The 57671-nt window shown below is 70.3% G+C and carries 46 protein-coding genes and 1 pseudogene (2 of these 47 only partly in view); 12 read left to right on the top strand and 35 right to left on the bottom strand.

Features of this window, described 5'->3' with window-relative positions:
• From ACZ42A_RS26990 to ACZ42A_RS26975, 4 genes are all read right to left on the bottom strand, one after another.
• A protein-coding gene (locus tag ACZ42A_RS26990) for a phenylacetate--CoA ligase family protein (RefSeq protein WP_468529844.1) crosses the window boundary here: on the bottom strand, nt 1-447 show its start. The gene continues 774 nt to the left of window position 1, outside the view; 447 of the gene's 1221 nt are visible here — the first part of the coding sequence; it begins with the start codon at nt 445-447; the stop codon falls past the left edge of the window.
• Nucleotides 444-1634: a hypothetical protein gene (locus tag ACZ42A_RS26985; RefSeq protein WP_468529843.1), complete on the bottom strand. Its 1191-nt coding sequence runs from the start codon at nt 1632-1634 to the stop codon at nt 444-446. Before ACZ42A_RS26985 ends, ACZ42A_RS26990 begins: the two co-directional genes overlap by 4 nt.
• The gene (locus ACZ42A_RS26980; protein ID WP_468529842.1) at nt 1631-3736 is read right to left on the bottom strand and encodes a DegT/DnrJ/EryC1/StrS family aminotransferase; all 2106 of its coding nucleotides are present in this window, start codon (nt 3734-3736) and stop codon (nt 1631-1633) included. Before ACZ42A_RS26980 ends, ACZ42A_RS26985 begins: the two co-directional genes overlap by 4 nt.
• Before the next feature lie 63 nt (nt 3737-3799).
• The gene (locus ACZ42A_RS26975; RefSeq protein WP_468529841.1) at nt 3800-4900 is read right to left on the bottom strand and encodes a radical SAM protein; all 1101 of its coding nucleotides are present in this window, start codon (nt 4898-4900) and stop codon (nt 3800-3802) included.
• Nucleotides 4901-5268: 368 nt separating this feature from the next.
• On the opposite strand from ACZ42A_RS26975, the gene ACZ42A_RS26970 reads away from it, so the two are divergent.
• Complete coding sequence (locus ACZ42A_RS26970; protein ID WP_468529840.1) at nt 5269-6051, top strand: AfsR/SARP family transcriptional regulator; 783 nt, start codon at nt 5269-5271, stop codon at nt 6049-6051.
• Nucleotides 6052-6116: 65 nt separating this feature from the next.
• Here the strand turns inward: ACZ42A_RS26970 and ACZ42A_RS26965 are convergent, their stop codons facing one another.
• The 7 genes from ACZ42A_RS26965 to ACZ42A_RS26935 are packed head-to-tail and all read right to left on the bottom strand — an operon-like array spanning nt 6117 to nt 13734.
• Nucleotides 6117-7334, bottom strand: a complete 1218-nt coding sequence (locus tag ACZ42A_RS26965) for an endonuclease/exonuclease/phosphatase family protein (RefSeq protein ID WP_468529839.1) — start codon at nt 7332-7334, stop codon at nt 6117-6119.
• Nucleotides 7331-8335 (bottom strand): glycosyltransferase family 2 protein, encoded by a 1005-nt coding sequence (locus ACZ42A_RS26960; protein ID WP_468529838.1) that lies wholly within the window; start codon nt 8333-8335, stop codon nt 7331-7333. Before ACZ42A_RS26960 ends, ACZ42A_RS26965 begins: the two co-directional genes overlap by 4 nt.
• A 54-nt stretch (nt 8336-8389) precedes the next feature.
• Nucleotides 8390-9298 carry a UbiA prenyltransferase family protein gene (locus ACZ42A_RS26955; RefSeq protein ID WP_468529837.1) on the bottom strand — a complete coding sequence of 303 codons (909 nt, stop codon included), beginning with the start codon at nt 9296-9298 and terminating at the stop codon, nt 8390-8392.
• 10 nt (nt 9299-9308) lie between these two features.
• Entirely contained in the window at nt 9309-10331 is a 1023-nt protein-coding gene (locus tag ACZ42A_RS26950) for an NAD-dependent epimerase/dehydratase family protein (protein WP_468529836.1), read from the bottom strand.
• Complete coding sequence (locus ACZ42A_RS26945) at nt 10325-11725, bottom strand: aspartate aminotransferase family protein (protein ID WP_468529835.1); 1401 nt, start codon at nt 11723-11725, stop codon at nt 10325-10327. Before ACZ42A_RS26945 ends, ACZ42A_RS26950 begins: the two co-directional genes overlap by 7 nt.
• A 9-nt stretch (nt 11726-11734) precedes the next feature.
• Nucleotides 11735-12739 (bottom strand): lysylphosphatidylglycerol synthase domain-containing protein, encoded by a 1005-nt coding sequence (locus ACZ42A_RS26940; RefSeq protein WP_468529834.1) that lies wholly within the window; start codon nt 12737-12739, stop codon nt 11735-11737.
• Nucleotides 12736-13734 (bottom strand): glycosyltransferase family 2 protein, encoded by a 999-nt coding sequence (locus ACZ42A_RS26935; protein ID WP_468529833.1) that lies wholly within the window; start codon nt 13732-13734, stop codon nt 12736-12738. Before ACZ42A_RS26935 ends, ACZ42A_RS26940 begins: the two co-directional genes overlap by 4 nt.
• 215 nt (nt 13735-13949) lie before the next feature.
• On the opposite strand from ACZ42A_RS26935, the gene ACZ42A_RS26930 reads away from it, so the two are divergent.
• Nucleotides 13950-15026 carry an endonuclease/exonuclease/phosphatase family protein gene (locus ACZ42A_RS26930; RefSeq protein WP_468529832.1) on the top strand — a complete coding sequence of 359 codons (1077 nt, stop codon included), beginning with the start codon at nt 13950-13952 and terminating at the stop codon, nt 15024-15026.
• A gap of 58 nt (nt 15027-15084) precedes the next feature.
• Here the strand turns inward: ACZ42A_RS26930 and ACZ42A_RS26925 are convergent, their stop codons facing one another.
• The 3 genes from ACZ42A_RS26925 to ACZ42A_RS26915 form a co-directional block, all read right to left on the bottom strand.
• A complete protein-coding gene (locus ACZ42A_RS26925; RefSeq protein ID WP_468529831.1) occupies nt 15085-16023 on the bottom strand; it encodes an aldo/keto reductase in 939 nt (312 codons plus the stop codon).
• A 69-nt stretch (nt 16024-16092) separates the two neighbouring features.
• The gene (locus ACZ42A_RS26920) at nt 16093-17505 is read right to left on the bottom strand and encodes an MFS transporter (protein ID WP_468529830.1); all 1413 of its coding nucleotides are present in this window, start codon (nt 17503-17505) and stop codon (nt 16093-16095) included.
• Nucleotides 17506-17536: 31 nt separating this feature from the next.
• Nucleotides 17537-18301, bottom strand: a complete 765-nt coding sequence (locus ACZ42A_RS26915) for a GntR family transcriptional regulator (protein ID WP_468529829.1) — start codon at nt 18299-18301, stop codon at nt 17537-17539.
• A 389-nt stretch (nt 18302-18690) separates the two neighbouring features.
• On the opposite strand from ACZ42A_RS26915, the gene ACZ42A_RS26910 reads away from it, so the two are divergent.
• From ACZ42A_RS26910 to ACZ42A_RS26895, 4 genes are all read left to right on the top strand, one after another.
• Complete coding sequence (locus ACZ42A_RS26910) at nt 18691-19965, top strand: extracellular solute-binding protein (RefSeq protein ID WP_468529828.1); 1275 nt, start codon at nt 18691-18693, stop codon at nt 19963-19965.
• 83 nt (nt 19966-20048) lie between these two features.
• Nucleotides 20049-21044: a carbohydrate ABC transporter permease gene (locus ACZ42A_RS26905; protein WP_468529827.1), complete on the top strand. Its 996-nt coding sequence runs from the start codon at nt 20049-20051 to the stop codon at nt 21042-21044.
• Nucleotides 21041-21871, top strand: coding sequence for a carbohydrate ABC transporter permease (locus ACZ42A_RS26900; RefSeq protein ID WP_468529826.1), 831 nt, complete (start codon nt 21041-21043; stop codon nt 21869-21871). The genes ACZ42A_RS26905 and ACZ42A_RS26900 overlap by 4 nt, the downstream gene beginning before the upstream one ends.
• Nucleotides 21872-21877: 6 nt before the next feature.
• Nucleotides 21878-23368 carry a glycoside hydrolase family 3 protein gene (locus ACZ42A_RS26895; protein ID WP_468529825.1) on the top strand — a complete coding sequence of 497 codons (1491 nt, stop codon included), beginning with the start codon at nt 21878-21880 and terminating at the stop codon, nt 23366-23368.
• Nucleotides 23369-23659: 291 nt separating this feature from the next.
• Here ACZ42A_RS26895 and ACZ42A_RS26890 read toward each other — a convergent pair whose 3' ends face one another.
• From ACZ42A_RS26890 to ACZ42A_RS26875, 4 genes are all read right to left on the bottom strand, one after another.
• On the bottom strand, nt 23660-24865 hold the full coding sequence (locus tag ACZ42A_RS26890; RefSeq protein WP_468529824.1) for a cytochrome P450: 1206 nt from the start codon (nt 24863-24865) through the stop codon (nt 23660-23662).
• 864 nt (nt 24866-25729) lie between these two features.
• Nucleotides 25730-26281 (bottom strand): S1 RNA-binding domain-containing protein, encoded by a 552-nt coding sequence (locus ACZ42A_RS26885; protein WP_468529823.1) that lies wholly within the window; start codon nt 26279-26281, stop codon nt 25730-25732.
• A 305-nt stretch (nt 26282-26586) separates the two neighbouring features.
• Nucleotides 26587-27735, bottom strand: a complete 1149-nt coding sequence (locus ACZ42A_RS26880; RefSeq protein ID WP_468529822.1) for an MFS transporter — start codon at nt 27733-27735, stop codon at nt 26587-26589.
• A gap of 230 nt (nt 27736-27965) precedes the next feature.
• On the bottom strand, nt 27966-28790 hold the full coding sequence (locus ACZ42A_RS26875) for a PucR family transcriptional regulator (protein WP_468529821.1): 825 nt from the start codon (nt 28788-28790) through the stop codon (nt 27966-27968).
• 265 nt (nt 28791-29055) lie between these two features.
• Between ACZ42A_RS26875 and ACZ42A_RS26870 the strand changes: the two genes are divergently transcribed.
• Together ACZ42A_RS26870 and ACZ42A_RS26865 are read left to right on the top strand one after the other, a co-directional pair.
• Nucleotides 29056-30279, top strand: coding sequence for an IucA/IucC family C-terminal-domain containing protein (locus ACZ42A_RS26870; protein WP_468529820.1), 1224 nt, complete (start codon nt 29056-29058; stop codon nt 30277-30279).
• Nucleotides 30276-31448, top strand: a complete 1173-nt coding sequence (locus tag ACZ42A_RS26865) for an alanine racemase (RefSeq protein WP_468529819.1) — start codon at nt 30276-30278, stop codon at nt 31446-31448. The genes ACZ42A_RS26870 and ACZ42A_RS26865 overlap by 4 nt, the downstream gene beginning before the upstream one ends.
• 502 nt (nt 31449-31950) lie before the next feature.
• Here ACZ42A_RS26865 and mshA read toward each other — a convergent pair.
• The 14 genes and pseudogenes from mshA to ACZ42A_RS26795 form a co-directional block, all read right to left on the bottom strand.
• A complete protein-coding gene (gene mshA, locus ACZ42A_RS26860) occupies nt 31951-33294 on the bottom strand; it encodes a D-inositol-3-phosphate glycosyltransferase (RefSeq protein ID WP_468529891.1) in 1344 nt (447 codons plus the stop codon).
• 38 nt (nt 33295-33332) lie between these two features.
• Nucleotides 33333-34193 carry a formate dehydrogenase accessory sulfurtransferase FdhD gene (fdhD, locus tag ACZ42A_RS26855; RefSeq protein ID WP_468529818.1) on the bottom strand — a complete coding sequence of 287 codons (861 nt, stop codon included), beginning with the start codon at nt 34191-34193 and terminating at the stop codon, nt 33333-33335.
• Nucleotides 34194-34247: 54 nt separating this feature from the next.
• Nucleotides 34248-34770: pseudogene (locus tag ACZ42A_RS26850) on the bottom strand (radical SAM protein).
• A 38-nt stretch (nt 34771-34808) separates the two neighbouring features.
• Nucleotides 34809-36191, bottom strand: a complete 1383-nt coding sequence (locus tag ACZ42A_RS26845) for an L-serine ammonia-lyase (protein ID WP_468529817.1) — start codon at nt 36189-36191, stop codon at nt 34809-34811.
• A 67-nt stretch (nt 36192-36258) separates the two neighbouring features.
• Nucleotides 36259-37518: a serine hydroxymethyltransferase gene (gene glyA / locus ACZ42A_RS26840; RefSeq protein WP_468529816.1), complete on the bottom strand. Its 1260-nt coding sequence runs from the start codon at nt 37516-37518 to the stop codon at nt 36259-36261.
• Complete coding sequence (gene gcvH, locus ACZ42A_RS26835) at nt 37515-37952, bottom strand: glycine cleavage system protein GcvH (RefSeq protein ID WP_468529815.1); 438 nt, start codon at nt 37950-37952, stop codon at nt 37515-37517. Before gcvH ends, glyA begins: the two co-directional genes overlap by 4 nt.
• On the bottom strand, nt 37949-39133 hold the full coding sequence (locus ACZ42A_RS26830; RefSeq protein ID WP_468529814.1) for an NAD(P)/FAD-dependent oxidoreductase: 1185 nt from the start codon (nt 39131-39133) through the stop codon (nt 37949-37951). The genes gcvH and ACZ42A_RS26830 overlap by 4 nt, the downstream gene beginning before the upstream one ends.
• 172 nt (nt 39134-39305) lie before the next feature.
• Nucleotides 39306-41978: a SpoIIE family protein phosphatase gene (locus tag ACZ42A_RS26825; RefSeq protein WP_468529813.1), complete on the bottom strand. Its 2673-nt coding sequence runs from the start codon at nt 41976-41978 to the stop codon at nt 39306-39308.
• A gap of 137 nt (nt 41979-42115) precedes the next feature.
• Complete coding sequence (locus ACZ42A_RS26820; protein ID WP_468529812.1) at nt 42116-43249, bottom strand: aromatic ring-hydroxylating oxygenase subunit alpha; 1134 nt, start codon at nt 43247-43249, stop codon at nt 42116-42118.
• A gap of 34 nt (nt 43250-43283) precedes the next feature.
• Nucleotides 43284-44432: an N-methyl-L-tryptophan oxidase gene (gene solA / locus ACZ42A_RS26815; RefSeq protein WP_468529811.1), complete on the bottom strand. Its 1149-nt coding sequence runs from the start codon at nt 44430-44432 to the stop codon at nt 43284-43286.
• 61 nt (nt 44433-44493) lie between these two features.
• A complete protein-coding gene (locus ACZ42A_RS26810; protein ID WP_468529810.1) occupies nt 44494-46941 on the bottom strand; it encodes a GcvT family protein in 2448 nt (815 codons plus the stop codon).
• 35 nt (nt 46942-46976) lie between these two features.
• On the bottom strand, nt 46977-47609 hold the full coding sequence (locus ACZ42A_RS26805; protein ID WP_468529809.1) for an MBL fold metallo-hydrolase: 633 nt from the start codon (nt 47607-47609) through the stop codon (nt 46977-46979).
• On the bottom strand, nt 47606-48691 hold the full coding sequence (locus ACZ42A_RS26800; protein WP_468529808.1) for an S-(hydroxymethyl)mycothiol dehydrogenase: 1086 nt from the start codon (nt 48689-48691) through the stop codon (nt 47606-47608). Before ACZ42A_RS26800 ends, ACZ42A_RS26805 begins: the two co-directional genes overlap by 4 nt.
• 384 nt (nt 48692-49075) lie before the next feature.
• Complete coding sequence (locus ACZ42A_RS26795; RefSeq protein ID WP_468529807.1) at nt 49076-50482, bottom strand: MFS transporter; 1407 nt, start codon at nt 50480-50482, stop codon at nt 49076-49078.
• Between the two features lie 286 nt (nt 50483-50768).
• Here ACZ42A_RS26795 and ACZ42A_RS26790 point away from each other — a divergent pair, with 286 nt between their 5' ends.
• The 4 genes from ACZ42A_RS26790 to ACZ42A_RS26775 all read left to right on the top strand — a co-directional run bounded on the left by ACZ42A_RS26790 (nt 50769) and on the right by ACZ42A_RS26775 (nt 53775).
• On the top strand, nt 50769-51047 hold the full coding sequence (locus ACZ42A_RS26790; RefSeq protein ID WP_468529806.1) for a cupin domain-containing protein: 279 nt from the start codon (nt 50769-50771) through the stop codon (nt 51045-51047).
• Nucleotides 51048-51083: 36 nt separating this feature from the next.
• On the top strand, nt 51084-51890 hold the full coding sequence (locus ACZ42A_RS26785) for an IclR family transcriptional regulator (RefSeq protein ID WP_468529805.1): 807 nt from the start codon (nt 51084-51086) through the stop codon (nt 51888-51890).
• 82 nt (nt 51891-51972) lie between these two features.
• Nucleotides 51973-52845, top strand: coding sequence for a formyltetrahydrofolate deformylase (gene purU, locus ACZ42A_RS26780; protein WP_468529804.1), 873 nt, complete (start codon nt 51973-51975; stop codon nt 52843-52845).
• 132 nt (nt 52846-52977) lie between these two features.
• Nucleotides 52978-53775 (top strand): IclR family transcriptional regulator, encoded by a 798-nt coding sequence (locus tag ACZ42A_RS26775; RefSeq protein WP_468529803.1) that lies wholly within the window; start codon nt 52978-52980, stop codon nt 53773-53775.
• A 42-nt stretch (nt 53776-53817) separates the two neighbouring features.
• Here ACZ42A_RS26775 and folP read toward each other — a convergent pair whose 3' ends face one another.
• The 3 genes from folP to ACZ42A_RS26760 all read right to left on the bottom strand — a co-directional run.
• Nucleotides 53818-54735 carry a dihydropteroate synthase gene (gene folP / locus ACZ42A_RS26770; RefSeq protein ID WP_468529802.1) on the bottom strand — a complete coding sequence of 306 codons (918 nt, stop codon included), beginning with the start codon at nt 54733-54735 and terminating at the stop codon, nt 53818-53820.
• A gap of 120 nt (nt 54736-54855) precedes the next feature.
• A complete protein-coding gene (locus tag ACZ42A_RS26765) occupies nt 54856-55458 on the bottom strand; it encodes a sarcosine oxidase subunit gamma (protein ID WP_468529801.1) in 603 nt (200 codons plus the stop codon).
• On the bottom strand, nt 55451-57671 hold the 3' portion of the coding sequence (locus ACZ42A_RS26760) for a sarcosine oxidase subunit alpha family protein (protein ID WP_468529800.1). The gene runs 998 nt beyond the window's last position; the window shows 2221 of its 3219 coding nt (coding positions 999-3219); its start codon lies off the right edge, out of view; it ends in the stop codon at nt 55451-55453. The genes ACZ42A_RS26765 and ACZ42A_RS26760 overlap by 8 nt, the downstream gene beginning before the upstream one ends.

The following is a 57671-nucleotide window of genomic DNA, read 5'->3' as shown; positions in this document are numbered from 1 at the left end:
GCGCGCCTCCAGCATGGTCCGGTACATCTCCACGTCGTACGCGAGCCGGGTGACGTTGACGATCCGGCACGGGGTGCCGGTCGTGCCACCGGTCTCGAACACGCGGAAGGGCCGGCCCCGATAGCCGCGCGGAATCAGGTCGCGGGCGCGCGCGGTGCGCAGTCCGGTCTTGTCGAAGAGTCCGAAGAGCCGCAGGTCCGCGAAGCCGTTCACGTCCCTCAGCGGGTCGAAGCCGAGGCTGGCCCGGAGGGAGAGCCAGAAGGGCGATCCGGTCTCGGGCGAGAAATGCCACCGCATCATGCGGCGTGTCCAGGCATCGAGGTCGACGGTGAGTTCCGGTACCCGCTCGCGCATGGTGGTGTACGCGGTCGCGGCGTCCGGGGCGGAGCCGCCGCTCGGCGGGCCTGGTACGCCGCCTTGTCGGGTACCTGGTGTGGTCGTCGTCATGCGGTTCTCCTCGGTGCCGCCGACTGCGGCGGTTCGTACACGAACAGGGACTCGTCCGCGATCCGCGCCGCGTCCCGCTCGCTCACGGTCACCACGGCGGCGAACGGAAAGGGCACCTCATGACCGATCAGCGGGTGCCGTAACGGGTCATCGGGGCTGTCGCCGACGAGCACCAGGTGCGGTGTCACGCAGGGGGCGCCGTCGGGCCCGGCGACGACCGGCGGCCGGCGGGTGAGCAGCCGGTCTCCCGGGCGCATCCGCTCGGCCACGGAGCGGGCGGCGCGCTCCGCGGCGCCCGGCTCCCGGCTGACGGTCAACGGCCAGCCGTCGGGGCGGAGTCCGTCGAGTGCGGCGGCGAGCCGAGTTGCCAGGGGCTGGGCAGGGCCGGCGCACACGACGGTGCGCACACTGCTGCAGAACCTCCCGGCGTCGGCGGCGATGAGCGGCACCAGCCACTCCACGGCACGGTCCGGATGCAGAGGCGCGGGTACGAGCGCGCAGCCGCGGCCGGGTCCGTGCAGGGTCAGGCCCGGCAGGGAGCGGACGGACCGGGCCAGACCCGAGCCGCCGAAGACCACTTGACGGTCGGTCCGGCGTATCAGGCCGGGGAGTGCGCCTTGGCCGGTCGGGTACAGGGCGATCCGCTCGGCGGGCCATCCGGCCCTCAGCAGGGCCGCCACCAGGCGTGCCGCGGACAGTGGTTCGCGACGGCTCGGCCGGATCCACACGGCCGCGGACCGCTCCACCTGTTCCAGCACCGCGGCGAGGCAGGTGAACGTGTTGCCGGGCAGTGCTACCAGTGCCAGCGCCTCGTCGTCCGCGGGCCGCGGTCGCTCGACGAGCCCGGTGCGCAGCATCGCGCACCAGCGGTCGGTCAGCGACGCCGGGATGCCCGCGGTCCGCCACAGGGCCGTGCGGAAGTCCTCACCGCTCTGCGGTCCCAGCCCGCCGACGTCGAGGACGCCGTGCTCGAACTCGTGCAGCGCCTCCAGGAGCAGTCCCCGGCGGTCGGCCGGCGCGGTGGGCAGCCCCGGCGCGGCGTCGTCCCACCAGCGGCGGTCCGCGGCGACGACGATCTCGGGGACGAGGGCCAGCCGCACACCCGTGTCCCCGGAGAGCGTCGCGATGTCGAGCGACGGGTGCCAGGCACCTCGGCGGAAGGCGTGGAGGAGGGCACCGGGCGTCACGACAGTTCGCTGCGCAGCGCGGAGACCACCCGTGCCTGCTCGGCGTGGGTGAGGGACGGATACAGCGGCAGGGCGATGTGGTGCCGGGCGAACCACCGGGCTCGCGGATGGTCCTGGGACCCGGCGCGGTCGGCGAAGAAGGGGTGGTCGCACAGCAGGTGGTCGTACACCTCTCCGGCGAGGTGGATCCCGTGCCGCTCGCGCAGTTGCTTCTTGAGCAGGCCGCGGTCGGCGGACTCGTCGAGATACACCAGGTACTTGTAGTAGTTGCTGCTCACCCGGCCGGGCATCGGGTGAGCCCTCAGCCCCGGCACCCCGGCCAGCAGGTCGTCGTAGTGTGCGGCCAGGTCCCGGCGGGCGGCCAGGGTGCGGCCGAAGCGTTCCAGGTCCACGGTGCCCACGGCGGCGTGCAGTTCGCTCATCCGCCAGTTGCCGCCCGGCCGGTCGTGCAGGGTGGAGCCGACCGCGCTCTTGCCGTGGTCCCGCCACCGCCGTATGTGGTCGAGGTCGCCGGTGTCGGCGCAGCTGAGCAGTCCGCCCTCGGCGCTGGTCGCGACCTTGGTCGGAAAGAAGGAGAACGCGCCGAAGCGGCCGAAGCCACCCGCCGGGCGGTCGCCGAGCGTGCTGCCGAAGGCATGGGCCGCGTCCTCCAGGACCGGTATGCCGCGTTCGCGGCACTGGTCGAGGACTCCGTCGAGCGCCGGTGCGACGATGCCGCCGATGTGGACGGGCACCACGGCCGCGGTGTCCGGGTGGCGGTCGAGCGCTGCGGACAGTGCCTCCGGGTCCATGCCGAGGCCGTCGAGCTCCAGGTCGACGAAGTCGACTCGGGACGCTCCGGCTCGCACGGCTGCCGCGGCCGTCGCGAAGAAGGTGTTGGCGGGCACGAGGACGGTGCGTCCCTGAACACCGATCACCCGGAGGGCGATCTCGAGTGCGGCGGAGCCGGACGCCACGGCGGCACCGGGGCGGCCGGTCCACTCCCGGGTCAGCTCCTCGAACCGGGCCACCAGCGGACCTTGAGTGAGGACTCCCGACTCGAGCACGGCGTCGACCCGGTCGGTGACGGCGCGCCGTTCGACCGCGTCGAACCGGATGCGCTGGGCGGCCACGGCCGCGGGCGCCGACGGGCGCTGCGGGAGGGCCCGGGTGAAGAAGGCCACGGCATGGTCGACGTGGGTGCCGTGTCCCATGGGCAGCTCCAGTATCTCGGGTGCCGGCGCATGGGCCGCCGAGTAGGCCGCGCCGACCGCCCGTCCGGCGGCTCGGGCGTCGTCGGTGTCCAGGTAGGGGTCGGACGTGCCGAACTGCAGCTGGAGCGGCGTGGGGGCGAGCGCCCCGTACAGTGCGGGCAGATCCGTGTACTCGAGGATGCCCGGCAGAACGGCGCCTTCGAATCCGGTCAGGTGCCGGGCGTACAGGGAGGCGTAGGTGCCCAGGTGACCGACTGCGCAGAGCGGCGGCTCGTCCTCGCAGAGCAGCGCCGTGTGCAGGGCGACGGCCGCGCCGAGGCTGTGTCCGAACAGCCCGACACGGCCGGCGTCCACGCGCTCGTGCGCGCGCAGGAGATCGAGGACGCCGAGGGCGTCACCGACCAGGGCGCCGAGCAGGGAGTGGCCGGTGAGCGCGAAGGCGTGGGCGAGAAGGGTCCCTTCGTCGCGTCCGCTCAGCCGCCGCGGGTCGAATCCGCCGGTGAGGGCGTATTCGAAGGTCAGCGTGGTGAATCCCGCGCGGGCGAGGTGTTCCGCCATGTTGCGGTCCGGGTGGTCGGGGACGACTGCGCCGGTGAGCTGTTCCCGACGGGCGTTCTTCCCACCCAGCACCAGGATGCCGGGACCGTGCGCGGACGCGGGTGAGAGCAGGGTGGCCCGGAACTCGCCTCGAACGGGGGAATCGAGGACCCATTGCTCCCGGTGCAGTCCGTCGCGTACGTCGACGCTGGTGGCGACGGTACGCACCGGCACGCGTTCGACGCGTGCCAGCCGTTCGACCGTGGAGCGGATCCGGCGGGACCGGACCGCCGCCTCCACGTCCGAGTCGGGAGCGGAAGGTGAGGGCGTCGGCCGGGCTTCGAGGAGCCGGGCCAGGTGGCGGAGCTGCATGGCGAGTCGGGCACCAGGTTCTGTGAGACGGCGGAAGAGTCACCGGACGCGGACGGTGGTGCGTCAGACGAAGTCCTCGTGCAGCGTGCTCGGCATCTCCACCGCGTAGGCGTCCAGCGCCTGCTCCAGCTCGATCTGTCCGCGGTGCAGCTGCTCCAGCAGTTCGTTCTGCGGTCGGTAGAAGCAGGACTTGCACAGGTCGGTGCGCCGGGGGTTCGCGGACTCCCACTCGGCGCGGGGTCCGCCCTCCAGCACGTTCAGGTAGCCCTGGTCGAGCACATTGCCGATCAGGTAGCGGCTGTTGAGGTGGACCTGGGGGCAGGGGTAGAGGTTGCCGTCGGCGCCGACGGCGGTGACGAAGCGGCTGTAGTGGCAGCGCTCGAAGTCTCCCTCCACTGTCTCGACCTGGTCCATCGGGCCCCGGTCGAGCTTGGGGACCGAGACCTCGAAGTCGTCCGAGGAGAGCGCCTTGGCCTCGTTGAGCGCCTCCGCGATCTCCGGCATGACCGCTTCGATGGTCTCGTGCCCCAGGGCACTGTAGAACTCGGGCTCGAAGCGGACGTAGTGAGCGCCCGCCTCCCGGCCGATGCGGGCCGCCTGGAGGATCTCCCGGTGGTTCCGCTCGGTGATGACGAAGTTGAAGCCGATCCGGAAGTCCGGGGCCACCGCGGCCTCGCGCAGCCTTCCCACCGTGTGGACGAAGGAGGTGAACGTGCGCTCGCGGTCCCGGGTGATGGCGTTGTAGGTGGCCTCGGTTCCGGCGTTCAGTCCGATCCGCACCCAGGTGTGCGTGGCGGCGACGGTGTCGGCGACGGCCGGCCGGCCGAGCCTTGACCCGTTGGTGATCAGCCCGATGCGCAGCCCCGCGTCATGGCCGGCGCGGGTGATCTCGGCGTATCCGGGGTGGATGGTGCACTCGCCGCTGCCGCAGAACGTCACCGCCCGGCCGTCGTTCGCGGCGAACTCCCGCAGAAGGGCCACGGCCTTGGCGGTGGGGATGGCGTCCTTGAACGAGAACAGGTCATAGAACTGCTCTTCGTTCGGAGAATGGAAGTTGCAGAAGTGACAGCGCTGATTGCAGGCGCCCATAATACCGATCCGCATATGGATCGGCTTGAACTCCTGATCGGCGACGAACCTTCGCAGCAGTTCTCCATGGGCCATCACTTTTTGCGGGGAATGAGCCTGGTCAAGACTGACGACGGGCAATTCCGTCCTGCCGTCGGCGGTTACGGCCGAAGGGTTTCCAGCGCTCCCGGCAATATTCACGATCCCCCCAAGTGCAGCCAACTGGTTGGGTGTTCGATTGGTGCAGACCAACCGTAGAGAGGCGTTCATGAAGCTGTCAACCAACCCTTCACAGCGGAGGGTTGCCCCGGCGGGCCGCTCCACCAACCCGTATCAACTGAGGTCGCAGGCATGATCGAACGGAGAACTCCCTTGACAGTCAGCATTGGTCCATACCAGGCTGTCCCGGGTCCCGAGCCGGAACCCGGAGACTATTTCTCGAAAGCTCAAGGTACGGGGGGCACATGCCTGTCATCGTCAAAATTCTTGGCCCGCCGAGCGTCACGGTCGACGGCAGATTAGTACCCATAGGGGGGAGACGGGCCCGGATCGTCCTCGCGGTGCTGGCACTGGGGGCGAATTGGGTCGTACCCGTCAATGATCTCGTCGATGCCGTGTGGGGATCCTCCCCGCCGACCAGCGCCCGCACCCAGATTCGCATCTGCATATCTTCGATGCGTCGGAGCTTCGCGGCGGCCGGCGCCCCGAACCTCATCGAGACCCATCCGCAGGGATACCGACTGAGCCTCGCCGAGGACCAGCTGGACGCCGCGATCTTCGACGCCCGAGTGCGCCGAGCGCGGTCCCTGGCCGCGGGCGGCCACCTCAAGGAGGCAGCCGACACCCTGCGCCGGGCCCTGTCTCTGTGGACCGGTCCGGCCCTTGTGGGTCTGACGAGCCCGCCCGTGGAATCCGGCGCGCGTCGCCTGGAGGAGGCGCGGCTGCGCGCGGTGGAGGAACGGGTACGGCTGGACCTGGAGCTGGGCCGGCACCAGGACATCATCGGCGAGCTGATGCAGCTCGCCGCCGACCACCCCTACCGGGAGCATCTGCACGCTCAGCTCATGCTGGGGCTGTACCGATCGCACCGAACGGCCGAGGCCCTGGAGGTCTACCGGCGGATACGTTCCACCCTGGTGGAGGAACTGGGTATCGAGCCGGGAACGGAGCTGGCCGAGCTGGAGAAGTCGATCCTGCTGGGCATGGAGCGGGACCAGGTCGTCGGCAACGGGGCGCGGGCGAGCTGAGACGGGCCCACGGACGGCGGCGCGGAACCGAGGGGCCGCGCCGCCGCTTCGGCGCGCCCGCCACCTCACAGCGACAGCCACAGGTCCTGCAACCGGTGTTCGGACAGCCCGTCGGTGGGCCGTAGGTCGTATCGGTGCACCTGTACCGGGCCCGCGGTGAAGGCCCAGTCCACCCGCCACAGCGGCAGCGGTCGGTTGAACACACTGTCCCAGGCGAAACCGGCGGGAGCGCCGAACTTCCAACTCAGCGGAATCAGGTCGTCGTTGGCGCGCAGCGCGTCGTCGGCCCGGTCTTTCAGGCCGTCCATGTCGCGCATGGCGTCCGTGGCGTTGAAATCCCCGGCGATCAACGTCGGATGGGGATTGCGGTCGAGGTCGCGCTCCAGTCCGCGGAACTCCTCCTGCCGCCAGGCGAACTTGCGGGCGAAGTAGGAGTCGAAGTCGTAGCCCGAGAAGAGGTTGAGATTGTCGACGGCGAGCGGCACCGTGATGTGGACGTTGTAGACGCTCAGGATCCTGTCGCCGACCTTCAGGTCCGTGCGCATCACCTTGTCGCGGGCGAAGACCTCGGTGAAGGGGGTCCCGGGGTTGGCGTCGATCTCGGCCCCGGGGCCGACCGGCGGCTGGGCGACGATCGGGAACCGGGACAGTGTCAGCAGCTCCCCTCGGCGCGCGATGTGGTAGCCGGGGAACTCCGCACGCAGCCGGGCGTCGTCGCGCAGCTCCCGGTAGCCGTCCTCTCCGAGGCCGGCCTGCCATTCCACGTGCTCCTGCAGGAGATAGACGTCGGCCGGGTGCCGGTGCAGCAGCGAGAAGACCTTCTCGGGGCTGGAGGCCTGTCCCCAGTACTGGGTGTTGAGCGAGACCACGTGCAGCGCGCCCGGCGGCACCTTCCCCGGGTCGCGCCACAGCGCGGGCCAGTTCAGGCCGGATCCGGTGACGAGTGCCATCAGCAGCGCGGCCGAGGTGAGGCCCGCGGCCCACGGCCGCCGTCGGCCGCAGGCGGCGGCACTGGCCACGAGCAGGACGAGCGGAACACCCACCAGCAGCAGCGGGGGTGCCGCGTCCAGCAGGATGGCCCAGTGCCATCGTCCGCTGACCAGCCATCGGACGACGGCGTACAGCAGCCAGATCCCGGCCACGGCGACAAGGACACGCCCGTACCACAGCCGGAGCAGGCGCCCGGCACGACGCAGCCTGCTCGCGCCGGTGCCCTGCCGGGGCGTGGCCGGCACCTCCTCATCACCGGTCCGCGGATCGGCGACTGCGGGTTCGGAGGTCACGCGGTCACCTCTCGTTGGTACATGCGGCGGAAGCGACGGCTGAACACCCACTGGGTCAGTCCCACCGCGAGGCCGGCGACGACAGCCGTGTTCATCAGTAGGTGGCAGCCGATGAAGAACAACAGGAAACCGGCACTTCGGTGCCTGGCGACGAAGACGTACTGCCCCCAGTCGGCCAGGATGAACAGGAGGAGCGCGGCGGCCGGCACCACCGCGGCCGGCGGCCACACCGCCACCGCGGGCAGACTGACCAGCGTCAGCGCCGCCAGCACGGATGCCGCCGCGCGCCCGCCCGTCTCCATGCCCTGCATCGCCCGGCCCCGGTCCAGGTAGAACGGCACCCGCAGCCGGCTGCGCAGGAACGCCTTGCGCAGCAGCGGGCGCATCTCGGTCTCGTCGGCGAGACGGCCGCGGATGCGCGAGGTCAGGAGCATCGGGTGGAGCGCGGCGAGCCGTTCGGCGTGATCGATCTCCTCGGTCTGGCGCAGCGCCGGATTGAACCAGCCCGCCTTCAGGAAGGCGGACCGGCGAACCGCGCCGAGAGCGTAGTAGCCGCCGCTGACCAGGCCCTCGGCGCTCTTGCGCCAGTAGTGGTACTGGAGGATGCGGTAGTCGCAGACGAGCCCCTCATCGAACAGCGGCTCCTTGTCCGGGATACCGAACACGGCGCCGTACGAAGGGTTCTCCTCGAAGAGGGCCACGGCCTCGGCGACCGCTTCCGGGTGCATGGTGACGTCGGCGTCCAGGAAGAAGATGATGTCGCCGGACGCGTGCCGGACGCCCAGATTGCGGGTGGCGCCCGGGCCGCCGTTGCGCTCGGCCCGCACCAGCGTGACCGGGTGCCGCGCGGCCAGCGCGGCCGAGTCGTCCGTGCTGGAGTCGTCCACGACGATCACTTCCAGCTGGGGATATGTCTGCGCTCGCACGGAGTTCAGGCACAGGTCGATGGTGCGGCGGTCGTTGTACATGGGGACGACCACCGACACGAGGGGTGCGGCCATGGGAGGGGTCCTCGGTCGGGTCGGAAGACGGGTGGAGGTGGGCCGGCTGTCGGACTAGGTCAGTTGGAAGACCAGCAGCAGGGCGGCCCAGAGTGAGGAGTTCGTGCACATCACGCGGTCGCGCAGCAGGACTCGGACCGGGCTGCCGCCCTCGGCCTTGACGACCACGATCTGGAGGTAGCGGAACAGCGCGAACAGGGCACAGGGGGCGGTCAGCAGTGCGCCGGCCTCGTAGCCGGACTCGGTGCGCAGGTAGAGCAGGTAGCCGACCATGGTCAGCGCCGAGCACATCACCAGCACCAGGTCCAGGAAGTGAGTGGAGTAACCGACCAGCGCGGGCCGGTGCCCGGTGCCCGAGACGCTCAGTTCGTGGCGGCGCTTGCCGAGAATCAGCAGCAGGCACAGCGTCAGGACCGTCAGCACGAGCCAGCCGGAGACCGAATGGCCACTCGCCTGGTATCCGCCGAGCAGCCGCAGGACGAATCCGGTGGCGACGATGAACACGTCGAGCAGCGGAAGGTGTTTGAGTCGCCAGCTGTAGGCGGCGTTGACCAGGAGGTAGACGGGCACCGCCCACACGCCCTCGGGGGCGAGCAGCACCAGCAGCGGCACGAGGAGGGCGGCGAGGGTGAGGCCGAGGGCCGTGGCGGCCGCCCGGCTCACCTGGCCGGAGGCAAGCGGCCGGTGGCGTTTGACGGGGTGCCGCCGGTCTCGCTCCACGTCCGCCATGTCGTTGACCACGTAGACGAGCGATGAGGCCAGGACGAAGGCGAGCGTGGCGATGGCAACGCGGCCGGCGGCCTGCCAGCTCCAGGCGGCGCCCAGCAGCGGCAGCGGCACCACCAGGAGGTTCTTCGGCCACTGACCGGGCCGGATGAGGGCGAGCAGGCCGGCCGTCGGGCTCCGGACCGGTGCGACGTCCTCGGGTGTGGCGGGCGTGGCCCGTTCGTCCAGGAAGCTCATGGCGTGCTCCTCAGAAGAAGATCTTCGCTGCGGACAGCAGTCCCTGGCGCCACGGATCCCGGCTGGTACGGCCGGCGGATCCGCCGGAGGGGGCCTCGTGACGGGCGGTGCGCCACCACTCGTAGGTACGCAGGACGGCGTCGCGGTTGGAGTACTTGGGGGTGAAGCCCAGCCGTCGCGTCGCCTTGTCGATGCTGACGTAGGAGTCTTCCATCAGCTTGAACAGCAACCGGCCGTACACCGGGGACAGCCGGGCCTTCTGCAGGGCGTTCAGCACGCCGAGGGCCGGCCGGGCGGGCAGGCCGATGACGCGCTTGCCGTGGCCCGCGGCGTCCAGGACGGCCTGGAAGTCCTCGCGGATCGTGCCGAACTCGGCGGCGGCCAGGTTGTAGGTGTCGTTGGCGATGTCCTCCGGCGCGGTGAGCACGGTGACGATCGCGTCCACCAGGTCGTCGATGGCGAACATCTGGATGCGTACGTCGCCACGTCCCAGCACCGGGAAGTTGCGGCCCTCCTCCGCCCACTCGAACAGCATCGAGAACAGTCCCATGCGGCCCGGCCCGACGAAGGTCTTGGGCCGCAGGATCGGCACGCACATGCCCTGTGCCCGGTAGCGCTCCGCGACCTCCTCGGCGGCGGCCTTGGCCCGGCTGTAGGTGTCCACGGGCTCACGCGGGTATTCCTCGGTCGTCGGGACGACCCGGGGCAGCCCGTACACCGCGGTCGAGGAGATGTGCACCACACGTGGTGTGCGGGCCGCACTCGCCGCGGCGAACACGTTCTTCGTGCCTCCGACGATGATGGAGCGGATCTGGTCGTCGGGGTAACTGGGCAGCGCGGCCGCCGCGTGCACCAGGACATCCGCGCCGTCCACCGCCTGCCGCATGACCTCCCGGTCACGGATGTCCCCGACGAACGTCACACCCGGTCCGGGGCGCAGGTCGACTCCCCGCACCTGCCGTCCGTCGGCCAGCAGCCGCTCGGCGAGGCGGCCGCCGAGCATACCCGCCGCGCCGGTGATCGTGATCACCACTGAGAGCTCACCTTCTGCTTGATGAAACGGGTGACCAGCCGGCCCAGGCCGCGGCCCAGGACCTCACCGAGTGCGTCGACCGCGCGCTCGGCCTCGTCGGGCTCGGTGACCAGTGAGGGGCCGAGGATCAGCGGGTTGCGGCCGTTGAGCGTGTAGTAGGCGAAGATGTCGTGGTCCTCGTACAGGGCGTTGATCACCGCGCAGGTGACCAACTTGGCCTTGAACCGTGGGTCCTTGGCCATGCCGCCCGGTGCGAGCTTCGCCACCAGGTCGAGGACCTTCGGGCCGCCGTCGAGGAAGACGCCCCACAGCGCGCCGGCGCCCGCCACGTGTCCGATCGCGTCGGGGTGCTCTTTGGCGAGCCGGGCCAGCCCGGGTTCCAAGACGGCCTCCAGGGCGCGGGCGCGCGCCGGATAGTCGTCCTCCACCGCGATGTTGACGGCCTCCAGTGCGGTGGCGCACTCCTCGCCGAAGCCGTAGTACGTGGTGGAAGTGGAGTTGAGCAGGGCGTCGCCGAGATTGTCGTAGGCCTTGCGGAAGACGGGCTCGCGCGCGACGTAGGCGGAGACGGAGGACTTGCCGCCGCCGAAGGACTTGGAGGTGGTGACCACGTCCGGTATGAGTCCGGGGTAGCGCATGAAGTAGAACATGCTGCCGGTCTTGCCCCAGCCCGTGTAGATCTCGTCGAAGATCAGCACGATGTCGTGCCGGGTGCACAACTCCCGCAGACCACGCAGGAAGTGCTCGGAGCACCACTGGATGGTCGAGGCGCTGAAGGGCTCGATGAGGATCGCGTAGACGTCCTTGGGGTGGCGTCCGATCGCCGAGCGGACCGAGTCCAGGTCGCCGTAGCGGAAGGTGTCGATCCCGGGAATGGTCGGAAAGGAGAACTGGTTCTGGCCGGTGAGCCCGCCCGATCCGAGCAGCTTGCCGTGGAAGGCGCAGTCCGCGCGCAGGACGGTGCCGCGCTTTCCGTTGTGGTACTTGTACGCGAGCTTGACCGCGCCCTCGACCGCCTCCGCTCCCGAGTTGGGCAGGAACGACATGGTGAGGTCGCCGGGCATCACCTCGGCGAGGTTGTGACCGAGCGCGGCCAGGTAGGGCGAGAAGTAGGTCTTGTGGACCTCCATCCGGCGCTGCTGGGCGAACCGCTCGCGAACGGCGAGGATCCGGGGGTGGTTGTGACCGTGGTTGAGGACGCCGACGCCGCCGGTCAGGTCGAGGACGCGTCGGCCGTCCTTGAGGGTGAGGTAGGCGCCCTCGGCGTGGTCGACGAGTTCGCGGCCGAAGCCGAACGAGGTCATCAGGGAGACCTGGCTCTTGTTCACGTGACGTCGGTAAAGGTCGTGTACCTCGCCGACCTCGAGTCGTTCGGCGTCATCAAGGGTGTACACGGATTTCTCCTAACGGGCGTGCGGGCCGAGCGGTGCCGCGGAGTGCGCGGCGGTGGACGCGTCTGCGACAACGTCGGAAGACGGGGTGTGGGGCAGGGGGGTGGCGGCGGCCCGGCTCGTCGGCACGGCGGCGAAGCGTGCCCAGGTGAGCACGACGGCCGAGCTGCCCAGTTCGGCAAGGACACAGACGAGGCGGCTGGCCAGGGCCGCGGTGGCCGCGGCACCCGGGGTCAGGACGGTGGCGAGTGCGGCGGTGATGGTGAGTTCTCGCACCCCCCAGCCGTCCGGAATGATCAGGGCGAGGCTGCTGACGACGGTGGCGAGCGCGAAGGCGCCGACCGACGCGCCCAGCCCGGCCCACACCGGTGCGCCCAGCGCCAGCACGAGGAACCACAGGTGCAGCCCGGAGGCCAGCCAGGAGGCGACGGCCAGCAGGATGGCCCGTCGCACCGCGGGGTCCCCGGGCGGCTGCACGGGCCTGCGCAGCAGCCGGGCCAGGGCGGCGACCGGCCGGGTGGCGAGCGCGGGTCGCACCAGGCACAGCACGAACAGCAGGGCCGGGACCAGCAGCCACGGCCACCGACCGGGCAGCGCGACCGGTGCCGCGAGCAGGGCGACACCCGCTCCGGTGAGGATGGTCAGAGCCAGGCTCAGCACGTACGCCGACGTCATCTGCGCGGCCGGAATGCCGACGGCGCGCCCGTGCGCCACGTGGGTGAGCACGCCCCAGACGCGTCCGGGGAGGTACTTGCTGAGCTGACCGAGGAAGTACACCTTCGCCGCGTACAGGCCACGCATGCCGTGTTCGCCGGGGATCAGCACCCGCCAGGCGCGCACGGCGAGCATGAGTCCGGCGACGTTCGTGAGCACCGCGCCGGCCAGCAGCGGCAGCGCCTCGGGCCGGGCGAACTCGCGTGCGGCGGAGACGCCTCCCTGGCGTATGAGGAGGTAGACGCCGACAAGTGCGGCGAGCACGATCACCGGGGTGAGCAGTCGGCGCAGCCGGTCGATCATCGCGTCGCCTCCGTCCGCGCGGGTGTGCCGTGCCCGGCGCGTGTCCTGCCGCGCGGCCGCAGCGCGCCGAGCGCGGCACCGCAGAGCAGGGCGGCGTGAGTCGCCAGGTGGACGCCCACGAAGAACGGCAGGAACCGGGCACCCCGCCTCCGGGCGACGAACCGCAGCAGGCCGAAGTTGGCGGCGCAGAACGCGAGCAGGAGGGCCACGGGCAGCACGGGCAGCCACACGGCGAAGGGCAGTGAGACGCAGAGCGCGGCGGCCGAGGCCACCGAGGCGGGGCTGTTGGCCGTGAGGTTCGTGCGCCCGCCCCGGCGTGCCGATCGCAGGGCCGGGACCAGCAGCAGGGCCCGTCGGAACGTCTCGCCGAGCAGCGCGCCGAGCCGGTCCTCCTCGTCGTGCCGGGCCACGATCCGGTCGGTGAGCACGATCCTCCAGTGCGGCGCGAGCCGGTCGCTGAACTCCAGATCCTCCGAGTCGCGCAACCGCTCGTCGAAGCCGCCCAGTTGATCGAAGACCTCGCGGCGTACGGCGGCCTGCGCGAAGAACGCGGTCTCCACCTCGCCGACACCGCGCAGTCGCCACCAGTGGGCGTGCAGCACCTTGTAGTGCTCGACAGGTCCGTCGTCGAAGAGCGGCTCGGGCGCGATCACACCGTGCACGCATCCGCACTCGGGGTCGGCGTCCAGGATCTCCAGCGCGTTGGCCACCGAGTCCGGGCTGAGCGCCTCGTCGGAGTCCAGGAAGAAGAGGATGTCGCCGGTGGCGGCGGCGATGCCGGTGTTCCTGGCGGCGGAGACACCGCGGTTGGGTTCGTGCCGGATGAGCGTGCAGGGATATCCCCGGGCGATCCGCGCCGTGGCGTCGGTACTGCCGTCGTCCACCACGATCACCTCGTGAATCGGACAGGTCTGGGCGTACACCGAGTCCAGGCACGCTGCGAGGGTGCGGGCGGAGTTGTGGGCCGGGATCACCACCGACACGGAATGCGGCATGCCGCTCAGTTCAGTTGCGCTGCGTATCGGCCCCGTATCGATCGTGTATCGGGCAACGCTGGGTGGGTGGGATCCACCGTGCGCGCCCGGCCCCGTGGGTACGGCTGTTACTCTTCAGCCGCTCGTTCGCCGAAGATCCGCTCGGACGCACACTGGAGGGACGTGTGTCGGCTCCCTCGGAAACCATGGCGCCTTCCTCCACCTCTCCTTCCCCGGTGGCGGACAACGGGCGCCGCCGGACCATGGCGGGGAGGACTCTGGTCGCGCTGACCGCTCTGTGGGCGGTGTACTCACTGCTCAACTTCGCGCTCAGCGGGCGCTGGTGGCTGTGGCTGCTCCCCGATCTGGTCCCGCCGCTCTGCTTCCTCGCGGTGCCCCTCGTCCTGCTCGCCCTGGTGTGGCTTCCGGCCGCGCGGCCGGTGCGCCGACGGCTGGTTCCGGTCCTGGCGCTCCTGCTGATCACGGGGCTGAGCCGCTCCGGCGTCAACTGGAGTGCGCTGAACCCCGGTGAGGGTGTGGGGCCGGCGCCCCCGGGGGCGGTGCGGGTCGTCTCGTGGAACACCGAGTACTGGGACACCACCGACGACCCCGACCGGTTCTACCGCTATCTCCGGGCGAAGGACGCCGACGTCTACCTTCTGCAGGAGTACCTCGCGTGGGTGGACGAACAGCCCACGCCGATCGACGAACTGGCCCGGATCCGGCGTGAGTTCCCCGGGTACCACATCGCGGTGCTGGGCGAGCAGGTGACGCTCTCCCGCTTCCCCGTCGTCGCCCGCCCGGCCGTCGGTCCGGTCCGCCCCACGGACGCGGGGTCCTCATGGCGGGAGGTCTTCGAGCGGGGGAAGGTGCTGCGCACGGACATCGACGTGCACGGCCGGGTCATCTCGTTCTACAACGTGCACATCCCCGTCCAACTCGACATCCTGCGCAGTCCACTGACCGGTGGCTTCTACGACGAGGTCCAGCGGCGTGCCGTCGCGCGGCAGCGGCAGTACACGGCCCTGCTGCGGGACGTGGCCGCCAACCCCCGCCCCGTGTTCGTGGCAGGGGACTTCAACACGACACCGGCGATGGGCGACCTGGACGGGCTGCGCGACACGCTGCGGGACGCGCTGCCCGCCTCCGGCACGCTCGTGCCGCGCACGTGGAACTCCGCAGGGCTGGGACTGTGGCGGCTGGACTGGGCGTTCACGGACGACCGGCTGCGGGTGCACCGGTATGTCTTCGACGATCCGGCCGGTCTCTCGGACCACCAGGCGCAGGACCTGCTGGTGTCACCGGCCCCCTGAGCGGCGAGCGGCGCCCGGGCCTTCTCCGGCCGCCGCTCCCGTGGCTCGCGGAGGTCTGCTACCGGCCCGCCTCGTCCAGGCGGTGGCGCTGCTCCGCGCTCAGCGTGACGGCCAGGGCTGCCAGGGCCTCCTCGACCTGGGCGACCTTGCTCACGCCGACAATGGGCACGACCTGCGGGTCGTGGTCGAGCAGCCAGGCGAGTACGACCTGGTTGACGGTCACGTCCAGTTCGCCGGCCACCTCGCGCAGGGCCGCGAGCCGAGGAGGTGTGCCGGGGTGGTCGTAGGCGGCGGGGACGGCCACGTCCTCGCGGGTGTAGCCACCTGAGAGCAGAGGGCTGTAGGCCCACAGGCGCAGGCCGGGTTCGGACCTCACGTAGTCGAGCAGTTCGGGTGTGACGTGGACGTGCGCCGACGAGGGAAGGGGCAGGTCGAAGCGAGGCTGCAGATACGAGTAGCGGTACTGCAGATGCGTGTAGCGGGGCCGGTCGCCGGCGAGTGCGCGGGCGCGCTCGGTGCGCCATACGGCGTGGTTGCTGACGCCGAGTTCTCCGACCTTGCCCTCGTCGACGAGGTCGGCGAGGGCGTGCACGGTCTCGTCGAGCGGCACGGTCCGGTCCTCGATGTGGGCCCAGTACACGTCGACGTGATCGGTGCCCAGACGACGCAGGCTGTGTTCCAGCGCGGACCGCAGGGCCTTGGCCGAGAGGCCTTCGGCGGCCTCGAGTCCGCCCCCGGGGAACGCGGGACGTGCCCCTGCCTTGGTACCGATCCGCACGGCGTCTCGCGAGCCGCGGGACGCCAGCCACTTGCCGATGACGGCCTCGCTCTCGTCCCCGGTCGCGCCGTCCACCCAGAACGCGTAGTTGTTCGCGGTGTCGAGGATCTCTCCTCCCAACTCGGTGAACGTGTCGAGGATCTCGAACGAGGTCTTCTCGTCGACGGTGGTGCCGAAGGCCAAGGTGCCGAGCGCGATGGTCCGGTGCTGGTGTGACATCTGGAGTGGTTCCTCCGGGTTCGGGAGCCGGGCGTCCTCCCGTGTATACCGCCCGAACCCTCAATAGGTCTAGGCCAATTGGTCCGTCGAGGCCGCAGCCGTCGGCGCGGGGACCCCGACCCGGCGAGCGGCCGACGAGGCGAGAAGTGTGGCGGCCAGGGCCGCGGCACAGACGGCGGCGAAGGCGGCGCTGTCGGAGCCGGCGGCCGTGTGCAGCGCGTTGAACAGGGCGCCGCACACCCCGATGAGCAGCACGCTGCACAGACTGTCGGCGACCTGCAGGGCGGCGGTGTTGGCGCCTTGCCGTCCGGGCGGTGACTGGTCGAGGGTGAGCACGCCGACGCTCGGCAGCAGCAGGCCCATGCCGAAGGCCGCCACGGTGAAGCCCACCGGGGCCGTGGCAGCGGGCGCCGCGCGCAGCACTCCGGCAAGGGTCAGCGCGGCCCCCGCGCTGTGGATCAAGGCCCCCGTCAGGATGACACGCTCACGTCGCGGGGACAGGTGCGGCCTGCCCTGCAGCCAGGAGGCGCCGGCCCAGGCGAGCGCCGCGCAGGTGAGGGAGTACCCCGCGGCCGTGGGCGACCAGCCGCGTTCGTTGACCAGCAGCAGCGGCACGTACGACTCGATCGCGAAGTAGGCGCCGGCGGCCAGCCCGCGCACCAGCACCAGGGCCGGTATGCCGGGCCGCGCACGCAGCGTTCCGGCGGGCAGGAGCCCGCGCAGACCCGCCGCGACGGCCAGGAGCCCGACCCCGGCGAGCACGGCGGTGCGCGGGGAGGCCTGGGAACCGGCGTACTGCAGCAGGCCCGCCCCGAACGCGACGGTGACCGCGGGGCCGACACGGGTGGCGGGTTCCTCCGTCGCCGTCCCGTCGTGCGGCAGGGCGGCGAGCGGGCGCCGGAGCAGGGCCGTCGCGCCCAGCGTGAACACGGCGATGCCGTGGAACACCCAGCGCCACGACAGGTGTTCGGTGACGGCGCCGGCGATCGCCGGGCCCACCATGGAGGGCAGGATCCAGCAGGCCGTGACCACGGAGAACATGCGCGGGCGCAGCGCGGCCGGATAGCCGCGCCCGACCATGACGTACAGGGCGACGGTCACCGCCCCACCGCCCGCACCCTGCAGCAGGCGGCCGGCCAGGAACGGCATGATGGAGGGCGCCGCCCCGGCGAGCACCGAACCGCCGACGAAGCAGAGGCAACCCGCGTTGAGCGGCGCTGCCGGTCCCCTCCGGTCCGCCCAGCCGCCGCCGACCACTGTGCCGGCGAGACTGGCACTGAGGTACCCGCCGAAGGCGATGGCGTAGAGCGGCAGGGCGTCCAGTTCCTGAACCGCGATGGGCATCGCGGTTCCCAGGGCCAGTCCGGCGAAGGCCACCAGGAAGAAGGTGGCGGCGATCGCGAGTGTGCGGGGTCGGTGTGGGCCGGACAGCAGTCCGGGCACACCGGGTTCGGCCCCGGAGCCGTCGGATGGAAGCGGCATGGAGCTCCTTGCGTGGAGGGACCGGCGGCCGTCAGCTCACAGGCCGGGTCAGAGTGGCCACGAACTTGTATCGGGAGCCGCGGTAGACCGAGCGCACCCACTCCACGGGTCTGCCGCCCGTGTCCCGCGAGTGGCGGGAGAGCAGCAGCATGGGCAGGCCGACATCCGCGCCGAGCAGCTCTGCCTCCCTCGGTGTGGCCAGGGACGTCTCGATCGTCTCCTCGGCCTCCGCCAGGCGCACGCCGTACCGCTCGGCGAGGGCGGTGTAGAGGGAGGTGTACTTGGCCAGGTCCATACGCAGCCCGGGGAACCGCTGCGCGGACAGGTGCGTGGACTCGATCGCCATCGGCTCCCCGCTCGCCAGGCGCAGCCGTTCGACGCGCAGGACGCGGTCACCGGTCCGAAGGCCGAGCAGGCCGGCCAGTTCCTCGTCCGCGGAGACGTAACCGATGTCCAGGATCCGCGAGGCGGGTTCGAGGCCCTGGGCCTCCATGTCCTCGGTGTAGGACGTCAAGTGCAGTGTCCGGTACACCTTTGGCCGGGCCACGAACGTGCCCTTGCCCTGGACACGGTCCAGCCGTCCCTCGCTGACGAGCTCCTGCAGGGCCTTCCGGAGGGTGGTACGTGACGTCCGGAACTCGACGGCGAGCAGGCGTTCGGCCGGCATGGGCGAGCCGGGCGCCCGGCCTCCGATGATCTCCAGCAGCCGCTGCTTGATGCGGTAGTGCTTCGGGACCCGCTTGCTTCGCTCTGGCGGCTTTCCCCCGTCCTGGTCGCTGCTGACATCGATGCTCATGTTCCGCCTTCGACTCCGGTGCCCGATGCAGCCCACAGTCAGCGGCCGCAGCTCGCTCGCACGGCCGAGGTATCGGGCGCCGTACGCTCGGCGATTCCGTTATAGCGGCGGGTTCCGCCTTTGGTCTAGTCCAAGTCTCACGCAGCGACCATCCGGGCATACGCCACCTCCGACGGTCCCGCGGCGAGGACAGAAAGGACTTCTCGGCGCGCCACGGTACGGCGGCGCCATGTTTTCCGACAGCCCTTGACAGCCTCATAGGTCTAGGCCAAGCTCGCCCCTGCTGGTCTACACCATTCGTGGCCAGGTCCCCAGCCCGCCGGGCAGCAGCGCCGTGCGAAGGACGCCACCGAGGGCGTGGGTGAGAAGCAATTCTGAGGAGGGGTGGCGTGAAGCGCAGGCTGACAGCCGCGATCGGCATCGCGGGCATGGTGTTCTCCGTTGCGGCATGTGGCGGCAGCGGCGACAACGGCGGGGGTTCCGGGCCCGAGGGCTTCAAGGGCCAGACGCTGGTCGTCTGGACGATGGACGGTTCGGCACCGGAGGAATGGACCAAGGACGTTCAGGCCGCCTTCGAGCAGAAGACCGGCGCCAAGGTCGAGTTCGAGACGCAGAAGTGGGACGGCATCCAGCAGAAGGTCACGACTGCGCTGTCCGAGTCCAACCCGCCGGACGTCATCGAGATCGGCAACACCCAGACGCCGGCGTACGCGGCCACCGGCGGCCTCGCCGAGCTGGACGACCTCAAGAAGGAGATCGGGGCCGACTGGACACCGACGCTCAACGAGTCCTCCGTCTACGAGGGCAAGCAGTACGGCGCTCCGTGGTACTTCGCCAACCGGATCGTCATCTACAACAAGAAGGTCTGGGCTGAGGCCGGCATCAAGGACACCCCGAAGACCCGGGACGAGTTCTTCGAGAACCTCGAGACCATCGACAAGAAGACCGACGCCGAGCCGATCTACATGCCCGGTCAGAACTGGTACTTCTTCGTCGGCCTCCTCGTCGGCCAGAACGCCGAACTGGTGAAGAAGGCGGGCGACAAGTACGTCTCCAACCTCGACGACCCGAAGGTCGGCGCCGCGATGGAGATCTACAAGAAGTACGCCTCCTACTCCCAGGCCCCCAAGGACAAGGACGAGGCCACGCCGCAGCAGGCCGAGGTGTTCGCCAAGGGCAAGACCGGCGCGTTCATCGGCATGGGCTGGGAGGCGGCCACCGCCGTCAAGGCCAACCCGGCGATCGAGAAGGACCTCGGCTACTTCACCATCCCCAGCGACACGGCCGGCAAGCCAGAAGGCGTCTTCCTCGGCGGCTCCAACCTCGCTGTCGCCGCCGGCAGCGAGAAGCAGGAGCTGGCGAAGGAGTTCCTCAAGATCGCCCTTTCGGACAAGTTCGAGGGTCAGCTGGCCAAGGCCAACGGCGTCGTGCCCAACAAGGAGTCCCTGCAGACCGTCCTCAAGGGCAACAAGGTCGCCGAGGCCGCGGCCCCGGCCGCCTCGGTGGGCGGCACCACGCCCCTGATTCCCGCGTGGGCCGCGGTGGAGAACACGCCGAATCCGATCAAGAGGTATATGACCTCGGTGCTCTCCGGCAAGTCCCCGGCGGTCGCCGCCAAGGAAGTCGAAGGCGAGATCAACAAGCGTCTGGCGCAGGAGAACTGACGAATCGCGCCGGGGGCACCGCGCACGCTCTGCCCCCGGCGCCGACGTGCTGAATCGTACGGCCACGAAAGAGACGTCAAGCCATGCCAGTGCAGACCCAAGGCACGGACACCGCTGGGGGTGCCAGTGCCCACAAGACCGAGGCTCTTTCGCCTCACCGGGAAGGGAAACGCAGATCCCCGACCGCACACGGCCGGCAGGCCGCCCCCTACCTCCTCCTGCTGCCGGCGCTGCTCGCCACCCTGATCCTGCTCGGCGGGCCCTTGGTGAAGAACGGACTGCTGTCCTTCCAGAACCTCCACGCGCGCCAGCTCATCCAGCACCTCACGGAGTGGAACGGGGTCGACAACTACCGTGAGGTGCTCAGCAGCCCGGACTTCTGGCGCGTCGTCAAGCGGACGGTGCTGTTCACAGCGGCCAACGTGGCGCTGATCATGGGGCTGGGCACGCTGATCGGCCTGCTTCTCGCCCGGCTCGGCGCCAGGATGCGGCTGCTGCTCATGCTGGGGCTGGTGCTCGCCTGGGCCATGCCCGTCGTCGCGGCCACCACCATCTACCAGTGGCTGTTCGCGCAGCGCTTCGGGGTCGTCAACTGGGTGCTGGACAAACTCGGCTGGCACTCCATGGCCGACTACAACTGGCTGGGGTCGCAGTTCTCGACCTTCTCCGTCATCACCCTGCTGATCGTCTGGCAGTCCATCCCGTTCGTGGCGCTCAACCTCTACGCCGCCACGACGACCATTCCGAAGGAACTCTACGAAGCCGCCTCCCTCGACGGCGCCGGTGCCTGGAAGAGCTTCACCTCGGTGACCTTCCCGTTCCTACGGCCCTTCCTCTACGCCACGACGTTCCTGGAAATCATCTGGGTCTTCAAGGCGTTCCCGCAGATCTTCGCCCTGAACGAGGGCGGCCCCGACCGACTCACCGAGACGCTGCCCATCTACGCGTTCGTCGAAGGGGTGGGCAACCAGCATTTCGGCATGGGCGCCGCGATCTCCTTCCTGACCATCCTGGTCCTGCTGGTCATCACCTCGTACTACCTGCGCACCGTGCTCAAGCAGGAGGAGGACAAGCTGTGAAGCGCTCCGTCTTCGGCCGACTCTGGCTCAACGCGACGGCTGTCATCCTCTTCGTGGGCTTCGCGTTTCCCGTCTACTGGATGTTCGCCACGGCCCTGAAGCCGACAGGTGACATCATCGCCGAGGACCCGGTCTGGGTCCCCACGAACGTCACCTTCACGCACTTCGACCGGGCGATACACGCGGACCACTTCTGGACACTGGTGCGCAACTCCGTCACCGTGACCGCGCTCGCGGTGCTGCTGTCGCTCGCCATCGCCCTCTTCGCGTCGTTCGCCCTGGCCCGGATGCGCTTCGCCGGCCGCGGTGCTTTCGCCGTCACGTTCATGCTGGCGCAGATGGCGCCGTGGGAGGTGATGGTGATCGCCAACTACATGCTGGTACGCGACAGCGACATGCTCGACAGCCTCGTGCCGCTCACCGTCTTCTACATGATGATGGTGCTCCCGTTCACCATTCTCACGCTACGTGGCTACGTCGCCGCGGTGCCGAGGGAACTCGAGGAATCCGCGATGGTCGACGGATGCACCCGCGTTCAGGCCTTCCGCAAAGTGATCTTCCCGCTGCTCGCACCCGGTCTGATGGCCACGTCGCTGTTCGGGTTCATCACCGCCTGGAACGAGTATCCCCTGGTCCTCATCCTCAACAAGAGCATCGAGCAGCAGACTCTCCCGCTGTGGATCTCGCAGTTCCGCACCGCGTTCGGCGATGACTGGGGCGCCACGATGGCCGCCTCCTCCCTGTTCGCGCTCCCCATCCTGGTCCTCTTCGTCTTCCTGCAGCGCAAGGCTGTCAGTGGCCTCACCGACGGCGCTGTGAAGGGATAACTCCGCATGACGACATCCACCAGCAGCACCGACACCCTGACCCGCGACGCACTCGCCGTGCTGCAGCCGGGTTTCGCGGGGACCACCGCTCCCGACTGGGTTCGCCGCCGCATCGGCGAAGGGCTGGCCTCGATCGCCCTGTTCGGCCGCAACGTGGCCACGGCCGAACAGGTCACGGCCCTCACCACTCGGTTGCGGGCCGAGCAGGAGAACCTCCTCGTGGCCATCGACGAGGAGAGCGGTGACGTGACGCGCCTGGAGGTGCGAACCGGTTCCTCGTTCCCCGGCAACCACGCGCTGGGCGCCGTCGACGACACCGGCCTGACGCACGGCGTAGCGCGTGAGCTGGGCCGCCGTCTCGCGGCGTGCGGCATCAACTTCAACTGGGCGCCGTCGGCCGACGTCAACGCCAATCCGCTGAATCCCGTTATCGGCGTGCGGTCCTTCGGTGCCGACACGGCACTCGTCGCGCGGCACACCGCCGCCTATGTCAGCGGTCTGCAGTCCGTGGGGGTCGCGGCGTGCACCAAGCACTTTCCCGGCCACGGCGACACCAGCGTCGACTCCCATCACTCGGTGCCCCGCATCGATGTCGACGCGGACACGCTGGCCGAGCGTGAACTGGTGCCCTTCCGAGCGGCGATCGCGGCCGGTACCCAGGCGGTGATGAGCGCGCACATCCTGGTGCCGGCCCTCGACCCGGAGTACCCGGCGACTCTCTCCCGGCGCATTCTGACCGGCCTGCTGCGTGATGAACTCGGCTACCAGGGGCTGATCGTCACGGACGGTATGGAGATGCAGGCCATCTCCGGCACCTACGGCCTCGAGCGAGGAGTCGTCCTGGCGGTCGCGGCCGGTGCCGACGCCATTTGTGTTGGCGGTGGCCTCTGCGACGAAGGCACCGTGCTGAGCCTGCGGGACGCTCTCGTCACCGCCGTCCGATCCGGTGAGCTGCCGGAGGAACGGCTGGCCGACGCCGCGTCCCGGGTACGAGCCCTGGCCCAGTGGACCGCCGGGATGGCGCGGAAGGCGGACCCGGGCGGCCCGCTCGAGACCGAGATCGGCCTCGCCGCGGCACGCCGTGCGGTCACCGTCACTCCCGGGCCGAGCGCGGCGCCGGTGACCGAGCCGGTGTTCGTGGCCACGTTCCAGCCGGTCGCCAATATCGCCGTCGGAGATGAGACGCCGTGGGGTGTGGGCACCGAACTGGAACGCCTGATGCCCGGCACCACGAGCGGCGTCTTCTCCGGCGCCGACGCGGGCAAGGCCGCGCTCGCCGCGGCGGCGGGCCGACGCGTCGTCGCCGTGGTCCGTGACGAACACCGGCACAGCTGGATGAGCGCCGCCCTCGACACCCTGCTCACCGCTCGCCCCGACACCGTTGTGGTGGAGATGGGGGTCGCTCAGTCCACGCCCCGCGGCGCGCTGTACCTCGCCACCCACGGCGCGGCCCGCGTCTGCGCGATCGCGGCGGCGGAGCGAATCGTCGCCGGCTGATCCGGACGGTGGGGTCGTGGGATGACGGCCGGGCTCCTGACGGTCGTCATCCCACGACGTGAGGGCGAGGTAGGCGGTGGGTCAGGCGGTGGCGCAGTGCTGCCTCGAGGGCGGCTGTCCGGCCCGTCCCGGCCGGTGTGGTGCGGTGCGGTGCGCGCGGTCCCGAACGGCGGGCCGCGGGCCGCGGCCCTCTGGCGTCGCGTTGTTGATGGCAGCCTTGTCGGCAGTCGTCCGAGCCCTATGCGTGGCCTTCGGACACACGGACCCTACGCGCATCCGGGGTCGTCGCGGTCACCAGGTGACGGGCAGCGCGAGCGGATAGCGCCAGATCGACGTCTTGTTCCAGCTCACTTCCTCGGCCGGCTTCGCCAGTTTCAGGTCGGGGAAGCGCTCCAGAAGGGTTCCGAGCGCGACTTGGAGTTCCGTGGTGGCGAGCGGAGCACCGAGACAGTGATGTCCACCCCAGCCGAAGGTCATGTGAGGCGGACCGGAGCGATGCAGATCCAGCTCGTCGGCCCGGTCGAACTTCCGTTCGTCACGGTTGGCCGTCAGATAGGAGACGTGCACGATGTCCCCTGCCTTGATTGTCACCCCGCTCAGTTCCACGTCCTCCAGGGCGACGCGGGGAATGCCGACGCCTTTGCGGAAGGGGATGAAGCGCAGCAGTTCCTCGATGGCCTGCGGGAGCATCGCAGGATCGGCGCGCAGCATGGCCAGCTCTTTGGGGCGGGTGAGCAGGACGTAGGCGATGTTCCCGATCTCGTAGGTGGTGGTGTCTTGTCCGGTGATGAGCAGGACCATGGCCATGACGGCCAGTTCCTGGTCGTTGAGAATCTCGTCTCCGTCGCGAGCCGTGGCCAGTGCGCTGATCAGGTCGTCGCCTGGGTTCTCGCGCCGGCGCGCGGTCAACGTCTGGAAGTAGGCGCGGAGATCGGCCTTGGCCCGTACGGCGTCGTCCCGGTTGTCGACGCCGGTGTCCATCATGGTGCGTGCATGCGCGCGTAGTTGGGCCCGATCGGTCTCGGGGATGTCGAGGACCTCGCAGATGGTGGCGAGGGGCAGAGGATCGGCCAGGTGCTCCATGAGGTCTGCGGGAGAACCGTGCTCCGCCATCCGGTCGAGCAGTTCGTTCACGACGTGCTGGGTGCGGGCCCGCATGCGCTCCATGTGACGAGGCGCGAATCCTTTGGAGATCAGGCTGCGCAGGCGGCTGCTGGCCGGTGGGTCCATCAGGTTGATCGCCTCGTCCTGAACGATGGGTTCAGGGGTCATGCGCGGGAAGTTCCGGCCGATGATGGCGCGGCGGCTGAAACGCCGGTCTGTAGTCACCGTGCGCACGTCGTCGTAACCGGTGACGAGCCATGCTTCCCCCTCGCCGTGGGGCAGCCGGATGCGGGAGACGGGCTCCTCGGTCATCAAGTGCTGGAGCACGGGGTCGAACTCGAGGGCCTCGGCATAGTCGAACGGACAGTTTCGCGGAATGGCGACTGGTTCCATGCGTGGCTCCCGATGGGATCTGATCGGCGGTCCAAAGTGTCCGGGACGTGACATGGGTGCCCGATCACCCGCAAAGGCACACACCATTCCGGCCATTCGGCCTAACAACGGCTGACACAATGATTCGAGTCGTGACCGGTGGACGCCCAGGCCGCAGCCGTGGTCGGTGCCGCGCCGCGCGATGACGGGCACCAGGCCCCGGGCCCGGAACTGCTTTGCGGCGGCAGTCGTGGTCGTAGCCACTGTCGGCGTAGAGCGCCACCGCCCGGCGGCGGGGGCGGCCACCCGCGGACCAGCGGGACGGCGTCCAGCAGCGGCAGCACATGAAGGTCCGGACAAGTCCTACTAACTCGTCGATACCACCAAGTAGACACATGCGAGAATCGCCGCTGCGCAGATAACCGCCACGGCGATCAGCGCACAGCCGAGCACTCCGAAAGCCCCGACGATCGCTGCCCAGCCGAACCGCGTCGCTCGTTCGGCCCGCTGGACTGCTTCACGATAGTCACCGTCGTCGTACCAGTCCCCGTCAGCCATGATCACCCCTGCGGGACTCTACAGCCCTCGCCTCCCGCACCACCTCCACCAGCCGGGCCGCGAGGCTGGGCCATGGCGTTTCGGTCTCGTGTTCCGCCGCTTCGTCCCCCTCTTGGCACCGGGGCCGGAGGCGGATCGGTACGGGCGCCAGCCGCGTGGATATGCGCCCGCACGATCGTGAAGTCCACCGCGATATCCCAGTCGATTTAACCCGCCGCGTCGGCCGTGGCCTGTACCGGTTGTACTCCGCGTCCGTCAGATCGCCCCGCCCCATGCCCGCACCAGCGACCCGAGCACGCAGCGGTCACATGACCGCCCGGACACGTCCTAGGCGACGCCTTCAGGTGCCAGGACAACACGGGCCCGTTCCAGGTCGACGGCGACTATCCGCACCGATATGTCCTGGCCCTCGCGGACACTTTCCGCAATGGCCGTGACCGGCTCGGTGAGCGGAACGAACCCTTCGACGCAGTCGGCGATGCGCACGAAGAATCCGATCGGCGCGATCTTCGTGACACGTCCGGTGACAGCCTGACCGACACGCTCCACGAACTGAGAGAGCAGGTCCTCGTGCTCAACCCATTCGCGGAGCATGACGCCCACCTGGTGATTGTGTTCGGCATGCCAGACCACCTCACCGGTGACGAACTGTCCCACGGTGGGCAGTTCCATGCACCTGGGCATCCTGTCGACTCTGGCCAAGCCAACGGCTTCAGGGTGGCCGTCAATGGAGAGGAAGGCGCCGAAGGGCTGTCTGCCGATAACCTCACCGGCGATCGAGGCACCGACAGGCAGAGAGTGAACCGTCTCCAGCCAGGCCGCGGCAGCACCGGCTGCTTGGAACCTGCCGTTTTCGGAAGGCCAGGAGTACTCGCTCATGCGCTGATCATGGCATGCAAAAGCTCCTCCCGAACGTGTTCCGAGGCGCTGTCCATGATCGGCCGGACACCTCCGGGTACCCCGGTGGCTGCATCACTGGGCGTTCGACGTCCGGGTACCGCCCGCCTGTGGGTGCCATGCAGGAGCCAACACCGCTCGACTCCACCTTCCCCCCGGGCAGGCGCTGCCGCAGTAGGGCGCCTGCCCGGAGCGGGACGTCAGATGGAGTCGAGGTCGCGGTACCTGGACTCCACCTTCCCCCCGGCAGGCGCTGCCGCAGTACGGCGCCTGCCCGGAGCGGGACGTCAGATGGAGTCGAGGTCGCGGTCCTTGCTCTCGGGCAGGGCCAGGGCGCACAGCAGGGAGAGCAGGGCCATGCCGCTCATGAACCAGCCGCCCACGGAGGCGCTGTAGTTCTCCGCCAGTGCCGTGACGATGAGCGGGGCCGCGGCGCCGCCGAGCACGCCGCCGAGGTTGTAGGAGAAACCGGCGCCGGAGTAGCGCATCCGGGTGCCGAACAGCTCGGGCATGTAGGCGCCCGCGGGGCCGTAGATGACGCCCATGCACAGCAGGGCACCGCTCAGCGCGACGGCGATGAGGACGTAGTTGCCGGTGTCGAGCAGCGGGAACAGCACCGCGCCCCAGACGACGCCGAAGGCCGCGCCGCCGATGATGAGCCTGCGCCGGCCCAGCCGGTCCGACCAGCGCGCGACGACGTAGGCGGACACGCCCAGGACCGTGATCATCCCGGCGCCGAGCAGTAGCTCCCTGGGGTGCTTGCGGAACGCTTCTGCCGGCGGTGCCTTGGCGGTCTCCCGCTGGCTGGTGGCCTTGGCGAAGGCCGGTGTCTCGGCGATCTTGAGGCGGATGGCCAGGCCTACGGCGACGAGGGCGAAGGAGATCAGGAACGGTATCCGCCAGCCCCAGCTCTCGAAGGCGTCGTCGTCCAGCACCGAGGACATCAGCAGGAAGGTGAGAGTGGCGGCGAAGTAGCCCACGGGAGACCCCATTTGGGGCGCCGCCGCGTACAGGCCGCGCTTCTCCCTCGGCGCGTGTTCCACCGCGAGCAGCGCTGCGCCGCCCCACTCGCCGCCGAGGCCGAGGCCCTGGATCAGGCGCAGCAGCACCAGCAGGATCGGCGCCGCGACGCCGAGGGTGTCGTAGCCGGGCAGGAGTCCGATCGGGCCGGTGGACAGACCCATCATCAGCAGGGAGACGACCAGGACCGCCTTGCGGCCCACGCGGTCGCCGTAGTGGCCGAAGATCGCGGCACCCAGCGGGCGGGCCGCGGATCCGACCGCGAAGGTGGACAGGGTCGCCAGCGTGCCGGCGGTCTCGGAGAGTTCGGGGAAAGAGGCCTCGTTGAGGACGAGTGCGGCCGCGGTTCCGTAGATGTAGTAGTCGTAGAACTCGATGGCCGTGCCGATGAAGCTGGCCGTGGTGATCCGGCGCATGCCGGTCGGGGGTACGGCGGGGGCGGCGCCGGACTGGGCGGGGCCGGGGGGGTGCGGCTGAAGGCATGGCTGACCTCCGGAAGGAGCGGTGAGGGACAGGGACGCCGTCGCAGAACGCGAACAGGATGTGAACGTAAGCCGACGGATGTCTCCCGCCCCTTGGCCGCCCGGACAGCTCTCGGGCGCGCGATGTGTCCGCTACGACAGACTCCGCGCCGCTCCTGCCGTGCTCAGGCCCCCGGGAAGGCCGCCGCGTCCGGCTCCCTCAGGTCCAGGCGGAGCTGGAGCATGGCCGCCAGCCGGTGCTCGGGGTCGTCGAGGTCGAGGCCGGCCAGCGCCACGGCCCTGCGGATGCGGTAGCGCAGGGTGTTGGGGTGCACGTTGAGCTGCTTGGCCACCGCCCCGACGTCACCGAAGCCGTCGAGGTAGAGCAGCAGCGACCGGGCCAGCTCGGTGCCCTGGGCGCGGTCGCGGTCGGCGAGGGCGGCCACCGCGGGGAAGCGGAGCCGCGGCGCCTGGTCGAGCAGTTCCAGGGTGTCCCGGACGAGCAGGGCGGGGGCGAGCCGGGCGTGCGTGTCCACGGCCACTTCGGGGGTACGGCTGAGCAGTTGCAGCGCGCGATGGCCGCGCAGCTTGACGGCCGGGATGTCGGCGAGACGTTCGGCGCGACCGGCGACGACCGCCTGGACCTGCGTACCGGTCAGCCGGCGCAATGTGGTCACCAACTCCTCGGCCCAGCGCACGAGAGGCGCCTCCTCGGCGGGCGTCGGCAGAATGGCGTAGAGCTGACCGCAGGCGTGGACGACGAGGGTGTTGTCGCGATGGACGGCGGCATGCACGGACATCACGCCCGCGGCCTCGGCGCGCCGTGCGTCCGCCCCTACGGCGGTGGCGGCGCCGGTGCCCTGCTCGCGCAGGTCCACGGCGACCACGTCCGCCCCGGCCGCCGGGTCGATGCCCAGGTGGGCGGCGGCACCCTCCGACGCAGTTGCGTGACGGGTGCGCCGATCGATCTTGTCAACGTTCGATCCGGCCGCGTGCCGCCGACGCGGCATCCGTGACGCCGTAGCTCTGCGTTCCGGCCGCGCGCGGCCGCGGCGGACGGCCTCGACACCGGGACGCTGGGCCGGCCAGGCGACGGCAGGCCGGAGGTCTCCTGGCCGGCAGCGAGCGCTCCGGGGACGCGTTGGTGGGCCCGGCCGCCTCACTGTGCCGCTCCCGGACCACCGGCCGCCTCCGTCACCCGGCCGGAAGCATCCGAACAGGTGGTTTCGTGCGCTGTGAGAAGAATCCGTTCCGAAGGTTGGTAAACAGGTCCGCATGCGGCTTCACGATGCGTCCCACCCCCTGAGCTGCTGGCAGTACGCCGAGCGGTATCTCGGCGGCGGCACGCGCACGTACAGCAAGTACGCCGGGGTCATGGACATCTCTGCCGAGTGCCATCCGCAGCTGGGCGCGGTCTCGTTCAAGGTTCCCAGTTTCTGGGTTCCGGACGGGCAGGCGGGACTGCTCACGAACGGCATCGTCTCGGAACTGCCCGACCTCTACAGGGACGGCGACCGCTTCCTCATCCCCGTACACCCGGACGCGCTGGAGGCCGGGACGCTGGTGGGCCTGGAAGAGCTGCTGCGGTGCGAACCGGGTCCGTGGCTGGAAGTGGTGCCCGCGGCCAATGCGCGCACGGTGTTCGTGGAGACGGTGGGCGGCACACCGGTGACACCTCATCTGCTGAAGTTGCACTATCCGCGCAGGCTCTCGCGGTTCACCCGTCGGCTGCGCAAGCCGATGATCGAGCTCGAGCTGTGGGTGGCCGACGAACTGGCCTCCGCGGGGGTGCCGTTCCTGGCCGAGGTGTGCGGCGGCTTCTTCGGTTCGGGCAGCGAGGCCTGGGGGTTCGTGGTGCGCGAGGTGCCCCCGCAGGAGGACTCGCGTGGTGTCTGCACGGTGCCGCTGTTCGCTCTGTACGGCAAGGATGTCCGGGCACCGGAAGACCCGTCTCTGCTCGAGCAGTTGGTGAACGCGAGTGGAGAGCGGGCCGATGCGTTCATCGCCGACCGGATCGTGTCACCGATGATCAGGTTCTGGGTGCGGTGCGTGCTGGCCACCGGTTGCGTACCGGAGCCGCACGGCCAGAACATGCTCATCTCCTTCACCCGCGACGGCCGGCACCTGGAGGTGCTCTACCGGGACTGCGGCATCTACGTCGATCCGGCCATGCGAGACCGCAACGGGCTGACCCGCCCCCTGCCGCCCGTGAACGTCGTCTCCCGCGACGTGCCCGGCCCCGCGGCCCAGGTGTTCAGCCTGACCTATGACAGTTTCATGGGGCACCATGCGTTGGACTACCTGGCCGAACTGGCCCGGGTGCGGCTCGGTACCGATCCACGGGCGCTGTACGAGGCGGCCCGGGCGACGTTCGCCGCGGCCACGGGTGACCTCGGGAGCAAACTGCTGCCGGACACCGTCTTCTACTACGACGACTCCCCTGCCGATGACGGGGCATGGCGGCTGGTCGACACCGGGCGGCAACCACGGTGGCGGTGAGCGTGATCCCCGCCGGCGTCGAGGCCGCCATCCGGAGGCTGGGGCGTACGGCGCTCCCCGTGTGCGCTTATGTCTACGACCGGAGTGTGATGCGCGCCCGGGTTGCGGCGCTGCGGGCGGCGCTGCCGGGTGGCACCAGGCTGTACTACGCGATCAAGGCCAACGGGCACCCAGAGCTGCTCGCCGCACTCGCTCCGGTTGTCGACGGCTTCGAAGTGGCCTCCGGAGGCGAGCTCCGCCTGGCGCTCGCGGCCAGGCCCGAACCGTTGCCGGTCATGTTCGCGGGGCCGGCCAAGACCGATACAGACCTCGCCGCCGCCATCCGGCACGACGTCACCGTCCACGCGGAGAGCCCACAGGAGCTTCGGCGCCTGTCCCTGCTCGCCGCCCGGGCCGACACCACCGTCCAGGTGGGACTGCGTGTCAACCGGCTGGACGGGGTTCCCGGGAGCGTCACCCACAGGATGACGGGTGAACCCACGCAGTTCGGCATCGAGGCCGCCCAGTTGGACGAGGCAGTCCGGCTGGCCCTGCGTCTGCCGGCCATCCGGCTGCTCGGTCTGCACCTGCACGCGATGTCGAACAACCTCGACGCCACCGCACACGCCGCCTACATCACTTCCTGCCTCGAATGGGCCGAGCAGACCAGCAGGCGGCTCGGCCTGGAACTGTCCTACGTCAACGTCGGCGGCGGCTTCGGCGTCGACTACCAGGGCGAGCGCGGCTTCGACATCTCCCGGCTGACCGGCGTCCAGGGACCGAAGGGCCCGCGTCTGGTGGTGGAGCCCGGTCGTTGGATCGCCGCACCGGCCGGCTGGTACGCCACCCAGGTGCTCGACATCAAACAGACCCACGGCCGCTGGTTCGCCGTGGTCCGCGGTGGGACGCACCACTTCAGGCTCCCCGCGTCCTGGGGCTACAGCCATCCGTTCTCCGTGCTGCCCACGGAGCACTGGCCCTACGCGTTCCCACGCCCCGAGATCCGGGACACCACCGTCGATGTGGCCGGCGAGTTGTGCACGCCACGCGACATCCTCGCTCGCGACGCCCCCGTCCAGCGGCTGCGCGTCGGTGACGTTCTGGTCTTCGCCAACACCGGGGCGTACGGGTGGGAAGTGGCGCACCGTGACTTCCTGGCCCATCCCCACCCCGAGCGCGTAGTGCTCTGAGAGGCCCTGTCGAAGCCCTCACCGGGGCCCTGGCCCCACCTACATGGTGGACGCGCGCACTCCCACGCCCAGAACTATGGTGTCCCACCACATACGCCTCTGACGTCGAGTGGTACGACAACTCATCTGATCAGAGCTAGGACCTGCAGCTTTCCATGATCCTGGCCGCCGAAGTCAGCACGGAATCAGCACCGGATCGGGAGCGTGCTGACTCGCTGCAGGGCGACCGCCTTGGCGCCACGCACCGTTGAGCCTGACGTCGACCGCAGACGGCTGCACAGCGTTGCGAACCTGGCTGTACTCGTCCTACTGGCGCATCCGAGCGAACCTGCATGTCTGCAGGCGGTCCTGACGCGCCGCGATTCTCTCCTGGCCCAGCACGCCGCGCTCACGCGCTGGCCCTGGCTCCATCGGCGCGCAGACGCATATCGCAGGATCGAGCTTGAAGGCCCGAGGAGATCGTCTCCAAGGGCCATATACACGATGCCCTGCGAGGGGAGAGTCACGAGATGCGATGGAGCCCGCGCTCGTGCAGGACCGCGGCGTACACATCCGCCGTCGTCGCCGCGGCCGTGTCCCAGCCGAAGGAGCGGGCGTGCCGGGCCGCGGCCTCGCCCATCCGGGTGGAGCGTCCGGGCTCGTCGGCGAAGCCGGACAGCGCCTCCGCGTAGTCCACCGGATCGTGCCCCGGTACAAGAGCGCCACTCACCCCGTCCTTCACCACCACTGGCAGGCCACCGACTTCGGCAGCGATCACCGGGGTGCCGCACGCCTGCGCCTCGACGGCCACCAAACCGAAGGACTCGCTGTAGGAGGGCATGACCAGGACGGACGCCCCCCGGTACCAGTCGGCGAGCTCGTCCTGACCGACCGGCGGCCGGAACAGCACCACGTCGGAGATGCCGAGACAGGCCGCCAGCTTCTGCAGTCCTTCCGGCCTGGCCAGGCCGCTGCCGCTGGGCCCGCCCACGACCGGCACCACGATCCGCTCGCGCAGCCGCGGCCGCTGCTCCAGCAGGCGGGCCACGGCGCGCAGCAGGACGTCCGGGGCCTTCAGCGGTTGTATGCGGCCCACGAACAGGGGGATCAGCGCGTCCTGCGGCAGGCCGAGGCGGGACCGGGCCGCGGCCCGGCCGGCCGCGACACCGGAGGCGCCGACGCGGAAGCGCTCCAGGTTGACACCGGGGTGGACGACGGCGACCCGGCCCGTGTCGGCGTCGTAGTGGCGGAGGAGTTCCTCAGCCTCCTTCTCGGTGTTCGCTATCAACCGGTCGGCGGCCCGTACGACTTGAGTCTCGCCGAGAACGCGGGCCGCCGGCTCGGGGGTGTCGCCCTCGGCGAGGGAGGCGTTCTTGACCTTGGCCATGGTGTGCATGGCGTGCACGAGTGGGACGCCCCAGCGCTGGGCGGCGAGGCGGCCGACGTGGCCGGAGAGCCAGTAGTGGGAGTGGACCAGGTCGTAGTGGCCGGAGTGGTGGTCGGCCCAGGCGCGGGTCACGCCGTGCGTGAAGGCGCACAGGTGGGCGGGGAGGTCCTCCTTGGCCAGACCCTCGTAGGGCCCGGCATCCACGTGCCGTACCAGGACGCCGGGGGCGAGCTCGACGACGGGCGGGAGCGCGGCGGAGGTCGCCCGCGTGAAGATGTCGACTTCGATACCGGTGACGGCAAGTCGCTTGGCGAGCTCGACGATGTAGACGTTCATCCCCCCGGCGTCGCCGGTGCCGGGCTGGTGCAGGGGTGAGGTGTGGACGCTGAGCATGGCGACGCGGCGGGGGCGGCTGTGGGCGCCGGGTGGCCGCGATCGGGGCGGGCCGACAAGGGCGCTGCTGTGGGCGGGGCTGGGGATACTGCTGTGGAGCCCTTCGAAATCGGTCACGGACCCGCTCACCTGGCCGGCCCTCCGTCCGGGGCCCCGGCAGACAGGTCGAGGCGCTGCTCGCCCGCGTACACGTTCATCGAGCCGCCGCGCAGGAAGCCGACAAGAGTGAGCCCGGTCTCCGTCGCCAGGTCCACCGCGAGGGAGGACGGCGCCGAGACCGCCGCCAGCACGGGGATGCCCGCCATGACCGCCTTCTGCGCCAGCTCGAAGGACGCCCGCCCGGACACCAGCAGAATGGTCCGGGACAACGGCAGTCGGCCGGACTGGAGCGCGCGGCCGATCAGCTTGTCGACGGCGTTGTGCCGGCCGACGTCCTCGCGCAGGTCCAGCAGTTCGCCCTCGGGCGAGAACAGTCCGGCGGCGTGCAGTCCGCCGGTGCGGTCGAACACCCTCTGCGCGGCCCGCAGTCGGTCAGGCAGGGCAGCCAGCAGCCCGGGGGTGACCCGGACGGGGGGCATGTCGGCGATCGGCCACCGCGTCGTGGTCCGTACGGCGTCCAAGCTGGCCTTGCCGCACAGGCCGCACGACGACGTGGTGTACACGTTCCGTTCGAGCGTGATGTCGGGCAGCGGCACGCCGGGGGCGAGCTGCACATCGACCACGTTGTAGGTGTTCGAGCCGTCGTCCGTGGCGCCCGCGCAGTACACGATGTTCGCCACGTCCTCGGCCCTGCCCACGACGCCCTCGCTCACCAGGAAGCCGGCGGCGAGCGCGAAGTCGTCCCCGGGGGTGCGCATGGTGATGGCCAGCGGCTTGCCGCCCAGCCGGATCTCCAGTGGCTCCTCCGCCACCAGCGTGTCCGGGCGCGTGCTCACCGCACCGTCCCGCACCCGGACCACACGCCGTCGCTCAGTGACCCGTCCCATGGCCTCACTCCTGGTTCTGTCTGTGGACGTCGTTTGCGCTCTACGCCCGGAAGGTCAGCCCCCGATGGCCGACATCGGCCGGTCAGGCTGGAGGAAAGACGGCTCGTCGAGGCCGGAGCCGGCCTTCTTCCCCCACATCGCGCGCTTCCACAGCACCACGATCTCCTCGTCCGGCTCCCCGGAGCGCAACGCCCCGCGCAGGTCGGACTCCTCCCGGGCGAACAGGCGATGACTTCCGGGCATCAGGACGGCGTCGACCTTCACCGGGGTGAGCCCGGCGGCGCGAGCCGCGGCCAGGCCCTGAAGGACGTCGTGGTGGCGGTCCCGCCGGGTCAGGGCCTTGAAGACGGCGGGGCGCAGTGTGTCCAGCGAGACGTTGACCCGGTCCAGGCCGGCGTGCTTGAGGGCTTCGGCGGTCCGCTCCAGGCCGATGCCAGCGCAGGCCCTCTTCCGGCATGCAGTACGGGCAGCGCAGGTTGCTCCCCCACTCTCGGATTGGCTCGAGCGGGGGGACCCCCACGTCGGTGAGAGAGACCCGCAGGTCGGTGGCGACGCGACCGTGGGTGTCGATGAGCATGGCTGCGGCCCCTTCTCCCGCTGTGTCCATCTCCTTCCTCAGCACTCGATGACGTTGACGGCGAGGCCGCCGCGGGCGGTCTCCTTGTACTTGACCTTCATGTCGGCGCCGGTCTCCTTCATGGTCTTGATGACCTTGTCGAGGGAGACGTGGTGGCGGCCGTCGCCGCGCAGCGCCATCCGGGCGGCGGTGACGGCCTTGACCGCGGCCATGCCGTTGCGCTCGATGCACGGGATCTGGACCAGGCCGCCGACCGGGTCGCAGGTCAGTCCGAGGTTGTGCTCCATGCCGATCTCGGCGGCGTTCTCCACCTGCTCCGGGGAGCCGCCGAGCACCTCGGCGAGACCGCCGGCGGCCATCGAGCAGGCCGAGCCGACCTCGCCCTGGCAGCCGACCTCGGCGCCGGAGATGGACGCGTTCTCCTTGAAGAGCAGGCCGATGGCGCCCGCCGCGAGGAGGAAGCGGACGATGCCGTCCTCGTCGGCGCCGGGGACGAAGTCGAGGTAGTAGTGCAGGACGGCGGGGATGATGCCCGCCGCGCCGTTCGTCGGTGCGGTGACGACCCGGCCGCCCGCGGCGTTCTCCTCGTTCACGGCCATCGCATAGAGGGTCACCCACTCCATGGCCCGGCCCGCCGGGTCGCCCTCGCTGCGCAGCGCCCGAGCCGCCGCGGCGGCCCGGCGACGTACCTTCAGACCGCCGGGGAGGATGCCCTCGCGGCCCAGTCCGCGCGCGACACAGGCCTCCATGACCCGCCAGATCTCCAGCAGGCCCGCCCGGATCTCCGCCTCGGTGCGCCAGGCCTTCTCGTTCTCCAGCATCAGCGCGGAGATCGACAGACCGGTCTCCTTCGTCAGGCGCAGCAGTTCGTCGCCGGTGCTGAACGGGTGGGCGAGCACTGTGTCGTCGGGCTTGATCCGGTCCGCGCCGATCGCGTCCTCGTCGACGACGAAGCCGCCGCCCACGGAGTAATACGTCTTCTCCAGCAGCGGCACGCCGTCGCCGTCGTATGCGAAGAGGATCATGCCGTTGGCGTGGTAGGGCAGCGAGCGCCGGCGGTGCAGGACCAGTTGGGTCGAGGCATCGAAGTCGATCTCGTGGGCCGGGCCGATCTCGGCGCCGAGGAGGCGGATGCGTCCGGTGCTGCGGATCCGCTCGACGTCCAGGTCGGCCTGGGCGACGTCGACCGTGTGCGGCTCGTAGCCCTCCAGGCCGAGCAGCACCGCCTTGGGGGTGCCGTGGCCGTGGCCGGTGGCGCCGAGGGAGCCGAACAGCTCCGCCCGCACCGCCGTGGTCTGGGCGAGCAGGCCGTCCTGCTTCAGCCGGGCGACGAACATCCCGGCGGCGCGCATCGGGCCGACGGTGTGCGAACTGGACGGGCCGATGCCTATGGAGAACAGGTCGAAGACGCTGATTGCCACGCCATACTCCGTGGGATTGGAGGGGCGTGCCGAGCGGTCACGGCACGCCCCTGCGGGAGGGTGTCGGTTACAGGCCGGGGTAGAGCGGGTGCTTGTCGGCCAGCGCCTTCACCCGGGCCTTGAGCGCTTCGGCGTCGTAGGACGGCTTGAGTGCCTCGGCGATGACATCCGCGACCTCGGCGAAGTCCTCGGCCGTGAAGCCGCGGGTTGCCAGGGCCGGGGTGCCGATACGCAGGCCCGAGGTCACCATCGGCGGGCGCGGGTCGTTGGGGACGGCGTTGCGGTTGACCGTGATGCCGACCTCGTGGAGGCGGTCCTCGGCCTGCCGGCCGTCCAGCTCGGACTCGCGCAGGTCGACCAGGATCAGGTGCACGTCCGTGCCGCCGGAGAGCACGTTCACGCCGGCCTCTCGGGCGTCCGGCGCGGTCAGGCGCTCGGCGAGGATCTTCGCGCCTTCGACCGTGCGGCGCTGGCGCTCCTTGAAGTCCTCCGAGGCGGCGACCTTGAAGGAGACCGCCTTGGCCGCGATCACGTGCTCCAGGGGGCCGCCCTGGAAGCCCGGGAAGACGGAGGAGTTCAGCTTCTTCGCGAAGTCCTTCTTCGCCAGGATGATGCCGCCGCGCGGGCCGCCGAGCGTCTTGTGCGTCGTGGACGTCACCACGTCCGCGTACTCGACCGGGTTCGGGTGCAGCCCCGCCGCGACCAGACCGGCGAAGTGGGCCATGTCGACCCACAGGTACGCCTCGACCTCGTCGGCGATCCGGCGGAACTCCGCGAAGTCCAACTGCCGCGGGTACGCCGACCACCCGGCGATGATCACCTTCGGGCGGTGCTCCTTGGCGAGCCGCTCCAGCTGCGCCATGTCGACCAGACCGGACTCGGGGTCCACGTGGTACGGGACCACATTGAACTGCTTGCCCGAGAAATTGATCTTCATGCCGTGGGTGAGGTGGCCGCCGTGGGCCAGGTCCAGGCCGAGGATGGTGTCGCCGGGCTGGGCCAGGGCGAACAGGGCGGCCTGGTTGGCGGAGGCGCCGGAGTGGGGCTGGACGTTGGCGTACTCGGCGCCGAACAGCTCCTTGATGCGGTCGATGGCGATCTGCTCGGTGACGTCGACGTGCTCGCAGCCGCCGTAGTAGCGGCGGCCCGGGTAGCCCTCGGCGTACTTGTTGGTCAGGACCGAACCCTGCGCCTGCAACACCGCGACCGGCGCGAAGTTCTCCGAGGCGATCATCTCCAGGGTGGACTGCTGGCGCACCAGCTCCGCGTCGACCGCGGCGGCGACCTCCGGGTCGAGCTCGTGCAGGGGCTGGTTGAACAGGGTCATCGGCGGTCTCCTTGGGTGTGGGCGCAGTGGGCGGCGTAGGCATCGGGGGTCAGCGCGCCGGCGATGTTCTCGACCCGCAGCCGGAACAGCCAGCCGCCGGTGTAGGGGGCGGCGTTGACGACGCCGGGGTCGTCGGCCAGCGCGGTGTTGACTTCCAGGACCCGGCCCGAGGCGGGGGCGTACAGGCCGCTGACGGCGGTCCGTGACTGGATCTGTCCGCAGCTCTCCCCTGCCTCGACCCAGGAGCCGACCGCGGGCAGACGGATGTCGACCACGTCACCGAGGGCCTTCGCCGCGAACGCGGTGATGCCGACGGTGGCGTTGCCCTCGTCCACGACGAGCCACTCGTGGTCCCAGGTGTACCGCAGGTGCCGCGGAATGCTCGTGGCGGTCTTCCCTGCGGATTCCAGGGAGAGTTGAGGCCCGGACGTCATGACACGACGGCCGCGGAGGCGGGGACGAGGGTGCGGCGGAGCCGGTTGAAGAACTTCAGCTGGTTGAGGGAGAGGACGGCGACGGGGGTGCCGCCCTCGCGCCGGTAGACGGCCGTGAAGGTGCGGCTGTCGATGTCGCCCTCGACTACCTCGGGCTCGGCGCCGGGGGCGACGTGTCCGGCGACCTGGATGCGGACCTGGTACTGGTCGGACCAGAAGTACGGCGGGTTGAGCGGGGCCTCGGCCGACACACCGGTCAGCAGGGTGCGGGCGGCGGTCTTCGCCTGCTCGGTGGCGTTGCTCCAGTGCTCGATGCGGGCGTGCCGTCCGGTGAACGGGTGGGGGCAGCGGGCGACGTCACCGACGGCGACCACGCCCGGGACGCCGGTCGAGCAGCCGGTGTCGCACACCACTCCGTCGTCCACCTGTACGCCGGAGCCGGCGAGCCAGTCGGTGTTGGGCCGCACGCCCACGCCGGCCACGACGATGTCGGCGGGCAGCACCCGCCCGTCGGCGAGCCGTACGCCGGTGACCCGGCCGTCGCCGATGAGTTCGGCCACGCCGGTTCCGCACAGCAGCCGAACGCCGTGATCGCTGTGGAGCGAGGAGACCACCAGCCCCATCTCCCGCCCGAGTTGGCGCTCCAGGGGTACGGGGAGCGCCTCGACGACGGTGACGTGGAGCCCGAGCCGGTGTGCGGTGGAGGCGACCTCGGCGCCGATGAACCCGGCGCCGATGACGACGACCCGGGGCAGGCCGTCGAGCAGTTCGGCACGCAGGGCCTGGGCGTCGTCCAGGGTGCGCAGGGTGTGGACGCCCGCCAGCCCGTCGCTGCCGGGGAGGGTGCGGGGGCTGGCGCCGGTCGCGATGACGACGCCGTCGGTGCGCACATGCCGTCCCCCGGTCAGGGTGACGGTGCGAGCGACGGGGTCGAGCCGCACGGCGCGCTCGCCGAGCAGCCACTGCACGTCCAGGGCCTCGTATTCGTCGGCGTCGCCGAGCGCGAGCCCGTCGGCGTCGATGTCGCCCTTGAGGAAGTCCTTGGACAGTGGGGGGCGGTCGTAGGGGGTGTGGCGCTCCTCCCCCACGACGACGATCTCGCCGTCATAGCCCTCTGCGCGCAGCGCGCGGACCGTGCTCAGTCCTGCCAGCGACGCTCCGACGACGGTGATGCTCCTCATGCCGGCTCCAGACGGGAGATTGTCTCACATAACACAACGACATTCGCTATACGCAACATGCTTTCCGCGCGATGCGGCGTTGTCAAGGGAGGCGTCGCATATCAATTTCTGATGATGCGCCACGTTGCGCAGATCGCAACCCACGCGGAACGGGGAACTTGGGCGTCCACGGTTACGGCGCCGACTCGTCCCACTGGTCCAGGAGCAGGTCGCCGATGGCTTCGTCGAACCCGGACTCGGTGGCGTCCAGGGCCTGTTCGCTCCAGATGACCTTGCCGCGATCGGTGTACCGGGTGCCCCAGCGCCGGGCGAACTGGGCGACCAGGAACAGCCCTCGGCCGCCCTCGTCGGTGGTGGCCGCGCGGCGCAGATGCGGGGAGGTGCTGCTGCCGTCGGAGACCTCGCAGATCAGACTGTCCCGGTCGTACAGCAGCCTCAGGCGGATGGGGTCGCCGCCGTAGCGGATGGCGTTGGTGACCAGTTCGCTGAGGATGAGCTCGGTGGTGAAGGCGATCTCGTCCAGACCCCAGTCCTGGAGCCGGCGGGCGCAGGCGGCGCGGAGGGGGGCCAGCGCGGCGGGGTCGGAGGGTACGTCCCAGTCGGCGACGCGGTCCGGGTCGAGCCGCCTGGTGCGGGCCACCAGGAGGGCGATGTCGTCACGGGGGCGATCGGGCAGCAGGGTGTCGAGCACCGCCTGACAGGCCTGTTCCGGAGTCCGTTCGGGGTGCGCCAGGGCCTCCCTGAGGAGGTCGAGGCCGACGTCGATGTCCCGGTCGCGGTCCTCGACGAGCCCGTCGGTGTACAGGGCGAGCAGGGAGCCGTCGGGCAGTTGGAGTTCGGCCGTCTCGATCGGCAGGCCGGCGCCCAGGCCGAGCGGTGGTGAGACCGGGACCTCGGGGAATGTGACGGAGCCGTCCGGGTTGACGACGGCGGGCCCGGGGTGGCCGGCTCGGGCGATGGTGCAGTGGCCGGAGACGGGGTCGTAGATCGCGAACAGACACGTGGCCCCGGTGACGGCTTCGGTCTTCCCCTCGGCCGTCTCCGCCTCGTCGATACGGGCGACCAGCTCGTCCACATGGCTCAGGAGCTCGTCGGGGGCGAGGTCGAGGGCACAGAAGTTGTGCACCGCGGTGCGCAGGCGGCCCATGGTCGCGGCCGCGTGCAGGCCGTGGCCGACGACATCGCCGACGATGAGGGCCACGCGGGCGCCGGGCAGCGGAATGACGTCGAACCAGTCCCCGCTGACCCCGGCCTGGGCGGGCAGATAGCGGTAGGCCACGTCCAGCGCCGACTGCTCGGGCAGGGCGTGCGGCAGCAGGCTGCGTTGCAGGGTGACCGCCATGGTGTGCTCGCGGGTGTAGCGGCGGGCGTTGTCGACGGCGACCGCGGCACGCGCGGCCAGCTCCTCGGCGAAGGCGAGATCGTCCCGCGTGAACGGCTTCCGCTCCGAGCGCCAGAAGTCCACCATGCCCAGAACCGTGCCGCGGGCCCGCAACGGCACGGTGATCAGGGAGTGGATGCCGAAGTCCACCACGCGCCGCGCCCACTCCGGATCCTGCGCGTGCCAGCCCGGCGCGTCGCTCAGATCGGGCAGCAGCACCGCGTGACCGCTGTGCAGGCTCTGCGTCTGCGGCATGGTCGGGACGAAAGTGCGCCGCTCCCCCGCCGGGGTCAGCGGGTGATCGTCGCGGATCCCGCGTACGGCGATGCGGTCCATGGTCGGGTTCGCGCCCCCGTTCGGTTCGTCTCCCTGCCGCACCGCGTGCAGCACCTCGACGGTGACGAAGTCGGCGAACCGGGGAACGGCGATCTCGGCCAGCTCCTCGGCGGTGCGCACCACGTCCAGCGTGGTGCCGACGCGCATGCCGGCGTCGTAGAGCAGTTGCAAGCGTTCGCGCGCCACCTCGGCCCGCCCTGCCAGGGAGCGCAGCTCGGTGGTGTCCCTCAGGGTCGCAACGCTCCCGGTCGGGGCGGTCGGCCGCAGGTTGACGGCCAGCAGCCGTTCCCCGGCCAGGACCACCTCGTCGGTGGCGACCCGGCCCGACGTCAGCAGCTCGGCGGCGCGCGGGGCCAGCCCGAGCTCGGTGACGGGTTTGCCTTCTTCGTCCTCGGGCAGGTCCAGCAGCCGACGTGCCTCGTCGTTGGCCAGCAGCAGCCTGCCGTCGCCGCTGACGACGACCACGCCCTCCCGTACCGAGTGCAGGACCGCGTCATGATGCTCGTACATCCGTGTCATCTCGGCCGGATCCAGACCGTGGGTCTGCCGCCGCAGTCGCCGGCTCACCAGCGCCGTCCCGCCGGTGACCAGCGCGAGCCCGCCCACGGCGGAGCCGAACAGCAGCGGCAGCTGTTCCGCCACTCGCTCGTTCACGTTGCGCAGCGTGATGCCGACGGACACCAGTCCGACGACCTCGCCGTCGGTGTCGAAGACGGGAACCATCGTGTCCACGGACCGTCCGACGCCGGGCGTGTCATAGACCTCCTGGTGCACCCGGCCCGCGAGCGCTTCGGCGTAGGAGCCGTCGACGCGCTTGCCGATCAGGTCCGGATCGGGGTGCGTCCAGCGGATGCCGCGCGTGTCGAACGCGATGACGTAGTCCACCCCGGAGTTCTTCCGGGCCTCCTCGGCCCGCGGCTGCAGCAGCGCACTGGGGTCGTCGGACTTGATGGCGGCTAGCGTCCCTGGGGCATGCGCGAAGATCTCGGCGCCGACGAGCGAGCGATCACGGGCGTCCTGCAGGCTCGTGCTGCGGGCCTGCAGTACGAGGGCCGCCACCGCGGCGATCATGAGCAGTCCGACGACGGCCACCTGTAGGGCGAACACCTGCCCCGCGACGCTGTGCATACGCAACCCAGAGAGCAGGCGGACCAGAGATCGCCGCGATCTGGACCTGTCCATGGATCCAGTATTGGCCATGGCCCGTCCACCTGCCGGAGGGGCCGCAACAGCAGGTGGACGGGCGGTACCGGGGGTGGGGAGGGTCAGTGTGCGGGGCCTACCTCGAGCTTGTTCTGCAGCCAGGTGTGGAATTCGCCGATGTGGTGCTCGCTGGGCACCAGGACACCGCCCTTGGCGTACGCCCTCGAGCTCATCGCCGGCTGGGTGCGCTCACAGGCATCGAAGTCCTGCTGGTTGACCCGGTGGAACAGCTCCACCGAACGGTCCACGTCTTTGCCGCTCTCCACGACGTGCGGCAGGTACAGCCAGTCGCACTCGACGACCGTGCGGTCGTGAGCCATCGGGTACATGCGGTGGAAGATCACGTGGTCGGGCACGAGGTTGATGAAGACCTGCGGCCGGACGGTGATGGCGTAGTAGCGGCGGTCCTGGTCCTCGGCGACGCCGGGGATGCGGTCCAGTCCTTCGGAGCCGTCGACGGTGAAGCCCTGGATCTCCTCACCGAACTCGGCGCCGTGGCCGACGTAGTACTGGGCGGCATAGCCGTCCGCGAACTCCGGCAGCACCTCCGTGAGTTCGGGGTGGATGGTGGCGCAGTGGTAGCACTCCATGAAGTTCTCGATGATGAGCTTCCAGTTGGCCTTGACGTCGTAGGTGATACGACGGCCCACCTTCAGGTCGTCGATGCCATAGCGCTCGATCGACTCGAGGTCGCCGAGCCGCTCGACGACCGCGCCCAGCACGTCGGCCTCGAAGGAGGGCGGCTCGTCGGCGAGGCACACCCACACATAGCCGAGCCACTCGCGCACATGGACGTTGATCAGGCCGTACTCGGTGCGGTCGATGTCCGGCATCGACGTCAGGTTGGGCGCGGCGACCAGCTTGCCGTCCAGTCCGTAGGTCCAGGCGTGGTAGGGGCACTGGAAGGCGCGCTTGACCTCGCCGGACTCCTCGGTGCACAGCTTGGCCCCACGGTGCCGGCAGATGTTCAGGAATGCCTTGATCGAGCCGTCCCGGGAGCGCGAGACGAGCACGCTCTCGCGGCCGACCTGGTAGGTGCGGAACGCGCCGGGCTTGGCCAGGTCGGCGGCGCGGGCCACGCAGAACCACATGTTCTCGAAGATCCGCTCCTGCTCCTGGGCGAAGACCGCGGGGTCCGTGTAGTACTCGCCGGCCAGCGTGGGGATCAGGCTGGGCGGCAGGTTCGTGATGGTCATCGTGTCACCTTCGGAAGATTCAGATTCGGAGGATTCAGACGCGCACGCGGCGGGGGTCGAACAGGGCGATGGGGTGGTCGGTGGTGCCTTCGGTTGCCAGGTCGGCGAGGATCTCGCCGATGACGGGGACGAACTTGAACCCGTGGCCGGAGAAGCCGCAGGCCACGATCACCTGCGGATGCTCGGGATGGTGGGCGAGGACGAAGTGCTCGTCCGGCGTGTTGGCGTACATGCAGGCCGCGCCCTTGAGAAAGCGGCCGGGCAGGCTGGGGATGCGCGGCCGCAGGTACTCGGCCATGGCCGCGATCTCGTCCGGGTGGATCCGGCGGTCGAGGTGGTCGGGGTCGCTGGGGACGCCCTTGCGGAAGAAGGCGACCTTGGCACCGCCGTCGGGGCCGTCCAGCGAGGGGAAGCCGTAGATCTGGGTGCCGTCCGGGTCCTCCCAGATGTAGACGGGGTGCCGTTCGGCGCTGAACGGACGGATGCCGCCCTCGGGCTGGAACCAGTACATGACCTGGCGCTCCACCGTCACGCGCACGCCGAGGTCGGTCAGGAGCCTGGGCGCCCAGGCCCCGGGTGCGATGACGAGCCGGTCGGCGGTGTAGGCGCCGCGGTCGGTGACCACCCAGGCCTTGCCGCCCGGGCCGTCGGCCTCCCAGCCGAGGACCATTTCCGCGAAGTGCAGGTCGGCTCCGTGGGCCCGGGCCAGATCCAGGTGCGCGGTGACGGTCGCCTCGGGCCGGGCGATGCCGGCCTTGCGCTCGTGGAAGGCGACGTCTTCCGCCGCCGGGTTGAAGGTGGGGAAGCGGCGCCGGATGTCGGCCGCGCCCAGGACCTCGTGGTCCAGCCCCCACTCGTGGGCGCTGCGCAGGGTGCCGGCGAAGGCGGCGCTGTCCTCGCGGCCGATCATGAGACCGCCGGTCTCGGTGAAGACCTCGCGGCCTGAGTCGGAGGCGAGCTTCTCCCACAGTTCGTGGGCACGCAGGAGCAGGGGTACGTAGGCAGGGTCTTCGAAGTAGGCCTGCCGGTAGATACGGGATCCGCCGTGACTGGAGCCGAGGTTGTGGGCCGGGCCGAAGCGCTCCAGGCCGAGCACGCGCTGTCCGCGGGCGGCGAGGTGATAGGCGGCCGCGCTGCCCATCCCGCCCAGGCCGACGACGATCACGTCGTACGAAGAGGCCATGTGTCCATCTCCTGGGAATCTTGCCGATGAGGGTGTGGTGGTGCCGGTGCTCAGGACCGGTTCAGCGGCGGATGCGGGACATCTCGGGGTCGAAGAGGGGCTCGGCGGTGGTGACGGCCGGGATCTTGGCGCCGAAGTACTCGATCTCCACCGGGGTTCCGGGGACGGCGTGTTCGGCGGGCAGCCAGGCGTACGCGATGGGTGCGCCGATGGTGTAGCCGTAGGCGGCGCTGGTCACGTAGCCGACCGGGCGGCCGTCCACGTACACCGGTTCGTGCCCCATCACCACGGACTGCTCGTCCTGGATGACCAGCGGTGTGAGCCGGCGGGCGACCGTCTCGTCGCCGATGCCCTCCAGCGCGGCCCTGCCGGTGAAGCGCTCCTTGTTGCGGCGTACGGCGAAGCCGAGTCCGGCCTCGTAGGGGTTGTGCTCGGTGGTCATGTCATGGCCCCAGGAGCGGTACCCCTTCTCCAGGCGCAGGCTGTTGAAGGCGCTGCGGCCGGCCGCGATGATCCCCAGCTCCTGCCCTGCCTCCCACAGGGTGTCCCACAGCCTGGCGCCGAGGTCGGCGGTGGTGTAGATCTCCCAGCCGAGCTCGCCGACATAGCTCAGCCGCATGGCGGTGACCGGGACGTCGCCGAGGTAGGCCTGCTTGGCCTTGAAGTAGCCGAAGCCCTGGTGCGAGAAGTCGGTGTCGGTGAGCGGCTGGACGAGGTCGCGGGCGAGCGGGCCCCAGACGCCGAGGCAGCAGGTGCCGGCGGTGATGTCCCGTACCTGTACCGAGCCGTCGCCGGGCAGGCGCCGGCGCAGCCAGTCCAGGTCGAGGTTGCCGTTGGCACCAATCTGGAAGCGCTCGGTCTCCAGGCGGGCGATGGTCAGGTCGCTGCGGATGCCGCCGTCGGCGTCGAGCAGCAGGGTGTAGGTGACCGAGCCGACCGGCTTGTCGAGCTGGTTGGTGGTCAGCCGCTGGAGGAAGGCGAGCGCTTCGGGGCCCGTGACCTCCAGCCGCTTCAGCGGGGTCATGTCGTACAGGGCCACGCGCTCCCGGGTGACGAGGGCCTCGGCACCGGCGATCGGCGACCAGTAGTGGGACGCCCACGCGTTGCGGCCGGGGACGCGGGCCACCTCGGGCAGTCCGGCGTTGGCCTCGTACCAGTGCGGGCGTTCCCACCCGCCGCCCTCCAGGAAGACCGCGCCGAGGGCCTCCTGCCGGGCGTGGAAGGGGCTGGTCCGCAGGGGGCGGGGGCGCTCCGCCGGTTGCAGCGGGTGCAGGATGTCGTACACCTCGGCGAAGTTCTGGCAGCTGCGCTCCATGACGTACGACGGCGCCAGCTGGACTTCCTCGAAGCGGTTGAGGTCGCACTCGTGGACGTCGGTGGCGGGCCGGCCGTCGACCAGCCACTCGGCCATGGCCTTGGCGACGCCTGCCGAGTGGGTGACCCACACGGCCTCCGCCAGCCAGAAACCCTGCACCTTGGGCGACTCGCCCATCAGCGGCATGCCGTCGGAGGTGAAGGAGAAGATGCCGTTGAAGCCCTCCTCGACCTTCGCGTCGGACAGGGCCGGGAGCAGGGCGAGGGAGTCGGCCCAGGCGCCCTCGAAGTCGGCCTCGGTGAACTCCAGTGAGGACGGCATCACGGCGTCGCGCGGGTGCGCCACGTCATCCAGGCTGACGGGCATGGGGCGGTGGGCGTAGGAGCCGATGCCGACGCGGTCGACAAGTTCGCGGTAGTAGAGGCCGGCGTCCTGGTTGCGCAGGATCGGCAGGGACGCCTCGGTGTGCTCGTCGTTGCGCCCGGCGAGGGCCGGGAGTGCGGTGGTGCGGGCGTACTGGTGAGCAAGGGGCACCAGGGGCACCGGCTGCCCGACCATGCGGCCGATCCTCGGGCCCCAGAAGCCGGCGCAGGAGACGACGATGTCCGCCGGGAAGGTGCCCTGGTCGGTGACGACCGCGCTGACCCGGTCCCCTCTCGTCTCGATCCCGGTCACCGTGTGGTGGGCGTGGAACCGGGCTCCGCGGGCCGTCGCCAGGCGGGCCTGGGCCTCGCTCGCCCGCAGCGCCTTGGCCAGGCCGTCGCTGGGGATGTGGAAGCCGCCGAGGATCCGCTCGGGGTCCAGCAGGGGGTGCAGTACGGCGGACTCCTCGGGCGTCAGAAGGCGGCTGTCCACTCCCCATGAGGTCAGCCAGCCGTGCCGGCGCTGGATCTCCGCCAGCCGCTCGGGGCTGGTGGCCACCTCCAGGCCGCCGACCTGTTTGAAGCACCACTGCCCGTCCAGGGTCAGCGCGCTGTACTTGTCCACCGTGTACCGGGCGAACTCGGTCATCGTCTTGGAGCCGTTGGTCTGGAACACCAGACCGGGGGCGTGCGAGGTGGAGCCGCCCGTGGCGAAGAGCGGGCCCTGTTCCAGGACGGTGACGTCCGTCCAGCCGCGTGCGGTCAGTTCGTCGCTGAGCGCGCATCCGACGATGCCGGCGCCGATGATGACCACCTTCGGCTGTGCCGCCATGGTCTTCCTCCAGTTCGTAGTGCGGTGACGGGCGGTCAGTGGCCGCGGGCGATCCAGTCGTCGAGATGGGGTGCCTCGGCGCCGATGGAGGTGGTGGCGCCGTGGCCGGTGTGGACGGTGGTGTCTGCGGGGAGCGTGATCAGCCGGTCGCGGATGGAGGCGATGATGGTGTCGAAGTCGGAGAAGGAGCGGCCGGTGGCTCCGGGGCCGCCCTGGAAGAGGGTGTCGCCGGAGAACAGGGCGTCCAGTTCGGGCGCGTACAGGCAGACGGAGCCCGGGGAGTGGCCGGGCGTGTGCAGCACCTGGAGTTCGATGCCGGCCACGGTCAGGTCCTCGCCGTCGATCAGCTCCCAGAAGTCGGGCACCCGCAGGCCGTGCACCGTCTTCCACAGCACGGCGTCGGCCGGGTGGAGCAGGATCGGTGCACCGTAGCGGGCGGCCAGGGCCGGAGCGGCGTTGACGTGGTCGTTGTGGGAGTGCGTGCACACGACGGCGACCAGGCGCCGGTCACCGACGGCGGCGGCGATGGTGTCGGCGTCGTGCGCGGCGTCGATGACCAGGACCTCGTCGTCGTTGCCGATCAGCCAGACGTTGTTGTCCACCTCCCAGCTGCCGCCGTCCAGTTCGAAGGTGCCGGAGGTGACGAGGTGTTCGATCCGGGCAGTCACAGGACCACGACCGAGCGCAGGACGTCGCCGTGGTGCATCTTGGCGAACGCGGCCTCCACGTCGTCCAGGGTGATCGTCTCGGTGACGAAGTCGCCCAGGTCGAAGCGGCCCTGGAGGTAGAGGTCGATCAGGGCGGGGAAGTCCCGGGAGGGCAGGCAGTCGCCATACCAGGACGACTTGAGCGCCCCGCCGCGGCCGAAGACGTCCAGCAGGGGCAGGGCGAGGGTCAGCTCCGGGGTGGGGACGCCGACCAGCACGGCCGTACCCGCCAGGTCGCGGGCGTAGAAGGCCTGTTTGAAGGTCTCAGGGCGCCCGACCGCGTCCACGACGACGTCGGCGCCGAAGCCACCGGTGCGTTCACGGATCGCCTCGACGGCGTCGGTCCGGGAGGAGTCGACGGTGTCGGTCGCGCCGAACCGCTCCGCCCACTTCAGTTTCCGCACGTCGACGTCCACGGCGATGATCCGGCTCGCACCGGCCACCTTGGCGCCCGCGATCGCGGCCATGCCCACGCCGCCGCAACCGATCACCGCGATCGAGTCGCCGCGGCCCACGCCGCCGGTGTTGACCGCGGCACCGAACCCGGCCATCACCCCGCAGCCGAGCAGGCCGGCCGCTGCGGGCGAGGCGGCCGGGTCCACCTTGGTGCACTGGCCGGCGGCCACCAGGGTCTTCTCGGCGAAGGCGCCGATGCCGAGGGCCGGGGACAGCGGGGTGCCGTCGGCCAGGGTCATCGGCTGGGTGGCGTTGTGGGTGGCGAAGCAGTACCACGGCTTGCCCTTGCTACAGGCCCGGCAAGCCCCGCAGACGGCACGCCAGTTGAGGACGACGAAGTCACCGGGCGCGACGTCGGCGACGCCCTCGCCGACCGACTCGACGAAACCGGCCGCCTCGTGGCCGAGCAGGAAGGGGAACTCGTCGTTGATCCCGCCCTCCCGGTAGTGCAAGTCGGTGTGGCAGACGCCGCAGGCCTGCACCCGCACCAGCGCCTCACCGGGGCCGGGGTCCGGCACCAGGACGGTCTCCACCGAGACCGGTGCGCCCTTCTTCCGGGCGACGACGGCGCGTACCTCGTGTGTCACGGTCGATCTCCTCGTCGAGGGACGGCCGAATGCGATCTTCGAGATCTTCGGCCTGATGTTCTGGATGGCGGGAGGACGTCGATCGCTCCCCGGAGCGATCGACAGGGGAGGGAGAGGGCTTCACCCGGACCGGGTGAAGCTCTGGAGGGCGCCGAGCCCATTGGTTGCATATCGCGCAACCTTCTTCGCTATAAGCAACGACCCAAACTGTCTCCCTGCGGACACCCACTGTCAAGGGGTTGGCCGAGCGAAGTTGCCATCCCGGCGAAAACGGACGCCGGACAGCCACGGATGCGGCGCCGGAAGCCCGCAGACATGCGGCCGGCCGGCCTCCGAGGAGGCCGGCCGGCCGCATGTCGCCCGGTTCGGTGACCTACCTGATCATCAACGCCCGAGACCGCTTTCGCGCAGGCTGCCGCGACGGTCCTCGCCCACCGCCGGGGGCGGCGCGGAGCCCGGCACGGCACTGGTCTCCGCCAGGGTGCGGCCCCGCGTCTCCTCGGCCCACGCGAACGACACCAGCCAGCCCACCCCGGTGATGCCGGCACCGATCAGCATGGTCGTACCGATACCCAGCCGATCCAGGGAGATCGGCAGCAGATACGTGCCGGCAGCGGCGCCGACACGGCTGATCGAGGTCGCCACGCCTCCCGCGGTGGCCCGGATACCGGTGGGGAACAACTCGTTGGGATACGTCCACTCCAGCACCGTGGGACCGCCCGACAGAAGGGCGTAGGCGCAGAAGCACACGATGACCACCGCGATGGGGAGTGCGTTGCCGCCACCGAGCACCGCGAGCGGCACCACCATCAGGGCGAACGACCACACGATGACGGGGCGACGCCCCACCCGGTCCACCAGCCGCAACGCGGGGATACAGCCCAGCACGAACACGACGCTGATCAGTGCCGAGCCCAGGTTGCTCTCGTTGCCCTCCCCGAGCCCGAAGGAGCCCAGGATGGCGGGACCGAAGGTGTACAGGGCGAACATCGGCGTGATCTGACACATGTAGAACAGCCCGCAGAACAGCGTGCGCCGCAGATAGGTGCCCTGGAACAGGTCACGGAACCTGCTTTGCTCCACCGACTGCTCGGCCGCCGAGGCCGCCAGCAGTTCCTCGACCGGGACGGTGCGATCGAGGGCCCTTTTGATCGCTTTCTGGGCGTCGGCGGTACGTCCCTTGTTCACCAGCCACAGCGGTGACTCCGGCGTACCGATGCGCATGAGCAGGATCAGGGCGCTCAGTACGGCACCCGAGGCGAGCATCCACCGCCAGGAGCCGTTGCCCGCGATCTCCGCCATCACGTAGCCGACGACATAGGCGGCCGCCGCACCGACGTACCAGGCCAGGATGAGGATGCCCAGCAGTCGGCCCCGGTGTTTGTTCGGCACCCACTCGGCCAGCAAGGACGTGGCGATCGGGTAGTCGGCACCGATGGCCATACCGAGCACGAAGCGCAGCACGACGAACTGCCAGGTCTCGGTGGCGAACACCGACAACACCGAGCCGCCGACCAGCACCGCCAGGTCGATGGTGTACATCGCCTCGCGGCCGAGCTTGTCGGTGACGGGGCCGAAGAACAGACCTCCCACGAAGATGCCGACCAGGGCCGCGGCACCGATGAGGCTCTCGTCCCCGGTGCTCAGGTTCAGCTCATTGCTCATGCCGATGAGCGCGACGCCGATGATGCTGAGCAGATAACCGTCCAGGAACGGGCCGCCGGCGCAGGCCCAGGTGAGTTTTCGGTGGAACTTGTTCAGGGGTGCCTCGTCGACGGCACGGATGGACATCTGATCTCCCGGAATGGGGGACGGGGGGACTGCGAGGATGTTGCGCTGAAGAAAACTCGCTTCCTCATACGCAACCGAACATCGATCGCATGTCGCCGTCAAGACGGGATGCTGAACCTCTTACGGCTTCCACGGACATCGCCCCGCGCCCTCACCGCACGGGCGCCCCCGCACCCTTGACGACACCTCACTCCATCAGCATGATGTTGCACATTGCGATGTCTGTTCTGCATAGAGAAACACCACGCTGGACACACAAGCCCCGGGAAAGATCGGACTTGACACCATGACGATCAGCTTGAACGCCGGTTCACTGTCCTCCGCCGAGTTGGAGGACGATCGGATCGTCAGCGGCACCTGGGAGCGCGACCCCGGGGAGTCGGCCTGGGACTTCGCCGACCGCGGGGAGATCATCCACATGCTCTCCGGACGCATGACCTGCGAGGAGAAGGACGGCACGACGACCGAAGTCGGCCCCGGCACCACCGCCGTGTTCCCCATCGGCCGGCAGGGCACGTGGACGATCCACGAGACGCTGCGCAAGGTCTTCGTCATCTACAAGTAGACGTCCACAGGGGACCGTTGTGTGCGAGGTCACGTAATGGCAGACGCCTTCTACCAGCCGGAGCACTCGCACCAGCCGGAGTCACCCGTGCAGTCGGTCGACCGGGCCGTGAGCATTCTTGAGTTCCTCGGCAGCCACGAGGAAGCAGGCGTCACGGACATGGCCGCCGCACTCGGCGTGCACAAGTCCACCGCGTCGCGGCTGGCGACGGCCCTGGAAGTGCGCGGACTCATCGAACAGACGGAGGACCGGGGCAAGTACCGGCTCGGCCTCGGCCTGATCCGTCTGGCCGGCGCCGCCACGGTCCGGCTGGACCTCTCCCAGCAGAGCCGCCGGGTGTGCGAGCAGCTGGCGGACCAGGTCGCGGAGACCATCAACCTGGCCATCCTCGACCGCGACGCCGCCATCAACATCGACCAGGTGCTCGGCCCCTCGGCCATCACCACCCACAACTGGCTGGGCCGGCGTACGCCGCTGCACGCGACGTCCAGCGGCAAGATCCTGCTGGCCCACCTGCCCGAGCCCGAGCTCGCGAGCAGACTCAGGGGCCCGCTGAAGAGCTATACACCGCACACCGTCACCGACCCCGGCACCCTCCGGGAGCAGTTGAAGCGCGCTCGCGCGGACGGCTGCGCCTACAGCGTCGAAGAGCTCGAGGAAGGTCTGAACGCGGTGGCGGCTCCGGTCCTCACCTTCAACGGAGAGGTGATGGCGGCCCTCAGCGCCGCCGGGCCGTCCTTCCGGCTGACCGAGCAGCGGCTGCCGGAGGTCTCCGCCGTGGTGCGGGCGGCCGCCGAGAAGATCTCGGAGCGCCTGGGCCACTTCCGCCGGACCACCTCTTGACCACCCGGCGACCCCCATCCAATCATGTTGCGCATAGCTCACAATGTTGCGCAATTTGCACCACCGACCGACGGAGGAAGGCATGTCTCCTCGACCGCAGCCCGGCCGTGAGTTCATCCTCACCCTTTCCTGCCCCGACCAGGCCGGCCTCGTCCACGCAGTGACCACCTTTCTCGTGAGCCACTCCGGCAACATCCTGGAGAGCCAGCAGTTCGACGACCGGTTGCAAAACCGCTTCTTCATGCGGGTGCACTTCGATGTCTCGGACCCCGGCATCTCCCTGGAGGACCTGCGCACCGGCTTCGGCCCGGTCGGCCAGGCGTACGGCATCACCTGGCAGCTGCACGACGCGTCGACCCCGACGCGCACGCTGATCATGGTGTCGAAGTTCGGCCACTGCCTGAACGACCTGCTGTTCCGCAAGTCCACGGGCGCGCTCAACATCGAGATCCCCGCGATCGTCTCCAACCACCGCGACTTCGAGCCGCTGGCGCAGAGCTACGGCATCCCCTTCCACCACATTCCGGTGACCAAGGACACCAAGGCCCAGGCCGAGGCGCGGCTGCTGGAGCTGGTGCGCGAGCTGAACGTCGACCTGGTGGTACTGGCCCGCTACATGCAGATCCTCTCCGACGACCTGTGCAAGCAGCTCGACGGCAAGGCCATCAACATCCACCACTCGTTCCTGCCGAGCTTCAAGGGCGCCCGGCCGTACGTCCAGGCGCACGAGCGCGGTGTGAAGCTCGTCGGGGCCACGGCGCACTACGTCACGCCCGACCTCGACGAAGGCCCGATCATCGAGCAGGACGTCGTCCGCGTGGACCACTCGCACGACCCCGACGAGCTGGTCACCATCGGCCGCGACGTCGAGGCACAGGTACTCGCCCGCGCCGTCGAGTGGCACAGCGAGAGCCGGGTGCTGGTGAACGGGAACTGCACAGTGGTCTTCCGCTGACGAGGCGGGCCGTGCGACCATGCGGGCGGCCGGCTCCGGCCGTCCCGCGCCGCCCTCCACGGCCCCGGCCGGCCCCCACGGCCCCGCGGGATCCGGTGGAGCCTCTTGGAGGCCCACGCATATAGTTGCGCTATGAGCAACTACACCGCAGATAGCGAAACAGCGAGCCCCGCGGTGAACGGTGTGCAGTCCGTCGACCGCGCCGTCAGCGTCCTGGAGATCCTCGCCCAGCGCGGCGAGGCGGGCGTCAGCGAGGTGGCCGCCGAGATCGACGTCCACAAGTCGACCGCTTTCCGTCTGCTCGGGGCTCTGGAAGCGCGTGGCCTGGTCGAGCAGACGGCGGAGCGGGGGAAGTACCGGCTGGGCTTCGGCATCGTCCGCCTGGCCGGCGCGGTCACCGGCCGCCTCGACATCACCCAGCAGGGCCGCCCGGTGTGCGAGCGGCTCAGCGAGGAGATCGGCGAGACCGTCAACATCGCCGTCCTGCAGGAGCACTACGCCGTCAACCTGTACCAGGTACGCGGCCCGGGCGCCGTCGGCACCCACAACTGGGTCGGCCAGCTCACCCCGCTCCACGCCACGTCGAGCGGCAAGATCCTGCTGGCCCATCTGCCGGAGAAGGAGCGCGCCGACGTGCTCGCGGAGTCCGGACTGCGGAAGCTGACACCGCACACCCTGACGGCCAGGACGAAGCTGGAGAAGAACCTCGCCGAGGCGCGGGAGCGCGGGTACGCGGTGACGCTGGAGGAGCTGGAGATCGGTCTGCACGCCATGGCGGCCCCGATCCGTTCCCGCGACGGCGAGGTCATCGCCGCGCTCAGCGCCTCCGGCCCCGCGTACCGCTTCACCGAGGAACGCATGCACGAGCTGGCCCCCGCGCTGATCGGCGGCGCGCAGGAGATCAGCCGCAGGATGGGCTATCTGGGCTGAGGCCCCCCTCAGGGTCGCCCGGCCCAGCGGCGTTCAGCGCGCTCAGCTCAGCGGCGACCGCGCCGACGCCGCCTCAACGCCCCAGCGCGCTGTCACACGTACCGCGTCGGCCGTCGAGGCGACGTCGTGCACGCGCAGGCACCAGGCGCCCTGTGCCGCGGCGAGCACGGACACAGCGGTCGTCGCGGCGTCCCGCAGCCGCGCGGGGCGGGGTTCTCCCGTCGTCCGGTCCGCCAGCAGGCTGCCCAGGAACGACTTGCGTGACGCGCCCACGAGGACGGCGTGCCCCAGGGCCATGACGTCCCCGAGACGGCCCAGCAGCTCCCAGTTGTGGTCGGGCGTCTTGGCGAAGCCCAGCCCGGGGTCGACGACCAGGCAGTCCGGCCGTATCCCCGCCCCCAGCGCCGCGTCGATCCTCAGCCGCAGCTCGTCGAGTACATCGGTGACGACGTGGTTGTAGACGGCGTTCGCCTGCATGCCGGCGGAGTGCCCGCGCCAGTGCATCAGCACGTACGGTATGCCCGCCCGGGCCATCAGCGGCACCATCGCCGGGTCGGCGAGCCCCCCTGAGACGTCGTTGACCAGCCGCGCGCCCGCGTCCATGGCGCGGGCGGCGACCTCGGCCCGCATGGTGTCGACGCTCACGATCGCGCCCGCCGCGGCGAGTTCCCGGACGACGGGCAGGACGCGTCGCAGCTCCTCCTCCACCGGCGGGCGCGTCGCGCCGGGGCGGGTCGACTCGCCGCCCACGTCCACGATGTCCGCGCCTTGTTCGAGCAGGGCGAGGCCATGTGCGACGGCCGCGTCCGCGGCGAACGACAGCCCGCCGTCCGAGAACGAGTCCGGGGTGACGTTCACGACGCCCATGACCAGCGTCCGGCCGGGCCGTGGCAGCCCGTGCGGGTGGATGCCGGGCGTGCCCGGGTGGGGAGAGGTGGTGGCGTGAGCCGTGACGGTCACAGGAGTCCAGCTTTCGAACGTACGACGATGAGGTACCGCGCAAAGCCCTGTGGGAGCCCCTCGGCGGAGCTCCCACAGGGAGGACGGGCGAACCCGCCCGTGTCACTCGGACGTATTCCGTCAGACGTATTCCGTCGCCGCGTCGAGCAACCAGTCCGCCAGATAGCCGGCGAACGTCGAGCGCACCAGGACCCAGAACCCGGCCCTCGGATCGTCCCGGGCGACCAGGACGACCTGTGTGCGGCCCAGCGTCGTCTGGGCGCAGCGCCCGGCGCCGAAGGCCCGCGGGTGCAGGTCCAGCGGACAGCCGTGGGCCAGCAGGTCACGGGCGCGCGGGCCCGTGACCAGCAGCGTGGTGCGCTGCGCGGAGACGTCGATCACGGAGACGAACTCGTCCCCGGCGGCCTGACGGATCCGGCTCTCCAGGTCCCGCTCGCTCCCCGGCGGTCCCACCAGCAGCCACTCGTCAGGGCCGAGGCACAGCGCGGTCAACTCCCCCGCGCGTACGACGGTGTTCGGCTGGAGCGGCAGTTGGAGGTCCAGGGCGAGCCCGACGGCTTCCGCCGCCGCTCCCTTGGCGTCGAGGCGCACGTTGAGCTGGGCCAGGAAGGGGAGTTCGGCCAGCCGGACCGCGCCCCCGGAGGTGCGTGTCGCGGCGGCCAGGTGGTCGGCGACGTGCGACAGGGGGCTGCGGGGCTGGGCGGTAAGGGCGGTGTCAGCCATCGCGGCGGGCTCCCTCGGGGTCGTAGAGGACGGGGCCGGCGACGGTCACCGGGACCAGCTGGTCGCCCACGGGGGCGTACAGCCGCTCGCCGATGCGGTCCCGGCCGCCCTTGATCAGGGCGAGCGCGAAGGTCCGGCCGAGGGCGGCGCTGCGGTAGCTGGAGGTGACGTGGCCGAGCATGGGTACGGGCGGGGTCGGCAGCACACTGTCGGCGATCAGGTGGGTGCCCTCCGGGAGGAAGGTGCCCGGGTCCTCGGGGAGGAGGCCGACCAGGTGCTTGCGGTCGGGGCGGGACGTGTCGGCGCGGGCATAGGAGCGCTTGCCGATGAAGTCCGGCTTCTTCTTCGACACCACCCAGCTCATGCCGAGGTCCTGAGGGGTGACGGTGCCGTCGGTGTCCTGGCCGATGATCGGGTAGCCCTTCTCGGCGCGCAGGACGTGCATGGTCTCGGTGCCGTACGGGGTGATGCCGTACGGGGCGCCGGCCTCGTACACCGCTTCCCACAGGGCGAGGGCCCGCCAGGGCGAGACGTTGATCTCGTAGGCGAGTTCGCCGGAGAAGCTGATCCGGCAGACTCGGGCCTCGATGCCGGCGACGGTCGTCTCGCGCCATGCCATGAACGGGAAGTCGTCGTTGGCGACGACCAGTTGAGGTGCGAGCGCCGCGAGGACCGCACGGGATTTCGGGCCGACCAGGGCGACCGTGGCCCACTGCTCGGTCACGGAGGTGCAGTGGACCTTCAGCTCGGGCCACTCGGTCTGGAGCCACTCCTCCATCCAGTCGAGTACGGCGGCGGCGTTGCCCGTCGTCGTGGTGACCAGGAAGCGGTCCTGGGCGACGCGGATGACCGTGCCGTCGTCGAAGACCATGCCGTCCGGGCGGCACATGACGCCGTAGCGGATCATGCCGACCTTCAGGGTGCTCATCATGTTGGTGTAGAGCCGGTCGAGGAAGACGCCGGCGTCCGGACCCTGCACATCGATCTTGCCGAGGGTGGAGGCGTCCATGAAGCCCACGCTCTCGCGGGTCGCCCGGCACTCGCGCAGTACGGCGGCCTCCATGTCCTCGCCGTCCTGCGGGTAGTACCAGGGCCGCTTCCACTGACCGACGTTCTCGAACAGGGCGCCGTGCGCGACATGCCATTCGTGGATGGCGGTCGTGCGGACCGGATCGCTCAGCGCACCCCGGTCACGGCCCGCGAGAGCGGCGAACGAGACCGGCGTGTACGGCGGGCGGAACGTGGTCGTGCCGAGCGCCGAGATGTCCACGCCGAGCAGTTCGGCGACGACGCCGCTGGCCAGGACGCCGGAAGTCTTGCCCTGGTCGTTGGCGGTACCGGCCGTGGTGTAGCGCTTGGTGTGCTCGACCGAGCGCAGGCCGGCGCCGGTCGCACGGGCCAGGTCGTCGACGGTGACGTCACGCTGGAGGTCGACGAAACGGGGGGCGTCGTCCGCGCCACCCGGGACGACGTGGACGTGCATGGGGGACGTGTGCCGCGGCTGCGCGGCCACTTGCGGGAGGCGGGGCGCTTCGGCCGTGTAGCCCTCGGCCTCGACGGCGCGGGCGCCGGCGGCCGCGCCCTGTGCCAGGACCGTGGCCGGGTCGAGAACGCCGCTCGCGCTGCCCACGACCTCGACCGCCTGGCGGCAGGTGTCGGGGACGAAGGAGCCGAGCGTGTCGTCGTAGCGGAGTTTGCCGCCGGACTGGCTGAACAGGTGCGCGACCGGGTTCCAGCCGCCGGAGACCAGCAGCAGGTCGGCGGCGAACTGCCGCTGCCCCGCGGATTCCCCGTACGGCGCGACGGTCACGGCGGTGAGCCGCGTGTCGCCTTCCGTGCCGGTGACGGCGTGGCCGGGCAGGACTTCGATGCCGGCCGCCCTCGCGCGATCGGCCCACTCGCCCGGTTCGGGGCGGGTGTCGACGATCGCCGTGATGGCGAGGCCGGCCGAGGCCAGGTCCAGCGCCGCCGCGTACGCGCTGTCGTTGGTCGTGAAGACGACCGCGTGGCGGCCGGGCAGGGCGCCGTGGCGGTTGACGTGGGTGCGGGCCGAGGAGGCCAGCATCACGCCGGGGCGGTCGTTGTCCGCGAAGGCCAGCGAGCGCTCGTGGGCGCCGGTGGCGAGGACGACGCGGCGCGCGCGGATGCGCCAGACGCGTTCGCGGGAGACGTTCTCGGGGGCGTCGGCGCCGAGGTGGTTGGTGCGGCGTTCG

It is taken from the genome of Streptomyces sp. NPDC030838, from assembly GCF_055572035.1.
This window is presented reverse-complemented; position numbering and strand designations above follow the sequence as displayed.

Bases quoted from the DNA above. Each gene is read 5' to 3' on its own strand.
- gcvH (WP_468529815.1), bottom strand. From the start codon at position 37,952: ATGACGTCCGGGCCTCAACTCTCCCTGGAATCCGCAGGGAAGACCGCC.
- ACZ42A_RS26895 (WP_468529825.1), top strand. From the start codon at position 21,878: ATGACGACATCCACCAGCAGCACCGACACCCTGACCCGCGACGCACTC.
- glyA (WP_468529816.1), bottom strand. From the start codon at position 37,518: ATGACCCTGTTCAACCAGCCCCTGCACGAGCTCGACCCGGAGGTCGCC.
- ACZ42A_RS26875 (WP_468529821.1), bottom strand. From the start codon at position 28,790: ATGCCGCGTCGGCGGCACGCGGCCGGATCGAACGTTGACAAGATCGAT.
- ACZ42A_RS26975 (WP_468529841.1), bottom strand. From the start codon at position 4,900: ATGGCCCATGGAGAACTGCTGCGAAGGTTCGTCGCCGATCAGGAGTTC.
- fdhD (WP_468529818.1), bottom strand. From the start codon at position 34,193: ATGGGACGGGTCACTGAGCGACGGCGTGTGGTCCGGGTGCGGGACGGT.
- solA (WP_468529811.1), bottom strand. From the start codon at position 44,432: ATGGCCTCTTCGTACGACGTGATCGTCGTCGGCCTGGGCGGGATGGGC.
- ACZ42A_RS26935 (WP_468529833.1), bottom strand. From the start codon at position 13,734: ATGCCGCATTCCGTGTCGGTGGTGATCCCGGCCCACAACTCCGCCCGC.
- ACZ42A_RS26955 (WP_468529837.1), bottom strand. From the start codon at position 9,298: ATGAGCTTCCTGGACGAACGGGCCACGCCCGCCACACCCGAGGACGTC.
- ACZ42A_RS26825 (WP_468529813.1), bottom strand. From the start codon at position 41,978: ATGCACAGCGTCGCGGGGCAGGTGTTCGCCCTACAGGTGGCCGTCGTC.
- ACZ42A_RS26905 (WP_468529827.1), top strand. From the start codon at position 20,049: ATGCCAGTGCAGACCCAAGGCACGGACACCGCTGGGGGTGCCAGTGCC.
- ACZ42A_RS26820 (WP_468529812.1), bottom strand. From the start codon at position 43,249: ATGACCATCACGAACCTGCCGCCCAGCCTGATCCCCACGCTGGCCGGC.
- ACZ42A_RS26870 (WP_468529820.1), top strand. From the start codon at position 29,056: ATGCGGCTTCACGATGCGTCCCACCCCCTGAGCTGCTGGCAGTACGCC.
- ACZ42A_RS26785 (WP_468529805.1), top strand. From the start codon at position 51,084: ATGGCAGACGCCTTCTACCAGCCGGAGCACTCGCACCAGCCGGAGTCA.
- ACZ42A_RS26890 (WP_468529824.1), bottom strand. From the start codon at position 24,865: ATGGAACCAGTCGCCATTCCGCGAAACTGTCCGTTCGACTATGCCGAG.
- ACZ42A_RS26795 (WP_468529807.1), bottom strand. From the start codon at position 50,482: ATGTCCATCCGTGCCGTCGACGAGGCACCCCTGAACAAGTTCCACCGA.
- ACZ42A_RS26790 (WP_468529806.1), top strand. From the start codon at position 50,769: ATGACGATCAGCTTGAACGCCGGTTCACTGTCCTCCGCCGAGTTGGAG.
- ACZ42A_RS26960 (WP_468529838.1), bottom strand. From the start codon at position 8,335: ATGGCCGCACCCCTCGTGTCGGTGGTCGTCCCCATGTACAACGACCGC.
- ACZ42A_RS26940 (WP_468529834.1), bottom strand. From the start codon at position 12,739: ATGATCGACCGGCTGCGCCGACTGCTCACCCCGGTGATCGTGCTCGCC.
- ACZ42A_RS26775 (WP_468529803.1), top strand. From the start codon at position 52,978: ATGAGCAACTACACCGCAGATAGCGAAACAGCGAGCCCCGCGGTGAAC.
- ACZ42A_RS26885 (WP_468529823.1), bottom strand. From the start codon at position 26,281: ATGAGCGAGTACTCCTGGCCTTCCGAAAACGGCAGGTTCCAAGCAGCC.
- purU (WP_468529804.1), top strand. From the start codon at position 51,973: ATGTCTCCTCGACCGCAGCCCGGCCGTGAGTTCATCCTCACCCTTTCC.
- ACZ42A_RS26970 (WP_468529840.1), top strand. From the start codon at position 5,269: ATGCCTGTCATCGTCAAAATTCTTGGCCCGCCGAGCGTCACGGTCGAC.
- ACZ42A_RS26925 (WP_468529831.1), bottom strand. From the start codon at position 16,023: ATGTCACACCAGCACCGGACCATCGCGCTCGGCACCTTGGCCTTCGGC.
- ACZ42A_RS26920 (WP_468529830.1), bottom strand. From the start codon at position 17,505: ATGCCGCTTCCATCCGACGGCTCCGGGGCCGAACCCGGTGTGCCCGGA.
- ACZ42A_RS26830 (WP_468529814.1), bottom strand. From the start codon at position 39,133: ATGAGGAGCATCACCGTCGTCGGAGCGTCGCTGGCAGGACTGAGCACG.
- ACZ42A_RS26765 (WP_468529801.1), bottom strand. From the start codon at position 55,458: ATGGCTGACACCGCCCTTACCGCCCAGCCCCGCAGCCCCCTGTCGCAC.
- ACZ42A_RS26880 (WP_468529822.1), bottom strand. From the start codon at position 27,735: ATGCGCCGGATCACCACGGCCAGCTTCATCGGCACGGCCATCGAGTTC.
- ACZ42A_RS26915 (WP_468529829.1), bottom strand. From the start codon at position 18,301: ATGAGCATCGATGTCAGCAGCGACCAGGACGGGGGAAAGCCGCCAGAG.
- ACZ42A_RS26810 (WP_468529810.1), bottom strand. From the start codon at position 46,941: ATGGCGGCACAGCCGAAGGTGGTCATCATCGGCGCCGGCATCGTCGGA.
- ACZ42A_RS26980 (WP_468529842.1), bottom strand. From the start codon at position 3,736: ATGCAGCTCCGCCACCTGGCCCGGCTCCTCGAAGCCCGGCCGACGCCC.